Genomic DNA, 55,419 nt, shown 5'->3' on the forward strand with positions numbered 1-55,419 from the left:
GCTCGATCTGGTCGCCCAGACCGCCGATCTTGTCGTAGTCGATGTCCGGAACCTCTTCGAGGACGAGCTCCTCGACCTCGCTCTTGGGGACCACCTCGTAGACGTAACCGGACCTGGAGTCCAGCAGCAGGGCGTCACCGGAGCGGATGGTGATGTCCAGCAGCGGTTCGGCGAGCCGTACCACCCGCTCCTCGTCGGTGTGCCCGACCACCAGGGCGCGCTCGCCGTCCTCAAGGATCTCCTTGAGGGTGACGATGTCCCCGGCCCGTTCGAACTCCATGGCCTCGACCACGTTGAGCGCTTCGTTGAGCATGACCTCCTGGCCGCGCCGGAGGTCCTCGAGCTCGACGCTGGGACTGACGTTCACCCGGAGCTTGCGGCCCCCGGTGAAGATGTCGCAGGTGCCGTCCTCGTTGGCCTGCAGGAACACTCCGAAGCCGGCCGGCGGCTGTGCGAGCCGGTCGACCTCCTCCTTGAGGGCCACGATCTGGTCACGCGCCTCACGGAGCGTGTTGGCGAGCCGCTCGTTCTGTGCGGACACGCCTGCCAGATTCGTCTGCAACTCGACGATCCGCTCTTCGAGAATCCTCGTATGACGCGGAGAGTCGGCGAGCTTACGTCGCAGGACGGCGATTTCCTGCTCGAGATAGGCAACCTGGCCGGCCGGGTCTTCTGACCCTCGCGCGGGCCGGATGCCGCGGTTGATGTCGTCGTCGTGGGCTGCCACGGTCCTCACCTCCTCCATGGGGAGCTGGACGCTTCCTGACCCTACCTGGGTGGGTGATGATTGAAACCCCTAGATCACAAAGACTGCGGGGTGTGTCCGATCTTCACCCTTGCGCTCTCCCTCACGTCAAGGGAATACCCACCCTTCGGCATCGGAAAGCCGCCGGTTGTATCGTCGAAGCGTTCAACACCCGTCAGGGCTGGCTCCAATTGGTTCGGATACGCAGGAACGGCAGGACACATGACCGTGCAGCAGGACTCGCCGGGCGACAGTGACACGCAGGACCTGGAGGTCTGGATCGACCAGGACCTCTGTACGGGCGACGGCATCTGCGTGCAGTACGCGCCGGAGGTCTTCGAGCTCGACATCGACGGCCTGGCGTACGTGAAGAGCGGCGACGACGAGCTCCTCCAGGCTCCGGGGGCCACCACGCCGGTGCCGTTGCCACTCCTCCAGGACGTGGTGGATTCGGCCAAGGAGTGCCCCGGAGACTGCATCCACGTGCGGCGTGTGAAGGACAACGTCGAGGTGTACGGGCCGGACGCGGCCTGACCCGTACGGTCAGACAGCCCGGGCGAGGTCTCCCGAGGTGCGGACGAAGGCGTTGCCCTTCCACCGCCAGGAGGCCTGTTCCTCCTGGTCGGGGCAGCAGCGGGGCACCTCCAGTGAGGAGTAGCCGAGCAGGGTCGCCGAGACGCGCCCCTCGCGTACGGCGAAGTCACCGACCGTCTTACGGTCGGCGGGGTCCACCAGGGTCGCCACGACCCGTGGTGCGGCCCCGCTTCCCTGTGTCAGGACGTAGATGCCGCTCGGCGGGGTCCCCGAGCCGGCGTCGCAGTGGACCACGGCGACGGTTTCCAGCCGCCCGTCGCCGTCGAGGTCCCCGGGCGCCTGCTTCGCCACGGTGGTCCCGGCCCCGCCGCACTCCAGGGGGAACTCCGCCTTAGCCGGGTCCGGAGCGGCCGCGGGCGGGCCCTGCCGGGTCTCGGTCCGCTGCTCGGGGGCGGTGGCGGTGGCCGTACGGGGCTGGAGCAGCCCGGCGAGGGCGACGACGCCGGCCATGGCCGCGGCCGTGGCGAGCCAGTGCACCGGCTTCGTGGCGGTGTGCGCGAGGTCCGGGAGCGCGGAGGTCTGCACGCGGTGTGTCTCCATGTGGTTCCTGGGAGCCCGGGGAAAAGGGGTGGGTCCGCCCCCGAGGGGTGGCCAGCATCGTGCCACACCTCACACGCCGGGGGAACGGCGGGGTGGGCGCCGGTTTCACGCCTGGGCGCGCGCCCAGGGGCAACGCGAAGGCGCCGCCGCGCAGTTCCCCGGTCGGTCGGGGAACTGCGCGGCGGCGCCGGTTCGTTGGGCGGGTCAGCCGCGGTCGGCGGCGGAGCCTCCGCGGCTCTGACTGCCCGGTCCGTCGTAGTCCTCGCCGTAGGCGCCCTTGGAGGGGCGGCGGCGGCGCAGCGGCGGCTCGACGCCGTCCGCGAGCCGGCGCGCGGTGACCAGGAAGCCGGTGTGGCCGATCATCCGGTGGTCGGGGCGGACGGCCAGGCCCTCGACGTGCCAGTTGCGGATCATCGACTCCCAGGGCTGCGGTTCGGCGAAGCAGCCGATCTCGCGGATGGACTCGACGGTGCGCGAGAGCTGGGTGGTGGTGGCGACGTAGGCGCAGAGGATGCCTCCGGGCACCAGGGCCTTGGAGACGGCCTCCAGGCACTCCCAGGGGGCGAGCATGTCCAGCACGACACGGTCGACGTCGGTGTCGGAGAGGTTGTCCTGGAGGTCCCCGACGGTCAGCTGCCAGGCGGGGTGCGGCGAGCCGAAGTAGCGCTCGACGTTCTGCTGGGCGATCTCGGCGAAGTCCTCGCGACGCTCGTAGGAGTGCAGCATGCCCTGCTCACCGATGGCGCGCAGCAGGAAGGTGGAGAGTGAGCCGGATCCGACCCCGGCCTCCACGACGCGGGCGCCGGGGAAGATGTCGGCGAAGGCCAGGATCTGGCCCGCGTCCTTGGGGTAGACCACGGCGGCGCCGCGGGGCATGGAGAGGACGTAGTCGGGGAGCAGGGGGCGCAGCGCGAGATAGGCGACGTTTCCCGTGGTTCGGACAACACTGCCCTCGGGAGCACCGATCAGCTCGTCGTGCGGGAAAGAACCCTTGTGGGTGTGGAAGTTCTTTCCGGCTTCGAGCGTGAAGGTGTAGTGGCGTCCCTTGGGGTCGGTGAGCTGGACCTGGTCCCCGACCTTGAAGGGCCCACGTCGGCGGGCGGCACCGGTCGGTTCAGACATGTGACCAGCGTACCGGTGTTTCCCCGGCCGCCGACCGCCCGGCCTGCGCTGTCGACCGGGCCGGGAAGGCCCTCAGGCCTCGGGGCGGGCCATGGCCTTGACGAAGGCGCGCTCCACGTCGGCGGTGGAGAGGACTCCGTAGATCTCGCCGGTCTCCTCCATCACCAGGTACTCGGTGGCCGGGGTGGCCTTGAGCCGGTCCAGGAGGGCTTCGCCGGCGAGTTCGGCGGGGACCTTCATGCCGTCGGTGAGGTCCTGGGCGAGGCCGCTGACGGCGACCCAGGGGCGGCGGTGTTCGGGGACGCCGACGATGGCGGCCTCGCGGACGACGCCCTTCGGGTTGCCCTGTCCGTCGACGACGACCAGCGCGCGGGCGCCCGCCTCGTTGGCCCGGCGCAGGGCCTCGGAGAGGGGCGTGGCGGACTCGACGGGGACGGCGCGCCGGGTGAGGGTGCGGGCCCGCAGGTCGGGCAGGTGCTCGCGGAGGCGGGCCATCCGCAGACTGTTCCCGGCGCCGGTCCAGATGATGCCGGCGAGGATCGCGGCGAGCAGGGCGTCCATGACGGTCTCCACCCCGCCGATCTTCTCGTTGGCGCGACCGAGCACACCGGTGTGGGTGAGCAGCGGCAGTCCGACGAGGACCGTGACGGCCAGGCCCCGGCCGACCCAGGCGGCGGCGATCGTGCCGCTCATGGGCTTGCCGGTGATCTTCCAGACGATGGCGCGGAGCATCCGGCCGCCGTCGAGTGGCAGGCCGGGCAGCAGGTTGAAGGCGGCCACGATGAGGTTGGAGATCATCAGGCCCGCGATCAGGACGCCGGGCACCGTCGCGGGCTCGACGAACTGCATCGCGCCGTAGAAGACGCCTCCGAGGACGAGGGAGAGGAGGGGGCCGACGAAGGCGAGGACGAATTCACGGCCCGGGGTCTCGGTCTCCTTCTCGATCTCGGACACGCCGCCGAAGAACTGGAGCTGGATGCGGCGGACCGGGAGCTTGTAGCGCAGGGCGACAAGCGTGTGGGCCAGTTCGTGGACGAGGACAGAGGCGTAGAAGGCGATGGCGAAGAAGAGGGCGACGAGGTACCGGGCGCCGCCGAGCTCGGGCAGCAGGCGGTCGAGCTGGCCGCCGAAGACCCAGGTGATCAGCGCGGCGACGACGAACCAGCTGGGGGCGACGTAGACGGGCACTCCGAAGGGGCGGCCCATGAGCAGGCCACCGCCCGGGTCAGCGGGGCGTTTCGGCTTGCCGCTGGCGGGAGCGGCGGAGGGGTCCGTTCCCCCTGCGCCGGGCTGCGGCCGCCCGCTGTCGCCGCTCTCGTCCACGGGGTCCCTTCGGTTCGGTACGTGGGCTGCGCCACGATGATGCTGTCTGTGAGGGTCTGCCGTCGATGGTATGCCGCCGACTGTCAGTGGCGGGCCGTAGGGTCTTGAGACATGACCTCCGTGCCCCGGCCACCGCAGCCGCCCACTTCTCTGTCGCCGTCGCGGGCGAGCGATTTCATGCAGTGTCCTCTGCTCTACCGCTTCCGGGTCATCGACAAACTGCCGGAGAAGCCCAGCGAGGCGGCTACCCGCGGCACGCTGGTCCATGCGGTGCTGGAGCGGCTCTTCGACGCCCCGGCGGCGGACCGTACGGCGCCGCGGGCGCGGGCTCTGATCCCCGGCCAGTGGGACCGGCTGCTGGAGTCGAAGCCGGAGCTGGGCGAGCTGTTCGCCGGGGACGCCGAGGGCGAACGGCTGTCGCGCTGGCTGGGTGAGGCGGAGCGGCTGGTGGAGCGGTGGTTCTCGCTGGAGGACCCGACGCGTCTGGAGCCGGCCGAGCGTGAGCTCTTCGTCGAGACGGAGCTGGAGTCGGGGCTGCGGCTGCGCGGAGTGATCGACCGGATCGATGTGGCGCCGACCGGGGACGTGCGGATCGTCGACTACAAGACGGGGAAGGCGCCGAGGCCGGAGTATGCCGAGGGCCCGCTGTTCCAGATGAAGTTCTACGCCCTGGTGATCTGGCGGCTGAAGGGGATCGTGCCGCGCCGGCTCCAGCTGGTCTATCTGGGCAGCGGCGATGTGCTGACGTACGACCCGGTGGTGGCGGACCTGGAGCGGGTGGAGCGCAAGCTCCTCGCGCTGTGGGAGGCGATCGCGCTGGCGACGGAGACCGGTGACTGGCGGCCGCGCCCGACGAAGCTGTGCGGCTGGTGCGATCACCAGGCGGTGTGTCCGGAGTTCGGCGGGACTCCCCCGGTGTACCCGCTGTCGCTACGCCCGGCGGAGCCGGGCGAGGATGACCAGGGCAGAATGGGCCCCGACCGGGCCGAGGCCGGCCGACCCGTGGCTCTTGAGGGCCTGTAAGGAGTTCCCGTGGCGATCCGCGTCCTACTGGTCGATGACCAACCCCTGCTGCGCACCGGTTTCCGGATGATTCTGGAGGCCGAGGGCGATCTGGCGGTGGTCGGTGAGGCCGGTGACGGTCTGCAGGCCATCGACCAGGTGCGGGCGCTCCAGCCCGATGTGGTGCTGATGGACATCCGCATGCCGCGGATGGACGGGGTGGAGGCGACCCGCCAGATCACCGGCCCCGGCAAGGACGGCCCGGCGAAGGTGCTGGTGCTGACCACGTTCGACCTCGACGAGTACGTGGTGGAGGCGCTGCGGGCGGGGGCGAGCGGCTTCCTGCTGAAGGACGCTCCGGCCAATGAGCTGGTCCAGGCGATCCGGGTGGTGGCGGCGGGCGAGGCGATGCTCGCCCCGAGCATCACGCGCCGGCTCCTCGACAAGTACGCGGACCATCTGCCCTCGGGCGAGGACCCGGTCCCGGACGCCCTGCACACGCTGACGGACCGTGAGGTGGAGGTCCTGAAGCTGGTGGCGCGCGGCCTGTCCAACGCGGAGATCGCGGCGGACCTGTTCGTCAGCGAGACGACGGTCAAGACGCATGTGGGCCATGTGCTCACGAAGCTCGGCCTGCGCGACCGGGTACAGGCCGCGGTGTACGCGTACGAGAGCGGCCTGGTGCGTCCGGGGGCGCAGTAGGAACCACCGGTAATACGAAGCCGTCCGGCCCGCCTCTCCTGCGAACGCGAACAGGATCGGGGCGGGCCGGACGGCTTTCGCGGTTCCGGGTGGTCAGGCGCCGGTCTTGTTGAGCTCCCAGAGCTGGAGCTCGGAGGTGGCGCTGACGGACCGCTCGACTCCGGCGACCCCGCTGCGGGAGGCCACGTACTGCTTGCCCTGCCAGATCGGCAGGACGGGGACGTCGGTGGCGACGATGTCCTGGAGCTTCTCGTAGGTCGTGGCGGCGGCGCTGCGGTCGGCCACGCGGCGCGACTTGGGGATGAGGACGTTCTGCGCTTCCTGCGACCGGTAGGGGGAGTTGAGGAAGTTGTTCTTGTCCAGGAACGGGGCGGTGTAGTTGTCCGGGTCCGGGAAGTCGGGGAACCAGCCCATGCCGTAGGCCGCGTAGTCGCCGCGCTTCTGCTCCGGCCGGTACTTCGACCACTCCTTGCCCTGGACGTCGACGTCGAAGAGGCCCGAGCCGTTCAGCTGCGCCTGGAGCGCCTTGAACTCCTTGGCGGTGGCGGAGCCGTAGTGGTCGTTGGTGTAGTGCAGGGTGAACTTCACCGGCGTCTTGACCCCGGCGTTCTGGAGGGTCTGAGCGGCCTTGGCGGTGCTGGGCTCGCCGTACTTGTTGAAGAAGGCGTTGGTGTGGCCGGTGATGCTGGTGGGGATCAGCGAGTAGAGCGGCTCGGCGGTGGTGCCGTACACCTTGCCCGCGATCTCGCCCCGGTCGATGATCTGCGCCATGGCCTGCCGTACGGACTTGTTGACCACGGGGTCCTTGGTGTTGAACCCGAGGTAGCTGATGGCGAGGCCGGGCATCTCGGTGAGCTCGATGCCTTCCTTCGGCTTCACCAGCATGTCGCGGGCCTGCTCGGGCGACATGGCCCGGGTCATCATGTGGATCTTCTTCTCCTCCAGCGCCTTGCCCATGGCCTCGGCGTCGGGGAAGAGGTCCATGTCGACCCTGTCGTTGAGGACCTTCAGCTCACCCTTGTAGGAGGGGTTCTTGGTGAAGGTGATCCGGGTGACCCGGCCGTCCTCGGTCTGCGGCTTCATGGTGTACGGTCCCGAGCCGTCGACCTGGAAGCCGTCGCGCGCCTCCTTCGCCGGGTACTTCCCCTTGGGGACGATGCCGGCGGCGGGGGTCGCGAGCTTGTACGGGAAGGTCGCGTCGGGCGTGTGCAGGTGGAAGATCACCTGGTCGTCGCCCTTGGTCTCGATCGCGTCGATGTTGGCGAGGAGCCCGACCGGTCCGCTGTCGGAGTTGATGTCGATGACCCGCTGGATGGAGAACTTCACATCCTCGGCGGTGACGGGTGTGCCGTCGGCGAAGGTCAGGCCGGCGCGCAGGGTGCAGCGATAGCTCTCGTTTGCGTTGTCCGTGAAGGTGCAGCTCTGGGCGGCCTCGGGCACCGGTTCGCCGCCGCCCGGCACAGTGGTCAGGGTCTGCACGGTCTGCCGCAGGACGTTCCAGACGCCTGCCTCGTACCCGATGGCCGGGTCGAGAGGAGCGGGGTTCTCCTCGGAGGCCACGAGCTGGTCCGTGGTGCCGACGACGATGGCGTTGCCGCCACCGGCGCCGCTGTCCGTGCTGCCGCAGGCGGCGAGCACGGGGGCGAGCAGGCCGACGACGGCCGGCAGCACCAGGGTCTTGCGGTTCATACGGGCGTTCTCCCTCATCACGGTGGGTGAGGAATCAAAGTTAGTAGCCGCCGGTGACCGCCCCGACCGCGCTCGGAGCGGGCTGTCCTCGCCCGTCGTCCGAGGTGGGCGATATTTGATCACCATTCCGGACAGATCAACCGATCACGGCAGGCCAGGGAGGGCTTCCGGGTGAGGAACCTCACCCGTTCCGCCTCTTCACACAGGTGGCCTGTGGCTGATTCACGTCCACGGAAAATTGCCGGAACGCACACGGATCCTTCAGCCCGTGGCGGTGATGAGCTTCCGCAGGAAGGCGAGGTCGACCTCTTCGAGTGAGCCGACGACGACCCGGCCGGAGGCGGGTGCGATGGGTGCCACGGACGGCACGGCGACCACCCGGCATCCAGCCGCCTCGGCCGCGGCCACCCCGGTCGCGGTGTCCTCGATGACCGCGCAGCGCCACGGGTCGGCGCCGAAACCCGCGGCGGCGGTGAGGTAGGGCTCGGGGTGCGGCTTGGTCCGGGTGACCTCGTCACCGGCGACCGTGAGCGCGAAGTGGTGGTGGCCGACCGAGTCCAGCACGCGGTCGATGATCCGGCGGTGCGAGGCCGAGACGAGCGCGGTGGGGATCTTCGACGCGGCCAGCTCGGCGAGCAGTCTGCCCGCGCCGGGCATCAGCGGCACGCCGTTCCGGATGCGCTTCTCGAAGCGGTCGTTGAGGAGCACGGTCAGCTCGTCCAGAGCGATGTCGGCGCCGGTGACGTCGATCAGGTAGCCGGCGCTGCGGGTCATCGGTCCGCCGACGACGACGTCCCGCCATGGCTCCTCCAGCCGGTGTCCGAGGTCGGCGAAGACCTCCTTCTCGACGTCCCACCAGAAGCCCTCGGTATCGACCAGGGTTCCGTCCATGTCGAGAAGGACCGCCTGCAGGGCGGCGCCTTCGGCCGTGCGGGTCAGGGACGCGGGGACCGTACTCGTCATCCGGCACACCTTCCGTAAGGGACGAGAAGGCCGGCCGCCGCTCCGGATGGGGAGGGCGACCGGCCTGCACTGGACCGACTAGTGTACGACTTGTCCGGCCACGGCGCGCGAACGACGCGAAGCCGCAAGGTGAAGGAGCGGCTACCGGGCGTTGAAGTACTTCGCCTCGGGGTGGTGGATGACGAGGGCGTCGGTGGACTGCTCCGGGTGGAGCTGGAACTCCTCGGAGAGCTCCACGCCGATCCGGCCCGGCTGGAGGAGGTCGGCGATCTTCGCGCGGTCCTCCAGGTCCGGGCACGCCCCGTAGCCGAGCGAGAACCGTGCGCCCCGGTACTTCAGCGCGAACATGTCCTCGACGTCGGCGGGGTCCTCCCCGGCGAAGCCCAGCTCGCTGCGGACCCGGGCGTGCCAGTACTCGGCGAGGGCCTCCGCGAGCTGGACGGAGAGGCCGTGCAGCTCCAGGTAATCGCGGTAGGAGTTGGCGGCGAACAGCTCGGCGGTGGCCTCGCCGATCCGGGAGCCCACGGTGACGACCTGGAGGCCGATCACGTCCGTCTCGCCGGACTCCTCGGGGCGGAAGAAGTCCGCGAGGCAGAGGCGGCGGCCGCGGCGCTGGCGCGGGAAGGTGAAGCGGGTGCGCTCGGAGCCGTCCTCGTGCAGGAGGATCAGGTCCTCGCCCTTGGAGACGCAAGGGAAGTAGCCGTAGACGACGGCCGCCTCCAGGAGGTTGTTGGACTGGAGGTGATCGAGCCAGCCGCGCAGATGCGGGCGCCCCTCGGTCTCCACCAGCTCCTCGTACGTCGGTCCGTCACCGGTCCTGGCCTGCTTGAGGCCCCACTGCCCCTTGAACAGGGCGCCCTCGTCGAGCCAGGAGGCGTACTCCTTCAGCGGGATGCCCTTGATGACCCGGGTACCCCAGAACGGCGGCTCGGGGACGGGGTTGGTGGTGGAGACGTCCGAGCGCACCGAGCCCTCGGGCTCCTCGACCTCCAGGACGGCGGTGTCGGTGTCCTTCTTGGGGACCCGGCGCTGCTTGAGCTCGGGCAGGACCGCGCCCGGCACGCCGCGCTTGACGCCGATGAGCGCGTCCATCAGGCGCAGGCCCTCGAAGGCGTCGCGGGCGTAGCGGACCTCTCCCTCGTAGATCTCGTGCAGGTCCTGCTCGACGTAGGCCCTGGTCAGCGCGGCGCCGCCGAGGATGACCGGGAAGTCGGCGGCCATCTTGCGCTGGTTCAGCTCCTGGAGGTTCTCCTTCATGATCACGGTGGACTTCACCAGGAGGCCGGACATGCCGATGACGTCGGCGCGGTGCTCCTCGGCGGCTTCCAGGATCGCGGAGACGGGCTGCTTGATGCCGAGGTTGACGACGGTGTAGCCGTTGTTGGAGAGGATGATGTCGACGAGGTTCTTGCCGATGTCGTGGACGTCGCCGCGGACGGTGGCGAGCACGATCGTGCCCTTGCCGTCGTCGTCGGTCTTCTCCATGTGCGGCTCCAGGTGGGCCACCGCGCTCTTCATGACCTCGGCGGACTGGAGGACGAACGGCAGCTGCATCTGGCCGGAGCCGAACAGCTCGCCGACCACCTTCATGCCTTCGAGCAGCGTGTTGTTGACGATGTCGAGGGCCGGGGTGTTCTGGAGGGCCTCGTCGAGGTCGGCCTCCAGGCCGTTCTTCTCACCGTCGATGATGCGGCGCTGGAGCCGCTCGTCCAGCGGAAGGGCCATCAGCTCCTCGGCCCTGCCCGCCTTCATCGACTTCATGTTGACGCCCTCGAACAGGCCCATGAGCTTCTGGAGAGGGTCGTAGCCCTCGCTGCGGCGGTCGTAGATCAGGTCGAGGGCGACCTTGACCTGCTCCTCCTCCAGCCGGGCGATCGGCAGGATCTTCGAGGCGTGCACGATCGCGGAGTCCAGGCCGGCCTTGACGCACTCGTCGAGGAAGACGGAGTTCAGCACGACCCGGGCGGCCGGGTTCAGGCCGAAGGAGATGTTGGAGAGGCCCAGTGTGGTCTGGACGTCCGGGTGGCGCTTCTTCAGCTCGCGGATCGCCCCGATGGTGGCGATGCCGTCGCCGCGGGACTCCTCCTGGCCGGTGCAGATGGTGAAGGTCAGGGTGTCGATGAGGATGTCGGACTCGTGGATGCCCCAGTTGGTGGTGAGGTCCTCGATGAGCCGCTCGGCGATGGCGACCTTGTGCTCGATCGTCCGCGCCTGGCCCTCCTCGTCGATCGTCAGGGCGATCAGGGCGGCACCGTGCTCGGAGGCCAGGGCGCTGACCTGTGCGAAGCGGGACTCGGGGCCGTCGCCGTCCTCGTAGTTCACCGAGTTCAGCACCGCACGGCCGCCGAGCTTCTCCAGGCCGGCGCGCAGCACGGGCAGTTCGGTGGAGTCCAGCACGATCGGGAGGGTGGAGGCGGTCGCGAAGCGGCCGGCCAGCTCCGCCATGTCGGCGACGCCGTCGCGGCCCACGTAGTCGACGCAGAGGTCGAGCATGTGCGCGCCCTCGCGGATCTGGTCGCGGGCCATCTCCACGCAGTCGTCCCAGCGGGCCTCCAGCATGGCCTCGCGGAACTTCTTGGAGCCGTTGGCGTTGGTGCGCTCACCGATCGCCAGGTAGGCGGTGTCCTGGCGGAAGGGGATCGTCTGGTAGAGCGAGGCGGCGCCGGGCTCGGGGCGCGGGTTCCGCTCGGTCGGCGTGAGCCCTCGGGCCCGCTCCACGACGGCCTTCATGTGGGCCGGGGTCGTACCGCAGCAGCCGCCGATGAGGGAGAGGCCGTAGTCCCGGACGAACGTCTCCTGGGAGTCGGCGAGGCCGTCGGGGCCGAGCGGGAAGTGCGCGCCGTCCTTGGTGAGGACGGGCAGGCCGGCGTTGGGCATGCACATCAGGGGCGTACGGGAGTGGCGGGCGAGGTAGCGCAGGTGCTCGCTCATCTCGTCCGGGCCGGTGGAGCAGTTCAGACCGATGAGGTCGATGCCCAGCGGCTCCAGGGCGGTGAGGGCGGCGCCGATCTCGGAGCCGAGCAGCATGACGCCGGTCGTCTCGAAGGCGAGGGAGCAGATCAGGGGCACGTCGATACCCAGGGCGTCCATCGCCCGGCGCGCGCCGATGATGCTGGACTTGGTCTGCAGCAGGTCCTGGGTGGTCTCGACGATCAGGGCGTCCGAGCCGCCCGCGAGGAGGCCCTCGGCGTTCTTCTGGTAGCCGTCGCGCAGGACGTCGTACGCGATGTGGCCGAGCGAGGGCAGCTTGGTGCCGGGGCCGATCGAGCCGAGGACCCAGCGCTGGCGGCCGTCCTTGCCGGAGAACTCGTCCGCCACCTCGCGGGCGATGCGGGCGCCCGACTCGGAGAGCTCGAAGATCCGGTCGGCGATCTCGTACTCGTTGGCCGCGGAGTGGTTCGCGCCGAAGGTGTTGGTCTCGACGCAGTCGACGCCGACCGCGAAATACTCCTCGTGGACGGAGCGCACGATGTCGGGACGGGTGATGTTGAGGATCTCGTTGCAGCCCTCGAGGTTCTCGAAGTCCTCAAGGGTCGGGTCCTGTGCCTGGAGCATGGTGCCCATCGCACCGTCTGCTACCACCACCCGGGTGGCGAGCGCCTCGCGCAGGGCTGCTGCGCGGGTCCGGCTGTGGGGGGCGGGTGTCGGCGACGAGGCCATGGATGATCTCCCAGGGATGCGACGGCTGTCGGCTTTGCGTCCTTCTCGGGGAAGGCGCACCCCGTCAGCGTAGCCGGACACCTGGGCTCGTGGTCGGTCCGTCCATGAGGCGGACTGCATCCTGTGCGGATGCGGGCGCTGCGGACCGGCAGGAGGAGACTTTCCCCCGGAGTCCCGCGCAGGTCGGCATCGACCGATAGTGTTCAGCATTGTCGAACCGAGGTGGAGGAGTACGGCGCGATGGCCAAGAACATCCAGTCGCTGGAGCGGGCGGCCGCGATGCTGCGTCTGCTGGCGGGCGGCGAGCGGCGGCTCGGGCTGTCCGACATCGCCTCCTCCCTGGGGCTGGCCAAGGGCACCGCCCACGGAATCCTCCGCACCCTCCAGCTGGAGGGGTTCGTCGAGCAGGACGCCACATCGGGGCGCTACCAGCTCGGCGCCGAGCTGCTGCGGCTGGGCAACAGCTATCTCGACGTCCACGAACTGCGGGCCCGCGCCCTGGTCTGGACGGACGACCTGGCCCGCTCCAGCGGCGAGAGCGTCCACCTCGGCGTGCTCCACCAGCACGGCGTCCTCATCGTCCACCACGTCTTCCGGCCCGACGACAGTCGCCAGGTGCTGGAGGTCGGGGCGATGCAGCCGCTGCACTCCACGGCGCTCGGCAAGGTGCTGTCCGCGTACGACCCGGTGGCGCACAGCGAGGTCATGGAGGCGGAGCGCCGCTCCTTCACCGGGCGCACGGTCACGGCCGCCGACGAGTTCGAGGCGATGCTGGACCTGATCCGCGCCCAGGGCTGGGCCGCCGACGCCGAGGAGACCTGGGAAGGGGTGGCCGCGGTGTCCGCCCCGATCCACGACCGGCGCAGGATGCCGGTGGGCGCGGTGGCGGTGACGGGTGCGGTGGAGCGGGTGGCGCCGGCCGGCGTGCTGCGCCCCGAGCTGATCGCGGCCGTACGGGACTGCGCCCGGGCGGTCTCCCGGGACCTGGGCGCCGGACGCTTCTGAGCGCTGGGCCGCTCCCGAGGACCGGGCGGCCTCGCCCGAGGACCGGGATTCCTGCGGACCGAGTCGCCGCCCAGGACCGGACGGCCACCCCCGTGACGCATGCCGCAGGCGCCCGCGCGCGTCCGGGCGCATCGTGGGTAACGATCGCGTCGCGCACCGAGTCCCCGGCCACAGAACCCTTGACGCTTCCTTCACTCGGGGGAAACACTGCCGTTCAACGGTCGGCATTGTCGAACGCCTAACGGCAATAAGCGTTAGGGTGTGACAGTGCCAAGGGCCGGTCAAGCCCCTACAGGTGGGCTGCCCACGCTTCGTGGTCACCCACCTGGGGCGCGGACCACCGGAGGGACCCGGTGTTCCGCTCTCCCTCTGGACGAAGGACAAAGGAGTCGCGGGTGTCCAGCTCCGACATTTTCATCGGCGAGACCATAGGAACCGCCGTACTCATCCTGCTCGGTGCCGGTGTCGTTGCCGCCGTCACGTTGAAGCACTCGAAGGCCCGGAACGCGGGCTGGCTGGCCATCACCTTCGGGTGGGGTTTCGCCGTGCTGACCGGTGCCTACCTGGCCGGCGGCGTCTCGGGGGCCCACCTCAATCCCGCGGTCACCCTGGGCCTCGCCGTTCAGGGCGGCACCGCGTGGGGCGACGTACCTCTCTACCTCGGCTCCCAGCTGCTCGGCGCGATGATCGGCGCCGTGCTGGTCTACGCGGTGTACTACGGGCAGTTCCACGCCCACCTCAGCGACCCGGAGATCATCAAGGCGCAGCCCGCCGACGAGGGCATGGTCGACCAGGCCTCCGCCCCCAAGGCCGGACCGGTGCTCGGGATCTTCTCCACCGGCCCGGAGATCCGCAACGGTGTGCAGAACGTCGTCACCGAGGTCATCGCCACGCTCGTGCTGGTCCTGGCGATCCTGACCCAGGGCCTCAACGACGAGGGCAACGGCCTCGGCGCGCTCGGCGCCCTGGTCACCGCCCTGGTCGTCGTCGGTATCGGACTCTCGCTCGGCGGGCCCACGGGCTACGCCATCAACCCGGTCCGCGACCTCGGACCGCGCATCGTGCACGCGGTGCTGCCGCTGCCGAACAAGGGCGGTTCGGACTGGGGCTACGCGTGGGTACCCATCGTGGGGCCGCTCATCGGTGGCGCACTCGCCGGCGGGCTCTACAACCTCGCCTTCGCCTAGCCCACGCGGGTATCAGCGCCGTAACCCCTTTCACCCACAGACTTCCGGGAGCACACCGTGACCGACGCACACACGACCGGCACCCACGGCACCGGGCCGTTCATCGCGGCCATCGACCAGGGCACCACCTCCAGCCGCTGCATCGTCTTCGACAAGGACGGCCGGATCGTCTCGGTCGACCAGAAGGAGCACGAGCAGATCTTCCCGAAGCCGGGATGGGTCGAGCACGACGCGACCGAGATCTGGGAGAACGTGCAGGAGGTCGTCGCCGGGGCCATCGTCAAGGCCGGCATCACCTCCGCCGACGTCAAGGCGATCGGCATCACCAATCAGCGCGAGACCACGCTCCTGTGGGACAAGAACACCGGTGAGCCGGTGCACAACGCGCTGGTCTGGCAGGACACCCGCACCGACGCGCTCTGCAGGGAGCTCGGCCGCAACGTGGGCCAGGACCGCTTCCGCCGCGAGACCGGGCTGCCGCTCGCCTCGTACTTCGCCGGGCCCAAGGTCCGCTGGCTCCTCGACAACGTCGAGGGGTTGCGTGAGCGCGCCGAGGCCGGCGACATCCTCTTCGGCACCATGGACTCCTGGGTCATCTGGAACCTGACCGGCGGCGCCGACGGCGGCGTCCACGTCACCGACGTCACCAACGCCTCGCGCACCCTCCTGATGAACCTGCACAAGATGGAGTGGGACGACAAGATCCTCTCCTCCATCGGCATCCCGGCCGCGGTCCTCCCCGAGATCCGCTCCTCCGCCGAGGTGTACGGCCACGCCAAGGGCGGCATCCTCGACGGCGTGCCCGTCGCCTCCGCGCTCGGTGACCAGCAGGCGGCCCTCTTCGGCCAGACCTGTTTCGCCGAGGGTGAGGCCAAGTCCACGTACGGCACCGGCACCTTCATGCTGATGAACACCGGCCAGACCCCGGTGAACTCGTACAACGGGCTGCTCACCACCGTCGGGTACCAGATCGGCGACAAGCCCCCGGTGTACGCCCTGGAGGGCTCCATCGCGGTCACCGGTTCGCTGGTGCAGTGGATGCGCGACCAGATGGGCCTGATCAAGTCGGCAGCCGAGATCGAGACGCTGGCCTCCTCGGTCGAGGACAACGGCGGCGCCTACTTCGTGCCCGCCTTCTCCGGCCTGTTCGCCCCCTACTGGCGTCCCGACGCCCGCGGGGTGATCACGGGCCTCACCCGCTACGTCACCAAGGCGCACATCGCCCGTGCCGTTCTGGAGGCCACCGCCTGGCAGACCCGCGAGATCAGCGACGCCATGACGAAGGACTCCGGCGTCGAGCTGACCGCGCTCAAGGTCGACGGCGGCATGACGTCCAACAACCTGCTGATGCAGACGCTCGCCGACTTCCTGGACGCACCTGTGGTGCGCCCCATGGTCGCCGAGACCACCTGCCTCGGCGCCGCCTACGCCGCCGGCCTGGCCGTCGGCTTCTGGCCGGACACCGACGCACTGCGCGCCAACTGGCGCCGGGCCGCCGAGTGGACCCCCCGCATGGACGCGGACACCCGTGCCCGCGAGTACAAGAGCTGGCTCAAGGCCGTCGAACGGACCATGGGCTGGGTCGAGGACGAAGAAAGCTGACGAGGAGCATTCACCATGACCACCCTGCAGAGCGTTCCCGCCCTCGGAACGCACCCGGCCTCCGGCTCCCTGCCGAGCCGCGCCGAGACCCGGGAGCAGATGTCCCGGGCGACCTACGACCTCCTGGTCATCGGCGGCGGCATCCTGGGCATCTCCACCGCCTGGCATGCCGCACAGTCCGGGCTGCGGGTGGCACTGGTGGACGCCGGTGACTTCGCCGGCGCCACCTCCTCCGCCTCCTCCAAGCTGCTCCACGGCGGTCTGCGCTACCTCCAGACCGGCGCGGTCAAGCTGGTCGCGGAGAACCACTTCGAGCGCCGCGCGGTCTCCCGCGAGGTGGCCCCGCACCTGGCCAACCCGCTCACCTTCTACCTGCCGGTCTACAAGGGCGGCCCGCACGGCGCGGCCAAGCTCGGCGCGGGCGTCTTCGCCTACTCCGCGCTCTCCGCGTTCGGCGACGGCGTCGGCCATGTCATCTCCCCGGCCAAGGCGCAGCGTGACGTGCCCGAGCTGCGCACCGACAACCTCAAGGCCGTCGCGGTCTACGGCGACGACCAGATGAACGACGCCCGCATGGCGCTGATGACGGTCCGCGCGGCCGTCGACGCGGGCGCGGCCGTCCTCAACCACGCGGCCGTCACCGGGCTGCGCTTCACCCGGGGCCGGGTCACAGGCGCCGACCTGAAGGACGGCGTCGACGGCACGGAGTTCGGCGTCACCGCCCGCCTCGTGCTCAACGCGACCGGCCCCTGGGTCGACCACCTGCGGAAGATGGAGGACCCGAACGCGGCCCCCTCCATCCGCCTCTCCAAGGGCGCCCACCTGGTCCTCAAGCGGACCCGTCCGTGGCGGGCCGCGCTGGCCACCCCGATCGACAAGTACCGGATCACGTTCGCCCTGCCGTGGGAGGACATGCTGCTCCTCGGTACGACGGACGAGGAGTACGAGGGCGACCCGGCGGACGTCTCGGTGACCGAGGCGGACACCGCGCAGATCCTCGACGAGGCCGCGTTCTCGATCAAGGACCAGCAGCTCTCCCGCGACCTGATCACGTACTCCTTCGCCGGTCTGCGGGTCCTGCCCGGCGGTCCGGGCGACACCTCCAAGGCCAAGCGCGAGACGGTCGTCACGGAGGGTCGCGGCGGGATGCTGTCGGTCGCGGGCGGCAAGTGGACGACGTTCCGCCACATCGGCCGCACCGTCATGAACAAGCTGGCCGCCCTGCCGGGGCACCCGCTGGCCGAGGACATGGAGCCGATGAACCGGCTGCCGAAGAAGCTGCCGCTGCCGGGTATCGCCAACCCGAACGCGGTCGCCCACCGGCTGCTCATCGATGGCGGCACCCCTGGCCCCCGCATGGCGCCGGACACCGCCCGACACCTCGCCACCCACTACGGCTCGCTCGCCTTCGACATCGCGCGCCTGGCGAACGAGAGCCCGGAGCTGGCCGAGCGCGTCCACCCGGACGCCCCGGAGATCTGGGCGCAGGTCGCCTACGCCCGCGACCACGAGTGGGCCGAGACGGCGGATGACGTGCTGCGCCGCCGGACCACGCTGACGATCCGTGGCCTGGCGACGGACGACGTGCGCGACGGGGTCGAGAAGCTGCTGGCCGACCGGGACTGACCCGCCCCCACGGGTGCGCGGACGGGGGCGGTTTCCGACACGGGAACCGCCCCCGTCCGCATACGTGTGTCCCCGGCACGCGCCGACGGTCCTCCAGCCCGAGCGTGGCGCTCGGCGCGATCGCGGCCCGTACGAGGACCATCCGGCTGCTCACCGGCTGACCGTCGTCGCGATCCGGGGTGGCGGAGGACTGCGCAAGACGCTCCAGTGGTGCGCGGAGGAGATCGCGCCGGTGGTCCGGGGGGAGGCGCCTTCCTCGCTCCGGCAGTGCGGGCGCCCATGGGCTGATGCACTGACCGGGCCGCTGATCCACGCCTGCCGGCAAGGTTCACCCGGCCGTGCAAACGGGCTGCGGGCCAGGGGTCCCGAAGCCGTAAGGTTGCTCCGTACGTATGGAGACTTCGGAAGGAGGCCCGGGTGATCGAGCTCGAGTCGGTGCCCGAGCTGATCGACCCGGTCATGGTGGCCGCGTTCGAAGGCTGGAACGACGCCGGTGACGCCGCCTCCACAGCGGTGAGCCACCTGGACCGGGAGTGGAAGGGCGAGGTGTTCGCGGCGCTGGACGCCGAGGACTACTACGACTTCCAGGTCAACCGCCCCACGGTGTGGCTGGAGAACGGAGTGCGGAAGGTCACCTGGCCGACGACCCGCCTCTCGGTGGTCCGCGTCGGCGGGGAGAAGCCACGGGACCTCGTCCTGGTGCGCGGTATCGAACCGTCGATGCGCTGGCGCTCGTTCTGCAACGAGATCCTCGGCTTCGCCCATGAACTGGGCGTCGAAATGGTCGTCATCCTGGGCGCGTTGCTCGGTGACACCCCGCACACCCGGCCGGTGCCGGTGAGCGGGGTCACCTCCGACGCGGACCTGGCGCGGACGATGGACCTGGAGGAGACCCGGTACGAGGGTCCGACCGGCATCGTCGGCATCCTCCAGGAGGCGTGCACCCATGCCGGGGTGCCGGCGGTGAGCCTGTGGGCGGCGGTGCCGCACTACGTGTCGCAGCCGCCGAACCCGAAGGCGACGCTGGCCCTGCTGAACCGGCTGGAGGACCTGATCGGGCTGCGCATCCCGTTGGGCGAGCTGCCCGAGGACGCGCGGGCCTGGCAGGTCGGGGTGGACCAGCTGGCGGCGGAGGACAGCGAGGTCGCGGAGTACGTCCAGACGCTGGAGGAGGCGCGGGACACCGCGGAGCTGCCCGAGGCGTCCGGCGAGGCCATCGCCCGGGAGTTCGAGCGGTATCTGCGGCGCCGCGACGGCGGACCCGGGCCGGGCCCCGGCGGCCATGCGACGGAGAGCGGGGACTCGGCGTACCTGCGGGACCCCTCGAGCGGCCGCGCCCGGCCGCCGAAGCCGCCTCGTCCTGAGGCCGGGCCGGGTGAGGGCCAGCCGGGTCAGGGCCAGGGGAAGAAGCCCGAGGAAGGAAAGGGACCTGACGAGGCGTCCGGGGAGGAAACCCCCGACGGGGAGTGACAGCGCACGGTCGTGCCATCACGGCGACCGGCCCCGGACTTCGCGAAGAAGTCCGGGGCCGGTCCTGGTGGGGGGCCGGGCGGCGGCGGGCCGCCCTCCGTCCTACAGCGCGACCCCCAGCAGGGCGTCGACGGTACGGGAGACGAGGCCGGGTGCCCCCTCGTCCGTACCGCCCTCCGCGCTCTGGAGCTCGGCCCAGCGGTCCACGGCCGCCAGCGCCGCGGGGGTGTCCAGGTCGTCGGAGAGGGCCTCGCGGACCTCCTCGACCAGCGCGTCGGCCGGCCGCCCGTCGGGGCGGGAGACCGCGGCGCGCCAGCGGGCGAGACGCTCGACGGCGTCGGCGAGGACCTGGTCGGTCCACTCCCAGTCGGCGCGGTAGTGGTGGGAGAGCAGGGCGAGCCGGAGCGCCGCCGGGTCCACGCCCTCGCGGCGCAGGGTGGAGACGAAGACGAGGTTGCCCTTGGACTTGGACATCTTCTCGCCGTCGAGACCGACCATGCCGGCGTGGACGTACGCCTTGGCGAACGGGTGCTCGCCGGTCAGTGCCTGGGCGTGCGAGGCGCCCATCTCGTGGTGCGGGAAGACGAGGTCGGAGCCGCCGCCCTGGATGTCGAAGCCCATGCCGAGGTGGTCCAGCGCGATCGCGACGCACTCGATGTGCCAGCCCGGCCGGCCCTCGCCCAGGGAGGCCCCGTCCCAGCTCGGCTCGCCCGGGCGGGCGGCCGTCCAGAGCATCGGGTCGAGGGGGTTCTTCTTGCCGGGGCGCTCGGGGTCGCCGCCGCGCTCGGCGGAGAGCAGGCGCATCGCCGCCGCGTCGAGTCCGGAGACCTCGCCGAAGTGCGGGTCGGCGTCGACGGAGAAGTAGACGTCGCCTTCGAGGTCGTAGGCGGCGCCCGCCTCCATCAGCCGTTCGACGAGGGGCACGATGCCGGGTATGGCCTCGACCGCTCCGATGTAGTGCTGCGGGGGCAGCATCCGCAGGGCGGTCATGTCCTCGCGGAAGAGTGCCGTCTCGCGCTCCGCGAGCGCGGTCCAGTCCTGACCGTCGCGTGCGGCCCGCTCCAGGAGCGGGTCGTCCACGTCGGTCACGTTCTGGACGTAGTGAACCTGCCGCTTGGTGTCGAGCCACACGCGCTGAACGAGGTCGAACGCGTTGTAGGTCGCCGCATGACCCATGTGGGTCGCGTCGTACGGCGTGATGCCGCAGACGTAGATGCGGGCGACGGGACCGGGGTCAAGGGTGATCCGTCCGCCGGTCGCGGTGTCGTGGATCCGAAGGTCGCGGCCCTTGCCAGGCAGGGCGGGGACCTCAGAAGCGGGCCAGGCATGCATGTCATGAGCGTAACCGGACGACGCTTCCGGATACGAACCGGATCCGGATTCCTGTCCGAAGAGGCACTCTGGCGGTAAACCTGCGAAGGGCTGTAGGGCCAGGGTGTTCCCCCCGCGCCGGCAAGGCCCCCTAGACCGGCGGCCACGGGATCGGCGGCCACTGGCCGCTCGGCTTCGGGTGCACCCCGCCGTCGAGCAGCCCCGCCACCCGCTCCCGAAGGGCCTCCAGCTCGGCCGCCGTGATGAGTTGCGCCATCCGGGTGGCCAGGGGCTCCCCCGCCGCCAGCCCCGCGGCGAGCAGCCCCAGGACCCGCAGCGCCTCCTCGGTGAGCGGCTCGCCGGCCCAGCCCCACAGGAGGGTGCGCAGCTTGTCGTCCGCGTTGAAGGTGACCCCGTGGTCGATGCCGTACAGGAGCCCACCGGGAGCCGGCAGCAGATGCCCGCCCTTGCGGTCACCGTTGTTGATCACCGCGTCCAGCACCGCGAGCCGGCGCAGCCGGGGGTCGTCCGCGTGCACCAGCAGCGCCGTCTTCCCGTTCCCCACGTCGGCGAAGCCCACGGCCTTCCAGCCGTCGCCCGGCTCGTCGTCCTCGACGAGGGCGAGCAGTTCCGGTACGCCGTCGGCGGGCTCGGGCCCGTCGATCCAGAGCTGGCACATGCCCTGCCCGTACGGCCCCTCGCGCAGCACGGTGGGCGGCACGAGGTCCCACCCGGTCGCCCGGGAGATCTCGTACGCGGCCACCTCCCGCTGCGCGAGCGTCCCGTCGGGGAAGTCCCACAGCGGCTGCTCCCCCGCGACCGGCTTGTAGGCGCAGGTGCGCTCCTCGCCCTCGTACGCGACGGTGCAGTGCAGCACCGCGTTGGACGCCCCGCCGACCTGCCCGAGCACGGTGAGCGTGCCCTCGGTGAGCAGGGTGAGCAGCTCGGTGTCCGTCAGGCTCCGCGACGGTATCCGTTCTGGCGCGGGCATACGTGTCCTTCCGGATCGAGCGGCAGGCTGCACAACGGGCACGGCGGACGCCCGGCGTTGACGACGTCCAGGGCGCGCTTGGCGAACGCGCGGGCCTGGGCGCCGCTGAGCCGGACGCGGAGCATCGGCGGCCCGTTCTCCTCGTCCTGGAGGAGCTTCTCCTCGGCCTCCGCGAGGTCGTCCTCGGAGTCCGCGTCGAGTTCGACGAGGGCCTGCGCCTCGACGATCATGCGCTGTTCGTCGCCGTCCCAGGCCAGGGCCATGGTGCCGACCCGGAACTCCTCCTCGACGGGGACGTCGAGGGGGGCGGTGTCGGTGACGTCGGTGGGAGCCACGGCGGGCACCGGCGAGTTGCCCCCGGTACGCCGGACCACTTCGTCGAGCAGTTCGTCGATCCGCTCGGCCAGGGCGGCCACCTGGGTCTTCTCCAGGGCGACGCTGGTGACCCGCCCCTTGGAGGAGGCCTGCAGGAAAAACGTTCGGCGGCCAGGCAACCCGACCGTACCGGCCACGAATCGGTCCGGTGGGTCGTAGAGGAACACCTGACGGGACACGTCCTGTCTCCCTTGAGAATCGTTGGGTGGATAGCGGCGCTACGGCGCGTCCACCCTACTGCCCGCGGAGATCACGGCGCGCCCCCGCCGCCCCCGACCGCCGCGTCCGACGTGGCGTCATCCGCGCTGGAGGGCACGGTCTCCGCCCCGACGGGCTGTTCGCGCGGTGCCAGCGGGGTGAGATCGCCGGTGTCGCCGACCCGCAGGAGGAAGGGGCGCAGCCGCGTGTAGCGGATCGCGGTGACCGAGCAGGGGTCCACGTGGATGCGCTGGAAGAGGTCCAGGTGCATGCCGAGGGCGTCGGCGACGATCGACTTGATGATGTCGCCGTGCGAGCACATCGCGTACGTGGCGTCCTCGCCGTGCCCCGCCTCGACACGGTGGTTCCAGTCGCGTACGGCGTCGACGGCGCGGGCCTGCATGGCGCGCATCGACTCGCCGCCGGGGAAGGCCGCGGCGGAGGGGTGCTGCTGGACGACGGACATCAGCGGTTCGTCGGAGAGCTCGGCGAGCTTGCGGCCCGACCAGTCACCGTAGTCGCACTCGCTGATGCGCTCCTCGGTGTGCACGGGCAGCCCGGGCCGGGCGTCGAGCAGCGGCTGGAGCGTCTGGCGGCAGCGCTCCAGGGGGCTGGTGACGGCGGCGGCGAGACTGAGGGCGGCCAGTCGTGCGGGCAGGGCGGCGGCCTGTTCGGTGCCGCGCCCGTCGAGGAGGACCCCGGGGGTGCGGCCCGCGAGCACTCCGGCGGTGTTGGCGGTGGAGCGTCCGTGGCGTACGAGGATCAGCGTGGGCATACCGGCAGCCTAGGTGCCTCCCTGTCCCGGGTGCGAGGACGCCTCCGCGGGGAAGGGGGGAGCGGTGACCTGACCCCGCCCACCTTGTACGTTGTGGACCTTGAATCTCCCGAGGATGCCGAAATGATCGTGGACTGTGCCATCTACCAGGACGGCCGCCGGACCGATGGGCCCGACGATTTCGCCGAGGCCCTCCAGAGGGCCCGGGGGTCCGACGACGCCTTCCTCTGGATCGGCCTGCACGAGCCGAGCGAGCAGGAATTCGACCTGGTGCGCCAGGAGTTCGGGCTGCACCCGCTCGCGGTCGAGGACGCGCTGCGCGCGCACCAGCGCCCCAAGCTGGAGGTGTACGACGACTCCCTGTTCGCGGTGCTGAAGCCGGTCGTCTACGAGTCGAGCAGCGACACGGTGAGCGCCGATGAGCTGATGATCTTCATCGGGGACTCGTTCGTGGTGACGGTCCGGCATGGTGAGAGCGCCCCGCTGGCGGATGTCCGCAGCCGCCTGGAGGCGGACCCGCAGATACTGGCGCACGGGCCGACCTCGGTGCTCTACGCGGTCAGCGACGCGGTGGTGGACCACTACATCGACGTGGCCGGCGAGCTCCAGGTGGACCTGGAGGAGCTGGAGACCGAGGTCTTCGCGCCGAGCGGTGGCGGCGACTCCTCGAACACGGCCGGCAGCATCTACACGTTCAAGCGGCAGGTACTGGAGTTCCGCCGCGCCACCGGTCCGCTCACGGCGCCGATGACCCGGCTCGCGGGCGCCGGGGTGCCGTTCGTCCACCAGGAGGCACAGCCGTTCTTCCGTGACGTCGCCGACCACCTGACGCGGGTCAACGAGCAGGTGGAGGGGTTGGACCGGCTGCTGTCGGACATCCTCTCGGCCCACCTCGCGCAGATGGGTGTGCGGCAGAACGACGACATGCGCAAGATCTCGGCGTGGGCGGCCATGGCCGCCGTCCCGACGATGGTGGCGGGCATCTACGGCATGAACTTCGACCACATGCCGGAGCTGCACTGGGGGTGGACGTACCCGGCCGTCGTCCTGTTCATGGTCCTGGCGGTGGTCGGCCTCCACCGCCAGTTCAAGCGGCGCGGGTGGCTGTAAGGGTCACGCGCGGCTCCGGAGGTCACGTAGTGCCCTGAGGTGCACGTGTGCACGTAGAGGCTCACGCGTACTCGGGTTCCGGTAGGGCCCGGCCGCCGAGCGCGTCGCGGCGCTCGGGCATCTCCAGGCTCACCATGCGCCGCCAGCCGACCAGGCGCTCGTACGCGTACACCGCGCGGATTCCGGCCGCCAGGGCCACGGCCTTGGCGCGCGGCCAGCCCAGCAACCGTCCCATGTGGTCCATCACCGCGAGACTGACGTCCCGGTAGACGAGGATCTCCGCGAGGGCGCACTCGCGCATGATCCGCTGGATGGTCCGGCCGTGGCCCTCCCGGGCGAGCCGCAGCAGCTCCTCGTGGCAGTAGGCGAGGTGGTTGTCCTCGTCGTCCGAGATCATCCGTACCGCGCGGCCGATGTCGGGGTGGTCGGCGAAGTACCGCCGCAGCAGCCGCATCTGCTCCGAGGCGCGCTGCTCGGTGATCCTGCTGTGGGCCAGATAGGTGATGATGTCGCGCTCGGTGAGCCGCTCCTCGCCGCGCAGCCGGGAGTGGGCGAGGCCGATGCCCTGCTGCTCCAGGAGCATCGTGTAGTCGGTCTCCGAAGGGACGCCGGCCGGTCGAAGCCCGCGCTTCTTCAGGAGGGCGTTGAAGATCCGGCCGTGCTTGTCCTCGTCGGCGCCGTGCCGGACGATCCGGGGTGCCAGGGAGCGGAGACTCTCGGGGACCAGGGCGGCGATCCGGGCGTTCTCCCAGCCGCCCTGGGACTCCCCGCTGGCGGCGATGGAGCAGAAGAGCCGGTACGCCTCGTCGTCGTCCAGGATCTCCTGGCACAGGCTTCGGGCTGAGAGCATGAGGCCACCTCCGTACCGGTCCCGCGAAACAGGCGCCGCGGGGCAGTAGTGCGCAGAGCAGCAGTCAAATGCGCCGGGGAGCAGTCGGCAACCGGAGCAACGGAGGCGGCGGCGAGGGGTCGACGACCGCACGGCCCGGCGTAACCCCGGGGCGCACGACGCGTTGTTCCCGGTGACGGCCGTGGCGGGGAAGACCCCCGAGCCCCCACCACGGCCGTAGTGCTGCTCCGAGGCGTTACGCGACGCGTTACGCGAGCCCGGAGCGCTCCAGGGCGTCCGTGCCGGCGCGCAGGGCGGTGAGCCGCTCCTCCAGGGTGAACCCGGCGGGTGAGAGGTTGAGCGTGGTGACCCCGGCGGCGGCGTACGCCTGCATCCGATCGGCGATGCGCTCGATGGGCCCGAGCAGCGTGGTCTGGTCGATCAGCTGGTGCGGTACGGCGGCGGCGGCCCCGGCCTTGTCCCCGTCCAGGTACTTGTCCTGGATCTCGGCGGCCTCCTTCTCGTACCCCATGCGCTGCGCGAGCTGGTTGTAGAAGTTCTGCTTCCGGCTGCCCATCCCGCCCACGTACAGGGCGGTGTACGGGCGGAACATGTCGGCGAGGCCCTTGACGTCGTCCCCGACGGCGAGCGGCAGCGTCGGGGAGACGTCGAAGCCCTCCATGGTCCTCCCGGCCTTCTCCCGGCCCGCGCGCAGATAGGTGAGCGCGGTCTCCTCCAGGTGCTCGGCCGAGGGGAAGATCAGCAGGGCTCCGTCGGCGATCTCGCCGGTCTGCTCCAGGTTCTTCGGGCCGATCGCGGCGATGTAGAGCGGAATGTGCTCGCGCTGCGGGTGGACGGTGAGCTTGATCGGCTTGCCGGGGCCGCCGGGCAGCGGGAGCGTCCAGTGCTGCCCTTCGTAGGAGAGGCGCTCGCGGGTCATCGCCTTGCGGACGATCTCCACGTACTCGCGCGTGCGGGCCAGCGGCTTGTCGAACTTGACGCCGTACCAGCCCTCGGAGACCTGCGGGCCCGAGACGCCGAGGCCGAGCCGGAAGCGGCCGCCGGAGAGCGAGTCCAGGGTGGCGGCGGTCATCGCGGTCATGGCGGGCTGCCGGGCCGGGATCTGCATGATCGCGGAGCCGACGTCGATGGATTCGGTCTGGGCCGCGACCCAGGTCAGCACGGTCGGCGCGTCCGAGCCGTAGGCCTCGGCGGCCCAGCAGACGTCGTAGCCGAGCCGGTCGGCCTCCTGGGCGACGGCGAGGTTGTCGCCGTCCATGCCCGCGCCCCAGTAACCGAGATTGATGCCGAGCCGCATAGCCGCTCCCCTTACTGATCAGTAACGTCCCTTTCTCCGGACTCTAGCGCGGGTGGCGGCGATCCGGCAGGCCCGAGCGACCTCCCGTTGTCCACAGCCCTGCACCCGGTGGGGCCATGGCCAGTAATCTCAGCGCCCATGGAGCAGAGGCATCTCGGCCGCACCGGCCTACGCGTGTCCCGGATCGGGCTCGGCACCCTCACCTGGGGCCGGGACACGGACGAGCACGACGCCGCCGGCCAGCTCAAGGCCTTCTGGGACGCGGGCGGCACCCTGGTGGACACCGCCGACGTGTACGGGGGCGGGGAGGCCGAGTACCTGCTCGGGCGGCTCGTGGACAGCCTGGTGCCGCGCCAGGACCTGGTCCTCGCCACGAAGGCGGGCAACGTCCCCGACCCCTACCGCCGCTTCAACGGCTCGCGCGGGCACCTGCTGGCCGCCCTGGACGCCTCGCTGGAGCGGCTCGGCACGGATTACGTGGACCTGTGGCAGGTCCACGCCTTCGACCCGGCGACCCCGCTGGAGGAGACGCTCCAGGCGGTGGACCTGGCCGTCTCCTCCGGCCGGGTCCGCTACGCGGGCGTGTCGAACTTCTGCGGCTGGCAGCTGGCCAAGGCCGCCACCTGGCAGCTCGCCGCGCCAGGGGTGCGCACCCGGCTGGCCAGTACGCAGATGGAGTACTCGCTGCTCCAGCGGGGCATCGAGCGGGAGGTGCTGCCCGCCGCGCTGGACCTCGGGATCGGGCTGCTGCCCTCCTCGCCGCTGGGCCGTGGCGTGCTGACGGGCAAGTACCGCCAGGGCACCCCGTCCGACTCCCGGGGCGCCTCCGAGAGGCTCGCCCCCTTCGTCGAGCCGTATCTGGACGACGCGGCGACCCGGATCACCGACGCGGTGGTGACGGCGGCGGACGGCCTGGCGACGAGCCCCCTCCACGTGGCCCTGGCCTGGGTGCGCGACCGGCCGGGGGTGGCCGCCCCGATCGTCGGTGCGCGCAACGCCGGGCAGCTCGCGGAGGCTTTGTCGGTGGAGGCCCTTAGTCTTCCCTACGAGATCTGCCAGGCGCTCGACGATGTGTCGGCGCCCGTGCACCGCTATCCCGACCAGGACTGGAGCACGCTGTGACTGCGCTTCCCGGGGAGACCCCCGGCACCGTCGGCCCGGACACACCGCAGGGCGCCGAGCCCCCGGCGGCCACCGATGCCGAAGGCCCCGCGCACGCCGAAGCGCCCGAAGCCGACGAGCCCGCGGAGACCGCTGCGGAGAACCCACCCGCCGGTGACACGCCTGCCGGTGACGCTTCCACCGGCGAAGAGGGCGACGCGGCAGCCGCCGCGCTCTCCGAGGCGCAGGCCGAGCTGGCCGCCCAGCGTGAGCTGCGCGAGCGGATCGCGCAGCGCAAGGCCGAGAAGGAAGGTCCCGTCGCCGCCGGTACGAAGCTGAGCGGCACCGCCGCCGACCTGCTGGCGGCCGTCCGGGCCGTGGAGAGCGGCGAGAAGGCGGGCGCGGAGTTCTACGACTCCCCCGCCGCCGCGCCCGCCCCCCGCCGTGCCGCCCCGGCACCCGCCGGGCAGCCTCCCCGCCCCGCGCCCGCTTCGGTCGCTCCCGTCGACCGGACCGCCTCGCCCGAGGCCACGGACGCGGTGCGGGCGGTCCTCACCGAGGGCGGGGCCCCCGAGGCCCTGGCCCGCCCGGCCACCGGGGCCCTGGGCGAGCAGGCCGCCGACCTGCTGCGCGCCGACCCCTGGCAACTGCTGGCGGTCCCGGGCGTCCGGCCCGAGCAGGCGGACGGCTTCGCCCGGGCCCTGCTGGGCGCCGCGTGCGGCCCTGACGACGGGCGCCGCACGGCGGCTCTGGTCGGCTGGCTGCTGGAGCGTGCCGCCCTCCAGGGCCACACGGCGCTGGACGCCGGGGCGGTCCGGGCGGCGCTCGCCGAGCGTGCGGTGAGCGACCCGGAGGAGGCCGTGCGCAACGCGGTGGAGGAGGGTGTCGCCCTGGTCTTCCAGGAGGGCACGGACCCCACGGAGCCGGCTGCCTACGAGGACGAGGCCCCCGCAGAGGGTGACGCCTCCGAGGACGAGGACGGGACCGGCGAGGCCCCGGAGCCGGTTCAGGTGCTGCTGGGCCTGGACCGGTACGCGCTGGCCGAGGAGAGTCTCGCCGACGGCCTGGCCCGTCTCATGAACGCCTGCGGGAAGGGGGCCGACTGGGCGGAGGCGGCAGCCGCCGCCCCGTCCCCCTCGGCCGCCGAGCTGATCCGTACGGCGGCCACCGCCGGGCTCGTCGCGCACAGCGGCGGCGAGGCGGCAAGGGCCGAGCCCGCCGCCCTGATCGCGGCGGCGCGGGGCCTGGGGCTGCGGGCCCTGGGCGCCACTCACAGCGAGGACGGCCGCCGCCGGCTGGCCGATGCGGCCGGCTCTCCGGACGCGGCGGTCACCCTGGCCGGGCTGCTCTCCGGCACCGAGGGCCCCGGCCGTGACGAGGACGGGGCCCTCGCCCTGGACCTGCTCGTGGTGCTGGACGCTCCCCAGCTGGACGTGGAGGGCGCGGCCGTCCTGGTCGAGGCGCTGGCGGACGGGGTCCGGCTGGTGCTGAGCGGCGACCCCGGTGTGCTGGGCTCGGCCGGCGCCGGGCGGGTCTTCGCTGACGTCCTGGCCGCGCGGGCGTGCCCGCAGGTCGTCTCCCGTACGCCGGACCCCGGGCCGATCGGCGAGCTGGTCTCCGGCATCGGCATCGGTGAGCTGCCCCAGGTCGAGGCCCCCGGCAAGGAGGTGGTGATCGTCCCGGTCCGCGATGCGGGGGAGGCCGTCCACCGCACGGTGCAGCTGGTCGCGGACTCGGTGCCCCGGGCCTTCTCCATCCCCGCCACCGACACCCAGGTCATCACCGTGGGCCATGGCGGGGCGGCCGGGACCCGGGTGCTCAACGAGGCCCTGAAACAGCGGCTCAACCCCGGTCCTGGCCGGTTCGGCGGGTTCGACCCGGGCGACCGCGTGATCCATGTCCCCGCACCCGGCCGCGCGGTGCCCGGGGTGGTGCGCTCGGCCGACGCCGAGGGGCTGCACCTGGACTGCCGGGGCGTCCCCGTCGTCGTACCGCAGGAGCGGGTGGAGTCGGCGGTGCGGCACGGCTGGGCGCTCAGTGCCCACCAGGCGGCCGGGATGCGCTGGCCCGCCGCTGTGGTGGTGCTGCCGGGCGACGCGGCGGCGGGGCTGAGCCGGCCGTGGGTCTACACCGCGTTCGGCCGGGGCGAGCAGCACCTCTCCGTGGTGCACGGGGTCGACCAGGCGCTCCCGCACGCGGTGGCGCAGATCCCGGCCCAGGAGCGGACGACCCGGCTGCGGCCGCTGCTGGAGGCCCTCCCGACGCCCGCAGCGGCCTCCTGAGCGACGCCGACGGACACCATCCATGACAGGGGGCCGGCGCACGGCGCCGGGCCCCCTGTCATGGATCGCGTCACATCACGCGCGGCCCGCCGCCGGCTCGTCGAGCTCCTCGTCCAGCTCCTCCTCGTCGAAGACGGCGCTGACGTCGAAGCGGCAGACCACCAGCTCCGGGTCTGCGTCCTCGAACGGGGCACCGAGCCACTCCCCCGGCTCGGGCAGCGCATCGGCGGCCGAGACCCAGAGGGTGGAGTCCCCCTCCTCCAGGCCGAACTCCTTGTGCCGGGAGGCGATCTCGTCCGGTTCGTACTCGCCGAAGAGCATGCCGAGCGCGGCGTGGACGCTGGTACCGACCACCGGGGTAGTGGAACCGTCCGCGCCGGGTCCCGCGTCGATGTCGGCGAGGCGCTGGGCCTGGGCGAGCAGGCGCGGGGGCTCCGCGACGGCGTAGTCGCGCCGGATCAGCACGCTGAGCGCGCTGGGCTCGGCGGGGCCGGCGTAGGGCGGCAGGGAGTCGTCCGCGCCGGGGATCTCGAAGGGAGTGACCTCGTCGTAGCGGTCGTAGAGGAGCTCGTCGTAGACCTCGGCCGCAGCGGCCAGTGAGTTGAACGCTTCGTAGACGGCGGGGTCGTCGTCCCCGGTACGGCGTTCGACCGCGTCGAGGTGACGGTCGATCGCGGCTTTGACCGCCTCGGCGGCGGCACGTACCTCGGCAGCGGTGGGCTGCGCAGCATCAGACATAGTGCAGACGCTATCCGTACCGGGGCTCTGCCCGCACAATAGATGCGATGCCGGAATACGAATTTGTCGACGTGTACGTGCCGCGCGGGGTCTCCCGCAAGGAAGCGGCCCGACTGCTGACCGACCACGCCGAGTACGGACACTGGGAGCTGGACCGCCTGACGCTGCGCCGCGACGGCAGCCGCAGGGTGCGGCTGCGCCGACGGATCATCCGTCAGCTTCGAGCCACCTGGTGACAGGGTCACGCGCCACCTGAGAGCAGGGAACGGGCCCCGCGGATGCGGGGCCCGTCCGTGTTCGTCCTGCTGTGGTTCGTCCTGCTGTGCCGACCGGTGTGCGCGCCCGGATCAGGCGGCGCTGCGGGAGCGGCGGTAGAGCACCGAACCCATCCCGGCCAGCAGCAGACCGGCGCTCGCCGGGATGAGCATCTCCATGCCCCCCGCGCCGGTCTGAGCGAGCTGCTCCTGCTCCTCCGGCTCGAGCTGGGGCCCGGGGACATTGGGCTCGGGCGGCTGGTTCGCCGGCGGTTCGGCCGGCGGGTCCACCGGCGTCTCCGGCGTGACCGGGGGCTTCTCCGGCTCCTCCGGCGGCGGGGGCGGCGGCTCGGCATCGTTGGAGCAGCTGTTGCCGAAGGTCGGGTTCAGGAGCCCGATCACGGAGACGCTGTTGCCGCAGACGTTCACCGGGACGCTGATCGGCGCCTGGATCACGTTGCCGGAGAGGATGCCGGGCGAGCCCTGCGCGACCCCTTCCGCACCGGCGCCACCGGCCCGGTGACGGCCCGTGCCGGGCTCGCCGTGCCGGTCCGTGGCGGTGGTGTTCCCTGCCTGCGCGCCGTTGCCGGCCTGCGCCTCGTCGCCGGAGCCGCCGCCGATACGGTTCTGCGGTCCGGAGTCCTGGCGCGATTCCGCCGGCCCGTTCTCACAGTCGTTTCCGAAGGTCGGGTTGATGAGACCGCCGACGGTGACCGAGTTGCCGCAGACGTTGACCGGGATGTCGATCGGGACCGAGACCGAGTTGCCGGACAGCACGCCGGGCGATCCCGCGGCCGTTCCGGCCGCACCGGCGTCGGCGTGGGCATAGCCGCCGCTGAGCGCGAGGACCCCGCCCGCCGCCGCCATGGTGATCAGGCCTTTACGAGTGACCTGTCGCATAGGTTCGTTTCCTGCCTTCTGCCTTCCGAAAAACCCCCGGACATGACCGTGCGGGAGCCGAATGCCGAACGGTCCCGGAGTGCATGGCACGCACTCCGGGACCGACCGAGCTCAAACCCTTACGGGTTGACGCACAACGTCAGGCGTTGACGCAGGTGTTGCCGAAGGCGGGGTTCAGCAGCCCGATCACGGAGACCGTGTTGCCGCACAGGTTGATCGGCACGTGGACCGGGACCTGGACGACGTTGCCGGAGAGCACACCGGGGCTGCCGATGGCCGCACCCTGGGCGCCCGCGTCGGCGGAAGCCATGCCCGCACCCGCGAGAACGAGGCCACCGGTAGCAGCCGCAACTGCGACGACCTTCTTGATCATGATTCCTCCTAGTTGGAAAGTGCGGTCCCAGCCGCGGACCGCAAACCTTGTAACGAGGAGGGTGGAGCGGGGCTACGCATGAACGGCGCGTTTCACCCTTTCGGTCACGTACGCACAGGCACTCGAATAACGCACGGAACCGGTCGGTGGTTCGTGCGGGCCGGTCAGCAGTTCGCGCGGGCCCGGTCAGCAGTGGTCGATGAACCGGTCGAGCACCCGCACGCCGAACTGCAGACCGTCCACCGGGACCCGCTCGTCGACCCCGTGGAACATTCCGGCGAAGTCCAGCTCCGGCGGCAGCTTCAGCGGGGCGAAGCCGAAGCCCCGGATGCCCAGGTCGTCGAAGGACTTGGCGTCGGTGCCGGCCGAGAGCATGTACGGCACGGCCCGGGCGATCGGGTCCTCGGCGACCAGCGCGGTCTGCATGGCGTCGACCAGCGCGCCGTCGAACGTGGTCTCCAGCGCCTTGTCGGCGTGCACGTCCTCGCGCTTCACGTTGGGGCCCAGGATCCGGTCCAGGTCGGCGAGGAACTCCTCCTCGTACCCCGGCAGGTAACGGCCGTCCACATGGGCGGTGGCCTGGCCCGGGATCACGTTGACCTTGTAGCCGGCGCCGAGCTGGGTGGGGTTGGCGGTGTTCTGCAGGGAGGCCCCGATCAGCTTGGAGATGCCGCCCAGCTTGGCCAGCGTCTCGTCCATGTTCTCCGGGTCCAGCTCGGTGCCCAACGCGTCCGAGAGCTCGTCCAGGAAGTGCCGCAGCGTCTTGGTGACGCGGACGGGGAACTTGTGCCGCCCCAGCCGCCCGACCGCCTCGGACAGCTCCGTGATGGCGTTGTCCTTGTGGATCATCGACCCGTGCCCGGCGGTGCCGTCCACGGTGAGCTTCATCCAGTGCATGCCCTTCTGGGCCGTCTCCACCAGATAGAGGCGCAGCTTCTCGTTGACGGTGAACGAGAACCCGCCGACCTCGCTGATCGCCTCGTTGACGCCCTCGAAGAGCCCCGGGTGGTTGTCGACGAGGTAGCGGGCCCCGTACGTACCGCCCGCCTCCTCGTCCGCGACGAAGGCCAGCACGATGTCGCGCGGGGGCTTGCGGCCGGTGCGCATCCGCTCGCGTACGACCGCGAGCGTCATCGCGTCCATGTCCTTCATGTCGACGGCGCCCCGGCCCCACACGCAGCCGTCCGCGATCTCACCCGAGAACGGGTCGTGCGTCCAGTCCGCCGCGTTGGCGGGGACGACGTCGGTGTGCCCGTGGATGAGCAGGGCGGGCCGGGAGGGGTCCTCGCCCTCGATCCGGGCGACGGTGGAGGCGCGACCCTTGTGCGATTCGAAGATCTGCGGCTCCAGGCCGACCTCGGCGAGCTTCTCGGCCACGTACTCGGCGGCGAGCCGCTCACCGGGGCCGGAGTGGTCGCCGTAGTTGCTGGTGTCGATCCGGATCAGGTCACGACAGAGGTCCACGACCTCCCTCTCGGCGTTGCCGCCGCTGACGGTGCTGCCCGTGCTGCTCTCGCTCACGCTGCTTCCTTCCGCTGTCGCTGTGGTGCTCCCCTTCATCCTCCCGCGCCCACGGCCCACACCCAAGGCCGTGCATCCCCCGTCACGCACCGTTCACAGCCATCGGGGCGTGATCGAGCACCCCCGAATGTTTGCTATGGTTTTCCACGTCGGAACGGGCACGGCCCGCGAGACAGACACCTTGTCCGGGTGGCGGAATGGCAGACGCGCTAGCTTGAGGTGCTAGTGCCCTTTATCGGGCGTGGGGGTTCAAGTCCCCCCTCGGACACCAGGAGGAGCCCCACTTCGGTGGGGCTCTTTTGCGTCACCGGCTTCGGCAGGAAAGGGGTGAGGATGAGGGGCCGCAGGAAGGCGTCCGCCGGGCCCCTGCCTCAGCGGGACGGGATCGACGCCGTACGGGTGCGGCTGCCGGAGGACCCCGACGGGGTGTGGGGAAACGTCGGGGAGCATCTCGTCGCGCGGTTCGGTGGGGCGATCGGGGCCGCGCGAGTTCACGCGATGCTCGACGCGGGGCGGTTCGTGGCGGCCGACGGGAGCGCTGTGCGGGGCGGTGAGCCGTACGCCGTCGGGCGGAGCATCTGGTTCCACCGGGACTTCGCGGCCGAGGAACCGGTGCCCTTCCCCATCGGGATCGTGTACCGGGACGAGCGTCTCGTGGTCGCCGACAAGCCCCCCTTCCTCGCCACCACGCCCCGGGGGCGGCACATCACCGAGACCGCGGTGGCCCGGCTGCGGCGGGAGCTGGGAGTGCCCGCGCTCCAGCCCGCGCACCGGCTGGACCGGCTGACGGCGGGGCTCGTGCTCTTCGTGGTGCGGCCCGAGGAGCGGGGCGCGTACCAGACGCTGTTCCGGGACCGGCTGGTGGGCAAGGAGTACGAGGCGGTGGCCCCGTACGACCCGGAGCTCGTCCTTCCCCGGACCGTACGGAGCCGGATCGTGAAGGAGCGCGGGGTGCTCGCCGCCCGGGAGGAGCCCGGTGAGGCGAACAGTGAGAGCCGGGTGGAGCTGGTGGAGCGGCGTGGCGGGCTCGGCCGCTACCGGTTGCTGCCCGCTACCGGGCGTACGCATCAGCTGCGGGTGCATATGAACGCGTTGGGGGTGCCGATCGTCCACGATCCGCTGTACCCGGTGGTGGAGCCGGAGGGGGCGGAGGACTTCTCCCGGCCCCTCCAGCTGTTGGCGCGGCGGCTGGAGTTCACCGACCCGGTCAGCGGGGAGCCGCGCCGCTTCGAGAGCGGGCTGCGGCTCTCCGCCTGGCCCGAGGGGTGACGTACGCGGTGCTCAGTGGCCGCGGTTGATCCAGTCGTCGAGGTGCGGGGCTTCCGCGCCGATGGTGGTGGGGTCTCCGTGGCCCGTGCGGACGGCGGTGTCGCCCGGGAGCGTGAGCAGCCGGTCCCGGATCGAGTCGATGATCGTCGGGAAGTCGGAGAAGGACCGGCCGGTGGCGCCGGGGCCTCCCTGGAAGAGCGTGTCGCCGGTGAAGACCGTGGCCAGCCCGGGGGCGTGGAGGCAGATGCCGCCGGGGGCGTGGCCCGGGGTGTGCAGGACCTTGAGGGTGGTGCCCGCCACCTCCAGCTCCTGGCCGTCGGTCAGTTCGCCGTCGGGGGCGCGGTCCGGGTGGGTCTGCTGCCAGAGCGGAAGGTCGTCCGGGTGGAGCAGGATCGGGGCGCCGGTGGCCTCGGCGAGGGCCGGGGCGGCGTCGATGTGGTCGTTGTGCGCGTGGGTGCAGACGATGGCGCGCAGCGTACGGCCTGCGAGCGCGGCTTCGATGGCGGCTGCGTCGTGGGCGGCGTCGATGACGATCGCCTCGGTGTCGTCGCCGACGATCCAGACGTTGTTGTCGACGTCCCACTCGCCGCCGTCGAGGGCGAAGGTGCCGGAGGTGACCAGGTGGTCGATGCGGGCGGTCATCAGAAGACCACCACCGAGCGGAGGACGTCGCCGTCATGCATCCGGGCGAAGGCCTGCTCGATGTCGCCCAGGCCGATGGTCTCGGTGACGAACGCGGCGAGGTCGAGGCGGCCCTGCTGGTGGAGGTCGACGAGCATCGGGAAGTCGCGGGAGGGCAGGCAGTCGCCGTACCAGGAGGACTTGAGCGAGCCGCCGCGGCCGAAGACGTCCAGGAGCGGCAGTTCGAGCTTCATGTCCGGGGTGGGGACGCCGACGAGGACGACCGTTCCGGCGAGGTCGCGGGCGTAGAAGGCCTGTTCGTACGTCTCCGGGCGGCCGACGGCCTCGATGACGACGTCGGCGCCGTTGCCGTCGGTGAGGGCGCGGATCGCCTCGACCGGGTCGGTGGAGCGGGAGTTGACGGTGTGCGTGGCGCCCATCTTCTGCGCCGTCTCCAGCTTGCGGTCGTCGATGTCGACCGCGATGATCTTCGCCGCGCCGGCCAGCCGGGCTCCGGCGACGGCCGCGTCACCGACGCCGCCGCAGCCGATGACGGCGACCGAGTCCCCGCGGCCCACCTGTCCGGTGTTGATGGCGGCACCGATGCCGGCCATCACGCCGCAGCCGAGCAGCCCGGCGACGGCCGGGGAGACCTCGGGGTCGACCTTGGTGCACTGACCGGAGGCGACCAGGGTCTTCTCCGCGAAGGCGCCGATGCCGAGGGCGGGCGACAGCGCCGTGCCGTCGAGCAGGGTCATCTTCTGCTTCGCGTTGTGGGTGTCGAAGCAGTACCAGGGGCGGCCGCGCAGACAGGCGCGACACTGCCCGCACACCGCACGCCAGTTGAGGATGACGAAGTCGCCGGGGGCGACGTCCGTGACGCCCTCGCCGACCGACTCCACGACGCCCGCCGCCTCGTGGCCGAGGAGGAAGGGGAACTCGTCGTTGATGCCGCCCTGCTTGTAGTGCAGGTCGGTGTGGCAGACGCCGCACGCCTGGATCTTCACGACGGCCTCGCCGGGACCGGGGTCGGGGATGACGATCGTCTCGACCCGCACCGGCTCGTTCTTTCCCGGTGCGACGACCCCTTGCACCTGCTGTGGCATAACCCTGGTCTCCCTGCTCCCGCGCTTCGCGAAGATCGAACGCCGACCACCGTACGCCTCGGGACACCCTCTAGGGAGCCAGCACGTCCAGCTCGTGCAGGGCGCCGACCGCGATCTCCTTGGTGATCCGCTCCGCCGCCTCCGGGTCGCCCTCGCGGACCGCCTCGGCGAGCCGTACGTGCAGGGTGACGGCGGCCGGGTCGGGGTCCTCGAACATCACCTGGTGGTGGGTGCGGCCGGCCAGGACCTCGGCGACGACATCCCCCAGGCGGGCGAACATCTCGTTGCCGGAGGCGTTGAGGACGATCCGGTGGAAGGCGATGTCGTGTTCGAGGTAGCCCTCCAGCTGCTGGCCGCGCGAGGTGGCGACCATACCGAGGGCGCGTTCGGTCAGCTCGGCGCACTGGTCGGCGGTGGCGTGGCGGGCTGCGAGGGAGGCTGCGACCGGTTCGATCGCGGAGCGCAGCACGGTGAGGGAGCGCAGCTGGCGCGGGCGGTCGGAGCCGGCCAGGCGCCAGCGGATGACCTGGGGGTCGTAGACGTTCCAGGTCTCGGTGGGGCGGACGGTCACCCCGACCCGGCGGCGGGACTCGACCAGGTGCATGGACTCCAGGACCCGGACCACTTCGCGGACGACCGTACGGGAGACGTCGAAGCGCTGGGCCAGTTCGTCGGTGCGCAGGACGCTGCCGGGCGGGCACTGGCCGGAGGAGATCTCCAGACCCAGGGTGTCCAGCACATGTGTATGCAGCCCCTGGCTCTGTGTGGTCATGGGGCAAGCCTACGGGGCGACCCTCGGGAACAAAAAGTACGACGTATACGTCACAGGCTCTTGAATAAGTCGTACCTAATAGGTTTCAGTAGCGCGACGGACCGATGTCGAAGAAGACAGCGAGGCACTCCATGAGCACCCCCCACGTCGTCGTGGTGATGGGCGTAGCAGGAACCGGCAAGACCACGATCGGTCCCCTGCTCGCCGCCGAACTCGGCGTTCCGTACGCCGAGGGCGACGACTTCCATCCGCCGGCGAACATCGAGAAGATGTCGGCCGGCACCCCCCTGGACGACGATGACCGGTGGCCGTGGCTCGATGCCATCGGTGAGTGGGCGCACGGGCGGGCGGGGCTCGGCGGGGTCGTCTCCAGCTCGGCCCTCAAGCGGTCCTACCGCGACCGCCTGCGGGCCGGGGCGCCCGACGCCCTGTTTCTGCATCTGACCGGCGACCGGGCGCTGATCGAGGAGCGGATGGCGGACCGCAAAGGCCACTTCATGCCCACCGCGCTGCTCGACTCCCAGTTCGCGACGCTGCAGCCGCTCCAGGCCGATGAGGCCGGGGTGGACGTCGACGTGTCCGGCACCCCCGAGGAAATCACCCAGCGAGCCGTCGCCGCGCTGCGCCGGCTCGACATCTAAGGACTTATCACCGTGACCAGTCTCAGCGTCGAGATGCTGGCAGCGGACGCCGCCGAACCGATCACTTCGGCAGGCAACGCGCAGTTGGGCATCGCCGTACTGGCGGGCATCGCCGTCATCGTTCTCCTGATCACCAGACTCAGGATGCACGCGTTCCTGGCCCTGACCCTCGGTTCGCTGGCGCTCGGCTCCTTCGCGGGAGCGGCCCCGGCCGACACGATCGCCAGCTTCACGGCGGGCCTCGGCTCCACCGTCGCGAGCGTCGGCGTCCTCATCGCGCTCGGCGCCATCCTGGGCAAGCTGCTCGCCGACTCCGGCGGGGCCGACCAGATCGTCGACACCATCCTGGCGAGGGCGAGCCGGGGGGCCATGCCGTGGGCGATGGTCCTCATCGCCTCGATCATCGGGCTGCCGCTCTTCTTCGAGGTCGGGATCGTGCTGATGATCCCGGTGGTGCTGCTCGTCGCCAAGCGCGGCAACTTCTCCCTGATGCGGATCGGTATCCCGGCGCTGGCCGGGCTCTCCGTGATGCACGGGCTCATTCCGCCGCACCCCGGCCCGCTGGTCGCGATCGACGCCCTGGACGCCAACCTCGGTGTGACGCTGGCGCTCGGTGTGCTGGTCGCCATCCCTACCGTGGTCATCGCCGGGCCGGTCTTCGCCCGTTACGCCGCGCGCTGGGTGGACATCGAGCCGCCGGAGAAGATGATCCCGCAGCGCCCGTCCGAGGACCTGGACCGCCGCCCCAGCTTCGCGGCCACCCTGGTGACGATCCTGCTGCCGGTCGTTCTGATGCTGCTCAAGGCGTTCGTCGAGATCGTCACCGACGATCCCGAGAACAGCGTCCAGCGGGTGACGGACGTGGTCGGCTCGCCGCTGATCGCCCTGCTCGCCGCCGTCCTGCTCGGCATGTTCACCCTCGGCCGGGCCGCCGGGTTCACCAAGGGCAGGCTTGCCGGGACCGTGGAGAAGTCGCTCGCCCCGATCGCCGGGATCCTGCTGATCGTCGGCGCCGGCGGTGGCTTCAAGCAGACGCTGATCGACGCCGGGGTCGGTCAGATGATCCTGGACTTCTCCGAGAACTGGTCGATCCCCGCCCTGCTGCTCGGCTGGCTGATCGCCGTCGCGATCCGCCTCGCCACCGGCTCGGCCACGGTCGCCACGATCTCCGCCGCCGGCCTGGTCGCCCCACTCGCGGCCGACATGTCGACCGCGCACGCGGCCCTGCTGGTCCTCGCGGTCGGCGCCGGTTCGCTCTTCTTCAGCCATGTGAACGACGCCGGGTTCTGGCTGGTGAAGGAGTACTTCGGGATGGACGTCGGCCAGACCGTGAAGACCTGGTCGGTGATGGAGACGATCATCTCGGTGGTCGCGATGGCCTTCATCATGCTGCTGTCGCTGTTGTTGTAGCGGCCCCCGGTACGTGACAACGCGCCCGCCCCGGTGGATTCCACCGGGGCGGGCGCGTTCTTGCGTACGGGGTGTTCAGCGGCGGGTGGCCTCGCCCTCGGCCGCCTTCTCCAGCTGGAACGCCTCGTTGCCGAGACCGATCCGGGCGTGCACCTCTGGCTTGACCTTGCGCAGGACCGCTCCGTAGACCAGACCGCCGACGAGGGCGAGGACGATCACGCCGGGCAGCAGCCAGTTGAGGGCCGAGCCGGAGCCGGAGCCCACGAGGACGTCGAAGTCGCGGACGGTGAAGACGGCGATCGACAGGAGCGCGACCCCGGCCAGGCCGGAGGCGACCAGGCGCGGGGCCTGGGCGCGGCCCGCGCCGCGCTTGACGAAGAAGGCGATGACGGCGAACGAGGCGGCGGCCATCAGCAGGATGATGCCCAGCGCGCCGACGTTGCCCATCCAGGTGAACAGGCGCAGCACGGGGACGGTGGGGTCGCCGATGTGGTTGTCGTCGGAGAAGGCGAAGGCCAGCACGATGACGACGGAGATGACGGACTGGAGCAGCGAGCCGGTGCCGGGGGCACCGCTCGCCCGGTTGGTGCGGCCGAAGCGGGCGGGCAGCAGGCCCTCGCGGCCCATGGCGAACGCGTAGCGGGCGACCACGTTGTGGAAGCTGAGGAGCGCCGCGAACATGCCGGTGACGAAGAGAATGTGCAGGACGTCGGTGAAGGTCGAGCCGAGCCGCTCCTCGGTGAGGCCGAACAGCATGCCCGGGCCCTCCTTGAGGGAGGTGTCGGCGATGAAGCCGGGCCCGGCGGCGACGGTCAGGGCCCAGGAGCTGATGGCGAGGAACAGCGCCGCGTAGCCCACCGCGAGGAACATCACCCGGGAGACCACGATCTGCGGGCGGCTGGTCTCCTCGGCGTAGACCGGCGCCTGTTCGAAGCCGACGAACGCGGCGATGCAGAAGCAGAGCGCGGTGGAGAGCCCGGCGCCCGTGAGGGTCTCGGGGGCGAACGCCTGGAACGAGAGTCCCTCGGGGCCCGGGTCGGAGACGGCGGCGATGTCGAAGATCACGACGAGGAGGCACTCGATGACCAGCAGGACGCCGAGCACCTTGGCGTTGAGGTCGATCTTCAGCCAGCCGAGGATGCCGACCACGACCACCGAGATCAGTGCGGGTATCCACCACTGCACGTCGATGCCGGCGTACGTGGAGAGGATGACGGAGACCTCGAAGCCGAGGATCCCGTAGATGCCGACCTGCATCGCGCTGTACGCCACCAGCGCCACGAGCGAGGCTCCGGCACCGGCCGTCGGGCCGAGGCCCCGGGAGATGTACGCGTAGAAGGCGCCGGCGTTGTGGACGTGGCGGCTCATCTCCGCGTAACCGACGCTGAACAGCATCAGGACGGCGCCGAGGATCACGTAGAGCAGGGGCTGGCCGACGATGCCCATCACGCCGAAGACCGTGGGCATCACCCCGGCGACCACCATCAGGGGGGCGCTGGCGGCGAGCACGGAGAGCAGCAGGCCGGGGGTGCCGAGGCGGTTGGCCCGCAGGGCGCGGTCCTCACCCTTGTAGGTGTTGATCCCGCCGGTATCGCCCGTCAGCCTGGTGGTGCCGGTCTGCCGGGTCTTGCCTGGAGATGAACTGCCCGTCGACATGGCGGGGGTGGTCCCTTCTTCGGTTCTGGTTCCTTGGTCTTCGGTGCTCGGTGAGGCACTGATCAGGGGGTGCCGAGTGCGTGGTCCCGGGCGGCGGTGAACGCGGCGTACGGGTCGCGGCCGGCATATGACCAGGGGGCGGCCGTGGCGTGCGGGCCGATGCGGTGGAAGAGGGCTGCGGCCTCGGCGGTCCGGCCCTCGCAGACCTTCGCGTGGGCCAGGAAGTTGAGGTCGACGCGGTGGCGGGGGTGGTCCTCGCGCTCCCACTCCAGCCACCAGTCGAAGGCCGCCTTCATCACCTGCCGGGCCCGCCGTCCCGACCAGTGCCCGGACGCCACCGGGTCGTCCGGCTCGCTGCCGGCGGCCACGAGTACGCGGTAGCGCTCGGCATGGGCGACGACCGGGAGCACCGCGAGCGGCGAGTCGGCCGGCGCCTGTTCGGCGGCCCAGGCGGCGAAGTCGTACACCTCGTGGAGCGGGTCCTGGCCGCTGTCGGGGCGGCTCTCGGCCAGCTGCGCGGTCATCACGTGGTGGGCGTGGTGGTGCTCGGGGTGGCGGGAGCGGACCTCTTCGAAGAGCCTGCCGGTCTCGTCCCCGCCGTCGTCGCGGCTCCGGTCCAGGAGGAGCAGGGCCAGCCACGGGGTGGGGTCGTCGGGGGTGATCCGGGCGGCGGCGAGACAGGCCCGCCTGGCGCGGGCGGCGTCGTCGGCCTTGGCCTTGGGGCGCAGGGCCCGTACGACACAGGCGCAGCCCAGGAGGGTGGCGGCGTCCGCGCTCTCGGGTTCGGCGAGCAGCCAGTCGCTGGCCCAGTCCACGGCGGAGGGGATCTCGGCGAGGCCCAGGGCGCGGTGTCCCCGGCGGTCCCAGTCCTTCCCGGTGGTCACCAGCAGGGCGCGGGCGTCGGCCCAGCGCCCTTGGGTGAACTGGCTGCGGGCGTCGATGAGGTCCTGGTCGTCCAGGGCCGGGTCGAAGGCGTGGTCCGGGCGACCGCCCCGGCGGCGGGAGCGGCCCAGGGGCGGCGGAGGCGGGGACATGCCGCAGACTTCTTTCGACGCGGTGTGCGAGCAGATGATCGCGCACAGCAAAGCGGTAGGGAATGCTCCGAGTCAAGAGGTGGTCTCTACCAACTCCGCTCCCATTCCGAATAGTTGGCTGGAAGTCGTCGCGCCGCGAAAGGTGTTCGCCCAGCGTGCGGGTGGGGTGGGCGGGTGGGGAGTGACGCCTGACACACTGGCGGCATGGAGCCTCGCGAAACTCTGAAACCCTTCCTCCTCGCCTTTCCCGGCCCGTTGCGCGACCGGCTGGTGGCGGCGGTTCTCTCCGGTGAAAAGGTGTCCACCTCCGGGCTGTTGGCCGAGTACGAGCTGGAGCGGGAGGAGCTTCCGCCGGTGGGCGAACGGTCCGCACTGATCGACTCGGAGGGGCGGGAGGTGGCGGTGCTGGAGATGACCGGGGTACGGGTGCTGCCGCTCGGTGAGGTCGGTCTGCAGCATGCGCTCGACGAGGGCGAGGGGTATCGGTCGGTGGCCGAATGGCGAGCGGGGCATGAGGCGTTCTGGCACAGCGACGAGATGCGGGAGGCGATGGGGGATCCGGCGTTCACCGTGGATGACGGGACGATGATCGTGGCTGAGCGGTTTCGGGTGGTGCGGAGGTTGGATGGGGGCGGGGCCCCCGGGTGAGACCCCCCGGGGTTCCCCGCGGGGCTTCGGCCGGGTGGACGCCGGGGCGCCGCCCCGGGCCCCGCTCCTCCATCGCCGGAGGGGCTTACAGGGCTGTGCCGGAGAGGCTTACAGGGCTTGCGCCGCCGCCCTTCCCGCCGCTCGGCCCGAGAAGATGCAGCCGCCCAGGAACGTGCCCTCCAACGAGCGGTAGCCGTGGACCCCGCCGCCGCCGAAGCCCGCCGCCTCGCCCGCCGCGTACAGGCCGGGGAGCGGGGTGCCGTCCGCTGTCAGGACCTGGGAGGAGAGGTCCGTCTCCAGGCCGCCCAGGGACTTACGGGTCAGGATGTTGAGGCGTACGGCGATGAGCGGGCCCGCCGCCGGGTCCAGAACGCGGTGCGGCTTGGCGGTGCGGATGAGGCGGTCGCCGAGGTAGGCGCGGGCGCCGTGGATCGCGGTGACCTGGAGGTCCTTGGTGAAGGGGTTGGCGATCTCCCGGTCTCGGGCGGTGATCTCGCGGCGCAGCTCCTCAACGTCGATCAGGCCGTCGCCGCTGACCGCGTTCATGCCCCGGACCAGCGCGTCGAGGTCCCTCTCCACGACGAAGTCCGCTCCGTGGTCCATGAACGCCTTGACCGGTGCGGGCACGGCCGCGCGGGCCCGGCCGATCACGTCGCGGACCGACCTGCCGGTCAGGTCCGGGTTCTGCTCGGAGCCGGAGAGGGCGAACTCCTTGCCGATGATCCGCTGGTTGAGCACGAACCAGGTGTAGCCGTGGCCGGACTTCATGATGTGCTCGAGGGTGCCGAGCGTGTCGAAGCCGGGGAAGAGCGGGACCGGCAGCCGCTTGCCCCGGGCGTCCAGCCAGAGGGATGAGGGGCCGGGCAGGATACGGATCCCGTGCTTGGACCAGATCGGGTTCCAGTTCTCGATGCCCTCGGTGTAGTGCCACATCCGGTCCCGGTTGATGTGGTGCGCGCCCGCCTCCTCGGCGATGCCCAGCATCAGGCCGTCGACATGGGCGGGGACGCCGGAGAGCAGCTTCTCGGGCGGGGTGCCGAGGCGCTCGGGCCACTGGGAGCGGACCAGGTCGTGGTTGCCGCCGATGCCTCCCGAAGTGACGATCACCGCCTGGGCCCTGAGCTCGAAGGCTCCGGTCGCCTGCCGGCTGCTGGCGGTGCCTCGCTCGGCCCCGCTCGGCTCCAGGATCTCGCCGGTGACCGTGTCCAGCGCCCCGGCCGTGCGGGCCAGGCCGGTGACGCGGTGGCGGAACCTCAGCTGGACGAGCCCCTTGGCGACGCCCTCGCGGACCCGCCGTTCGAAGGGCGCCACGACGCCGGGGCCGGTGCCCCAGGTGATGTGGAAGCGGGGTACGGAGTTGCCGTGGCCGGTGGCGTCGTAGCCGCCGCGCTCGGCCCAGCCGACGACCGGGAAGATCCGCAGCCCCTGCTGGTGCAGCCAGGAGCGCTTCTCGCCGGCCGCGAAGTCGACGTACGCCTCGGCCCACTTCTTGGGCCAGTGATCCTCCTTGCGGTCGAACCCGGCGGTGCCGTACCAGTCCTGGAGGGCCAGCTCCCGGCTGTCCTTGATCCTCAGCCGGCGCTGCTCGGGCGAGTCGACGAGGAAGAGGCCACCGAAGGACCAGTGGGCCTGCCCGCCGAGCGACTGTTCGGGCTCCTGGTCGAGGACGATCACGGAACGGCCGGCGTCGACCAGCTCGGCGGCGGCCACGAGTCCGGCGAGCCCTGCCCCGATCACGATCACATCAGCGTCGTACGCCATGGGTTCCATCCTGTCGGGGAGGCTCGGGAGGGCCCGGGGAGACTCGGAGAGGTTCAGCGGGCGGGCAAGTTACCCGTGCGTCAGATCTTGGGTACCGGCCGCTGCCACGTCAACCACCCGGGTGCTGTTGGATGAAACGCATGACGCCTTCTGACGAGATCCTGGACATCGTCGACGAGAACGACGAGGTCATCGGGCAGGCCCCGCGCGGCGAGGCGACCGCCCGGGGCCTGCGGCACCGCTGCGTCTTCATCGAGGCGCGCGATGCGCAGGGGCGCCTGTTCGTCCACCGCCGGACGGCGACCAAGCTGCTCTTCCCCTCCCACTACGACATGTTCGTGGGAGGGGTGGTGGGCGCGGGCGAGTCCTACGACGAGGCGGCGCTGCGCGAGGCGGAGGAGGAGCTGGGGGTCTCGGGGCTGCCGAAGCCCGAGCCGCTGTTCCGGTTCCTCTACACCGGTGACAAGCACTCCTGGTGGTCCGCCGTCTACCAGGTCCGGTGCGAGCTTCCGGTGGCCCCGCAGACCGAGGAGGTCGCCTGGCACACCTTCCTGGACGAGGCGGAGCTGGAGGAGTGTCTCGGTCGGTGGCCGTGGGTGCCGGACGGGGTGGAGGCGTACCGGCGGCTGAAGAAGTTCCGGTCCGCCTGATCTGCGACGCCAGGGCAGGGAGGCCGCTTTCCAGCTCTCGGGGCTCGGACGGCTCGCGCTGCTGACCGGCTGCCTGCCGGGTGCAGGCCGGGGCGGCGGCCAGGGACACAGCCGGTTTGGCGCTGCCCGACGGGAGCGGCACGACATCGACCGCGTCTCGGGCCGGACCCCGGCCATCGAGACCTGGCTACTGGCCCACCCGCGTAGGGTGCCCATGTGAACAAGATCGCGCCGAGCGTACGCCTGTGGTTCGCACCGCAGCGGATCCGGGACGAGGGGGCCACCCCCGACTACCGGTTCTCCCTGGCCAACGAGCGGACGTTCCTCGCCTGGATCCGGACGGCGCTGGCCCTGATCGGCGGCGGTTTCGCCGTGGACCAGTTCCTGCCGGAACTGGCCTGGGGCGTCCGGGCGGGGCTCGCCCTGGGGCTGCTCGCCGCGGGCGTGCTGTGCGCGCTGCGGGCGGTCAACCACTGGGTACGGTGCGAACGGGCGATGCGGCGCGGGGAGGATCTGCCGGTCTCCCTGTTCCCGACGGTGCTGGGGATCGTGGTGGCGGTCGTGGCCGTCGCGATGGTGGTGGTGGTCCTCTTCGGCTGGGAGGGCCGGTGACGGCGGCAGTGGACCGGGACCCCGGGCTCCAGCCGGAGCGGACCCGGCTCGCCTGGCGGCGTACCACGCTGTCCGCCACGGTGGTGGCACTGCTCGCCGGACGGCAGGCGCTGCACAGCGGCGCGTCCCCGGCCGCGCTCGTCGCCCTGGCACTGACCGTGGCGGCCTGGCTGGGGCTCCTTGCGGTGGCCCACCTCAGGGTGCGGCGTATGGGGGTGGCGCGGCCGGAGCCGCTCGCGCCGCGCGGGGCTCTGGCGGCGGCGCTGTGCACGGTGGCGTTCGCGGTGTTCGCGGTGGCCATGCTGTTCTGAGTGCCCGGGGTTGTTCAGCCGTCCCAGTCCACCGTGACCACGATCTTGCCGCGGGTGCGTCCCTCCTGGTTGAGGCGGTACGCGTCGGCCGCCTGCTCCAGCGGGAAGACCCGGTCCACGTGGACGGTGACAATGCCCTGTTCGGCCAGCTCGGCGAGCTGGGCCAGGTCGGCGGCGTCGGGCCGGACGAAGGCGTAGCGGCCGCCGTAGGAGAAGACCTCACTGTCGGCGATCGAGGCGAGTCGGCCGCCCGGGGCGAGGGTCTCGGCCGAGACCCTCAGCGCGTCGCCGCCCACCGTGTCGAAGGCGGCGCCGATGCCCTCGGGGGCCAGCTCCCGCAGCCGGTCGGCGAGGCCCTCCCCGTACTCCACGGGTTCGGCGCCGAGGCTCCGTACGTGGTCGTGGTTGTGGGCGCTCGCCGTACCGATGACCCGGCAGCCGGTGTGACGGGCGAGCTGCACGGCGAGCGAGCCGACGCCGCCCGCCGCCGCGTGGACGAGGACGGTGTCGCCCTCGCGGATCTTCAGGGTGCGGTACAGCACCTGGTACGCGGTGAGCCCGGCCAGCGGCAGGCCCGCGGCCTCCTCGAAGCTCAGGCTGAGCGGCTTGCGGGCGAGGGTGCGTACGGGGGCGGCGACGTACTCGGCGAACGTACCGCGGGAGAGGAAGTCCTCGCGGACGTAGCCGATCACCTCGTCCCCGACCGCGAACTCGTCGACGGCGATGCCCGGTTGCACGACCACACCGGAGACGTCCCAGCCGGGGATCACCGGGAAGACGGCCTCGAGGCCGCCCTGGAGGTAGCCCTCGCGGGCCTTCCAGTCGACCGGGTTGACGGCGGCTGCCCGCACCTTCACCAGGACCGAGTCGGGGCCGACCACGGGGTCGGGCCGCTCGCCGTATTCCAGGACATCGGCCGAGCCGTACGCGTTGTAGCTGATCGCCTTCATTCCTCGACCTTCCGCGCACGGCGGGGTGGACGCAACTCAAGCGGTACGACCGTGGCTCCGTCCCCTCACCGGCGCGGGATCACCGGCGTCACCCGCTCCGGGACGCCGGCCGGCCCAGCGGCAGGAGAGGTACGCGCTGTACTCGACGGTGTCGCGGACCTTCCCGCCGGGCAGCGCGTGCACGGGCGGGGCCGGCGCCTTGCCGAGGGCGTCCAGGCAGGCCGCCTCCAGGCGGAGACGGCGGAGAGGCGGATCTCGTCGGCGCTCTGGACCGCGCGGCCCGCCGGCGTCCCACCCGGTGGTCGGCCTCCCGGTCCCCGGCGGCCCGTGAGTCCTCGCGCAACCTCGTCGGCCAGGGCGGACAGCCCGTGCGGATCGGTGACCGCCCGGGACTGGACGACATACCGACTGGTCGGCATCATGGTCAGCGATCGTTCCGTCACCCCGGAGGTGCGCACCATGAGCTCAGTCCCCCCACCAGGTCTCGACCCCGAGCTGCTGCGCGGACACCTCGACCGCGAGCGGCCCGGGCTGGTGAGCGGACCCCTCGAAGCGCGGCTCATCGAGGGCGGCCGCTCGAACCTGACGTACACCGTCACCGACGGGACCGGCCGCTGGGTGGTGCGCAGACCGCCGCTGGGCCATGTGCTGGCCACCGCGCACGACATGAAGCGCGAGCACCGGGTGATCAGCGCCCTGCACCCCACCGCCGTCCCCGTGCCGGAGCCGGTGCTGCTCTGCGCGGACGACACGGTGCTCGGGGCACCCTTCTACGTCATGGAGCACGTCGAGGGCACCCCGTACCGCACGGCCGAACAGCTCGCCCCGCTGGGCCCCGAGCGCACCCGGGCCGCCGTCCTCGCCCTCGTCGACACGCTGGTCGACCTGCACGCGGTGGACCCGGTGGCCGTCGGGCTCGGCGACTTCGGGCGGCCGGACGGGTTCCTGGACCGGCAGTTGCGGCGCTGGGGCAAGCAGCTGGACGCCTCCCGCAACCGCGACCTGGCCGGCATCGACGAGCTGCACGCCTCCCTGGGCCGTGAGCTGCCCGCCTCGCCCGCACCCACCGTCGTCCACGGCGACTACCGCCTGGACAACGTGCTGCTCGGCCCGGACGACCGCATCAACGCCGTCCTGGACTGGGAGATGTCCACCCTGGGCGATCCGCTGACCGACCTCGGGCTCCTCGTGATGTACAGCTCCGAGCTCGATCTGCCGCACTCCCCCGTCTCCACCACCAGCGGCGCCGCCGGGCACCCCTCCCCCGCCGAGCTGATCGAGCGGTACGCCGCCGGGTCGGGCCGGGACACCTCCGCCATCTCCTGGTACACCGCGTTCGCCTGGTTCAAGCTCGCCGTGATCCTGGAGGGCATCCACTACCGCTACACCCTCGGCCAGACCGTCGGCGCCGGCTTCGACCGGATCGGCGATCTGGTCCCGGTCTTCATCGAGCACGGCCTCACCACCCTCCAGGAAGGCTGAACACCCATGGACTTCGCATTCGACGCCCGTACCGAGGAGCTGCGGAACAAGCTGCTCGCCTTCATGGACGACTACGTCCACCCGGCCGAGAAGACCGACCACGAACAGCGGGCGCTGCTCGCCTCGCCGTGGGACACCCCGGCCGTCGTGGACGAGCTGAAGGCCGAGGCGCGGCGGCAGGGGCTGTGGAACCTCTTCCTGCCCGACGCGGAGTACGGGGCCGGGCTGACGAACCTCCAGTACGCGCCGCTCGCGGAGATCACCGGCCGCTCCCCGCACCTGGCGCCGACCGCGCTGAACTGCGCGGCCCCGGACACCGGGAACATGGAGGTGCTCTTCCAGTTCGCCACCGACGAACAGAAGAAGCAGTGGCTGGAGCCGCTGCTGGCCGGGGAGATCCGCTCCGCGTTCGCGATGACGGAGCCGGATGTGGCGTCCTCCGACGCGACGAACATCGAGACCCGGATCGTCCGGGACGGTGAGGACTACGTCATCAACGGCCGTAAATGGTACATCTCCGGGGCGATGAACCCGGACTGTGCCGTCTTCATCGTGATGGGCAAGACGGACCCGGACGGCACCGACATCCGCCGCCAGCAGTCGATGATCCTCGTGCCGCGCGACACCCCCGGTCTCGAAGTGCGGCGCGCCATGCGGGTGTACGGGTACGAGGACCACTCCCACGGCGGTCACGCCGAGGTGGTCTTCCACGACGTGCGGGTGCCGGCGGCGAACCTGATCGGTGAGGAGGGCGGCGGCTTCGCCATCGCCCAGGCGCGGCTGGGGCCGGGGCGGATCCACCACTGCATGCGGCTGATCGGGATGGCGGAGCGGGCCATCGAGCTGATGTGCCGCAGGGCGGTGGAACGTACGGCGTTCGGCAAACCACTCGCCCAGCAGGGCGTCGTGCAGAACTGGATCGCGGACGCCCGGGTGACGGTGGAGCAGCTGCGGCTGCTGGTGCTGAAGACGGCCTGGCTGATGGACACGGTGGGCAACAAGGGCGCGCACACAGAGATCCAGGCCATCAAGATCGCCACCCCGCGCGCCGTGGTGGACATCCTGGACTCCGCGGTGCAGCTGCACGGGGCGGGCGGGGTGAGCCAGGACTTCCCGCTGGCGGAGCTGTGGGCATCGGCGCGGACGCTGCGGCTGGCGGACGGCCCGGACGAGGTGCACCAGCGGTCGCTGGCCCGGCGGGAGATCAAGCGGTATCTGTGAACCGTGCGTGGCCCCCTCCCAGGGAGGGGGCCACGCCGGGAGCGCCGCACGATCAGAAGGTGAGCTTCCAGCTGTCGATGTAGCCGGTGTCGTACCGGGCGATGTCCTGCACCCGGAGCTTCCAGACGCCGTTGGCCACCTTGGCGGAGGCGTTGACGGTGTACGTCGTGTTGACGTGGTCCGCGGAGTCGCCGCTGCTGGAGTTCTTCAGCCGGAAGGCGGTGCCGTCCGGTGCCAGCAGGTCGATGACGAGGTCGCCGCGGTAGGTGTGCTTGATGTCCACGCCCACCTGGAGTGCGGCGGGCGCGTTGCCGGTCCGGCCGGAGACCGTGACCGAGGAGGTCACGGCCGCCCCGGCGTCCGGGATGGCGACATCGGCGTCGTTGGAGAAGACGGTGCCCGTGGGCGGCTCGCCCGTGGAGCCCGCGGAGAGGGTCCAGATCGCGTGGGCGGCGGCGTCGCTGTTACGGTCCAGGGCGGTGTCGTTGATGTTCGCCGTGGTGTCGCAGGAGGTGTGGTAGCAGCGGTCGAAGGCCTGGCCCTGCGTTCCGCCCCACTTCTGCACCTGGGCCGCGGTCTTGGTCCGGCTGGCGCCGGTGAAGAGTCCGCCGACGGGGACGCCCGCCGCCTTGAACGGGGCGTGGTCGGATCGGCCGTCGCCCTCGGTCTCGATCTCGGTGGGCACGCCGAGGCCCGCGAAGTAGTCCTTGAAGGTCTTCTCGATGACCGGGTCGTCGTCGTAGACGAAGTAGCCGGCGTTCGGCGAGCCGATCATGTCGAAGTTGAGGTAGCCGGAGATCTTCGAACGCTCGGCGGCCGGCAGGTTGTTGACGTAGTGCTTGGAGCCGATCAGACCCAGCTCCTCCGCACCCCACCAGGCGAACCGCAGGTGCTTGTCGGGCTGATAGCCGGCGCGCGAGACGGCGAGGGCGGTCTCCAGGACGGCGGCCGAGCCGGAGGCGTTGTCGTTGATCCCGGCGCCGGAGGAGACGGAGTCCAGGTGGGCTCCGGCGAAGACGACCTTGTTCGGGTCACCGCCCGGCCAGTCGGCTATGAGGTTGTAGCCGGTGGCACCGCTGGTGGTGAACTGCTGGAGGGACGTGGTGTATCCGGCCGCGTCGAGCTTGGCCTTCACGTAGTCCACGGACGCTTTGTAGCCGGGGCGGCCGTGGGCGCGGTTGCCGCCGTTGTTCGCGGCGATCGTCGAGAACTGGGTGAGGTGGGCCTTGACGCCGGCCAGGGGTATGTCGGGCGCTGCGACGGCGGCGGTCGCCGTGGTCGTCGCCGGGGCGGCCTGCGCGGTGGGCGCGGCGGTCCCGAGAAGGGCTGCGAGGGCGACGGCGGCGACGGCCGCCGGGGATCTGCGCAGGGTGAGGCGGTTCGTTCTCATGGTGGGGCTCCGGATTCCGTTCGGGGACTGACGGAACGTGCGGGGGGCACCTGGCCGCGTGGAACGTACGGCCGGGTCCTGGAGCTGGTGGTGCGCACCGCGGGACCGGTGGCCCGTGCGACGCGTGACCGATGGTCAATGAGGTGACAGTGTTCCGTCAAGAGCGGAAAACGGACATGTCAGTTCTATTAACGAACGCCGAACCGCGTTTGAAGGCACGGAACCGGCCCTGAACAGTGCGGAGTTCAGGGCCGGTCCGGGTGGGTGGGCGTCAGGGGCGCAGCGCCCGCAGCAGCAGATCCGCGAGGTGGCCCGCGACCTGTTCACGGCTGAGCGGGCCGTCCGGGCGGTACCAGGTGGAGAGGTGGTGGACCGAGCCGAAGTGGTAGTCGACCACCAGGTCGGCCGGGGTGGCGGTGGAGAACACCCCGCTGCGCTGGCCCTCCTCGATCAGCGCCCGGAACCGCTCGTGGTAGCGGCGGCGCTCCACCCGTACCTGCTTGTTCTTCTCCGGGCTCAGGTGGTGCATGGAGCGGAAGAAGATCGCGGCGTCGTCCAGGTTGTCGATGGTCGTGACGACCACGTCGGCGGCCGCGTCGCGCAGCCGCTGCTCGATCGGCGCCTCGGCGTCCGCGAAGGCGTCGAGCCGCTCCTGCTGAAGCCGCAGCACCCGGGCGTAGACCTCCTGGAGGAGATCCTCCTTGGAGCCGAAGTAGTGGTAGAGCGCCCCCTTGGTGACACCCGCCGCCTCGACGATCTCCTGGACCGAGGTGCGGTCGTACCCGCGCTCGGCGAAGAGCCGGGTGGCGGCGGCCAGCAGCCTCTGGGGGACGGGCGCGCCGTTCTGCTCCGTCGCCTTGGCCATGAGCCGCCACCTGCCTTTCATACTGTGCGTTCGCTGTTTCGACGAGGTTCTAACGGGAGGAACGCAGTTCCCGCCTGAGGATCTTCCCACTCGCCGTCTTCGGCAGCTCGGTCAGGATCTCCACCTCGCGCGGATACTTGTACGCGGCGAGCCTTTCCTTGCAGTACGTCCCCAGCTCGCCCGGTTCGACGGATGTGCCCGGACGCAGACTGACATAGGCGCGTACGGTCTCCCCGCGGTACGCGTCGGGCACGCCCACGACGGCCGCCTCGCGCACCGCCGGGTGGGTGTACAGGACGTCCTCCACCTCACGGGGCCAGACCTTGAAGCCGGAGGCGTTGATCATGTCCTTCTTGCGGTCGACGACGTAGAGCCAGCCCTCCGCGTCCATGAACCCGATGTCGCCGGTGCGCAGCTCGCCGTCCGGGAAGGCGGCCTCGGTGGCCTCGGGGAGGTTCCAGTAGCCGGAGACGACCTGGGGGCCGCGCACCGCGATCTCGCCCTGCTCTCCGAAGGGCACTTCCTGCCCCGTCTCGTCGAGGATCCGTACGACGGTGTCGGGGCCGGGCACACCGACGGAGAGGGTGCCGGAGGCCGGGTCCACGGGGGCCTCACGCTCGGGCGGGACCGAGGCGCAGGGGGCGGTGCACTCGGTGAGGCCGTAGCCGTTGCGGATGTACGGGCCGAAGCCGGCGCGGAACTTCTCCACCAGCGCGGGCGGCAGCGGAGCGCCGCCGGAGGAGATGACCTGGAAGGAGGCGAAGTGGTCCGGGGTGACGTCCGGATGGGCGGCCAGGGCCATGAAGGCGGTGGAGGGGCCGACCGTGTACGCGGGGCGGTGGGTGGTGAAGGCGTCGAGGACGACGCCCGCCTGGAAGCGGTAGGCCAGGACCAGGGTGCCCGCGTTGGCGACGCAGGCGGCGAGCTGGCAGACCATGCCGGTGATGTGGAAGAGCGGGGCGAGCGCGAAGTAGGCGGAGCCCTCGGCCACGGGATGCCCGGTGCGCTGCCGCTCGGCGTTGACCATGATGTTGGCGTGGGAGTTCATGGCGCCCTTGGGGGTGCCGCTGGTCCCGGAGGTGTAGCTGATCAGCGCCACGTCCTCGGCGGTGGGCTCCCGGCCGTCCGGGGGCGCGTGGCCGGCCCGGGCGACGGTGAGCAGGTCGTCGGCGAGGTCGTCGGGGCCGGGGGCGGGGAGCCGCTCGAACCCGAGGACGCGGGGGTCGTTCACGCTCTGGAGGTCCAGCTCGCAGGCGGTCAGCGCGATGGTGAGCTCCGGGGCGGCCTCGGCGGTCTCCCGCAGGTAGGCCGCCCAGGCCCGGTCCGGGCAGATCAGCGCGGTGACCCCGGCGTCCTTCAGTACGTGCCCGACCTCGCCGGACTTGTACATCGGATTCAGCGGTACGACGGTGGCCCCCGCCTTCCACGCGCCGAGGAGGGCGAGGACGAAGTGCGGGCTGTTCTGGAGCATGATCGCGACCCGGTCGCCGCGCCGCAGGCCCCGGGCGGCGAGGTGTCCGGCCACAGAGCCGGAGAGCGTGTCGGTCTCGCGGTAGGTCAGCCGCCCGTCGAAGTAGGCGAGGGCCGGGTGGCCTTCCGGGGCCCGGCCGACCGCGTCCCGGAAGGCGTGCAGCACGGTCGGGGGCGGGGTGACGGGGGCCCGCTGGGCCTCGCTGAGGAGGGCGAGCCAGGGCTTGGCCGCGTAGAGGGAGCCGGCGCAGCGGGTGTCGTTCACGCGCCGCTCACCCCCTCCCACTTCTGCTGGAGGCGGTTCATGTTGCCGATCCAACGGTCGGGGTCGGCGGCGCGGGCCTGGTAGTACCCGGCCACCTCCGGGTGCGGCAGGACCAGGAAGCGGTCGGCCGCCATCGCGTCGAACAGCGCGTCGGCGACGGCGTCCGGCTCGATGGCTCCGGGGGCGAGCACCAGCTCACCGGCCGAACCGGCGGCGGTGAGCATGTCCGTCCGTACGCCCTGCGGGCAGATCGCGTGAACCTTGACGCCGCGGTGGCGGTAGGTGAGCGAGAGCCACTCGGCGAAGGCGACCGCCCCGTGTTTGGTGACGCTGTAAGGAGCCGCGCCGATCATCGTCAGCAGTCCGGCGGCGGACGCGGTGGTGACGAAGCGCCCGCTGCCGCGTTCCAGCCACTGCGGCAGCAGGGCCCTGGCCGCCCGGACGTGGGCCATCACGTTGACGTCCCAGGCGGCGGCCCAGACCTCCTCGTCGGCGAACGCGTCACCGGGCGAGGCGAGTCCGGCGTTGGCGCAGTAGACGTCCACCGTGCCGCCCAGCGCTTCCTGGGCGGCCTCCACGATGCCCGAGGCGTCCCCGGCGACGGCGGTGCCGCCGATCTCCTTCGCGAGCGGCTCGATGCGCGCGAGGTCGAGGTCGTTGACGACGACCCGTGCGCCCTGCTCGGCGAACCTGCGGGCCAGAGCGGCGCCGATGCCGCCTCCAGCCCCTGTGACCACTACGCCGGCGCCCCGCACCTTATCCGCCGTTCCTGCCGTACTCGCCGCGTCCATCGCCGTCCGCCTTCCGTACGTCTGCTCTCCGGCCTGCCTGCACGGGCAGACTAACCGGTCGGTATGTGGTCGGGAAAGGGGCGGGGAAGGGCTGGGGAGGGAACCCGGGCCAGGTCGGCAGGGGCGGCGGTCCCGGCTCGGGGAATCCGCGCGGCCCGGCTCGTTCCGTGCGGCCCGTACCCGCGCTAGCGTGCGTGGCCATGACAGTGCGGCGCGATCATGGAGGTAGCGGAATGAGCCTGTCCCGACGTGGTGTGCTGGCCGCCGGAGGTGCCCTGGGAGCGCTCGCGGCGACAGCGGCCGGCACCGGTGGAGCCGCCGCTGCCGAACGTGGCCCCGGATACGGAAACGGGCACGGTCGCGCCCGGGTGCGCACCGGCTTCGACCGGCTGGCGGCCGACGGCTACAGGCTGCTGCGGGGTCAGAAGGTCGGCGTCGTCACCAACCCGACCGGCGTCACCGCCGACCTACACCACATCGTCGACGTGATGCACCCCGACTCCCGGGTGGACCTGACCGCCGTCTTCGGCCCCGAGCACGGCTTCCGGGGGACCGCGCAGGCGGGCGGTTCGGAGGGACGTTACGACGACCCGGCGACCGGGCTGCCGGTCTACGACACGTACCTCAAGAGCGGGCGGCCGCTCGCGGACATCTTCACCGCGTCGGGCGTGGACACGGTCGTCTTCGACATCCAGGACGCGGGCGCGCGCTTCTACACATACATCTGGACGCTGTACGACTGCATGGAGTCGGCCGCGCTCGCGGGCAAGCGCCTGGTGGTGCTGGACCGGCCGAACCCGGTGACCGGGCGAGCGGCACTGGGGCCGGTGCTGGATCCGGCGTTCGCCACGTTCGTCGGCCGCCGGGAGATCGCCCAGGCGCACGGGATGACGATGGCGGAGCTGGCGCTGTTCTTCAACGCGGAGTTCCTGCACGAGAACCCGGTGCGGCTGGAGGTGGTGACGATGTCGGGGTGGCGGCGCTCGGACTTCTTCGACGACACCGGGCTGCCGTGGGTGCCGCCGAGCCCGAACATGCCGACGCCGGAGACGGCCCTCGTCTACTCCGGCACCTGTCTCTTCGAGGGCACGAACCTCTCCGAGGGCCGGGGCACCACACGGCCGTTCGAGCTGCTGGGCGCGGAGGGCATCGACCACCGCTGGGCGGCCGGCGTGAACTCACTGCGGC

The 55,419-nt window shown here is 71.3% G+C and carries 50 protein-coding genes, 1 tRNA gene and 1 pseudogene (2 of these 52 running past the window's edge); 23 read left to right on the plus strand and 29 right to left on the minus strand.

From position 1 onward, the window contains the following. Positions 1–727, minus strand: the start of a protein-coding gene (gene arc, locus ABZ154_RS02685; protein ID WP_356828357.1) for a proteasome ATPase. It extends 1,040 nt beyond the left edge of the window; the window shows 727 of its 1,767 coding nt (coding positions 1–727); it begins with the start codon at positions 725–727; the stop codon falls past the left edge of the window. A gap of 240 nt (positions 728–967) precedes the next feature. Here arc and ABZ154_RS02690 point away from each other — a divergent pair, with 240 nt between their 5' ends. Then, on the plus strand, positions 968–1,279 hold the full coding sequence (locus ABZ154_RS02690) for a ferredoxin (protein WP_018515357.1): 312 nt from the start codon (positions 968–970) through the stop codon (positions 1,277–1,279). 9 nt (positions 1,280–1,288) lie between these two features. Here the strand turns inward: ABZ154_RS02690 and ABZ154_RS02695 are convergent, their stop codons facing one another. From ABZ154_RS02695 to ABZ154_RS02705, 3 genes are all read right to left on the minus strand, one after another. After that, positions 1,289–1,864: a hypothetical protein gene (locus ABZ154_RS02695; RefSeq protein ID WP_356828506.1), complete on the minus strand. Its 576-nt coding sequence runs from the start codon at positions 1,862–1,864 to the stop codon at positions 1,289–1,291. Between the two features lie 219 nt (positions 1,865–2,083). After that, the gene (locus ABZ154_RS02700; protein ID WP_015607518.1) at positions 2,084–3,001 is read right to left on the minus strand and encodes a tRNA (adenine-N1)-methyltransferase; all 918 of its coding nucleotides are present in this window, start codon (positions 2,999–3,001) and stop codon (positions 2,084–2,086) included. A 72-nt stretch (positions 3,002–3,073) separates the two neighbouring features. Then, the gene (locus ABZ154_RS02705; protein ID WP_356828358.1) at positions 3,074–4,324 is read right to left on the minus strand and encodes a site-2 protease family protein; all 1,251 of its coding nucleotides are present in this window, start codon (positions 4,322–4,324) and stop codon (positions 3,074–3,076) included. A gap of 177 nt (positions 4,325–4,501) precedes the next feature. On the opposite strand from ABZ154_RS02705, the gene ABZ154_RS02710 reads away from it, so the two are divergent. Together ABZ154_RS02710 and ABZ154_RS02715 are read left to right on the plus strand one after the other, a co-directional pair. Continuing rightward, positions 4,502–5,347, plus strand: a complete 846-nt coding sequence (locus tag ABZ154_RS02710; RefSeq protein ID WP_356828359.1) for a PD-(D/E)XK nuclease family protein — start codon at positions 4,502–4,504, stop codon at positions 5,345–5,347. 9 nt (positions 5,348–5,356) lie between these two features. Beyond that, entirely contained in the window at positions 5,357–6,028 is a 672-nt protein-coding gene (locus ABZ154_RS02715; protein ID WP_030570198.1) for a response regulator transcription factor, read from the plus strand. Between the two features lie 93 nt (positions 6,029–6,121). On the opposite strand, the gene ABZ154_RS02720 is transcribed toward ABZ154_RS02715, so the two are convergent. The 3 genes from ABZ154_RS02720 to metH form a co-directional block, all read right to left on the minus strand. Beyond that, positions 6,122–7,717: an ABC transporter substrate-binding protein gene (locus ABZ154_RS02720; RefSeq protein WP_356828361.1), complete on the minus strand. Its 1,596-nt coding sequence runs from the start codon at positions 7,715–7,717 to the stop codon at positions 6,122–6,124. Between the two features lie 261 nt (positions 7,718–7,978). Further along, positions 7,979–8,680: an HAD family phosphatase gene (locus ABZ154_RS02725; protein WP_356828363.1), complete on the minus strand. Its 702-nt coding sequence runs from the start codon at positions 8,678–8,680 to the stop codon at positions 7,979–7,981. 141 nt (positions 8,681–8,821) lie between these two features. Further along, complete coding sequence (metH, locus tag ABZ154_RS02730) at positions 8,822–12,340, minus strand: methionine synthase (protein WP_356828365.1); 3,519 nt, start codon at positions 12,338–12,340, stop codon at positions 8,822–8,824. 240 nt (positions 12,341–12,580) lie between these two features. Between metH and ABZ154_RS02735 the strand changes: the two genes are divergently transcribed. The 5 genes from ABZ154_RS02735 to ABZ154_RS02755 all read left to right on the plus strand — a co-directional run bounded on the left by ABZ154_RS02735 (position 12,581) and on the right by ABZ154_RS02755 (position 19,230). After that, entirely contained in the window at positions 12,581–13,345 is a 765-nt protein-coding gene (locus tag ABZ154_RS02735) for an IclR family transcriptional regulator (RefSeq protein ID WP_356828367.1), read from the plus strand. Positions 13,346–13,740: 395 nt separating this feature from the next. After that, positions 13,741–14,532, plus strand: a complete 792-nt coding sequence (locus ABZ154_RS02740) for an MIP/aquaporin family protein (RefSeq protein WP_356828369.1) — start codon at positions 13,741–13,743, stop codon at positions 14,530–14,532. A 57-nt stretch (positions 14,533–14,589) separates the two neighbouring features. After that, a complete protein-coding gene (gene glpK, locus ABZ154_RS02745; RefSeq protein ID WP_356828371.1) occupies positions 14,590–16,134 on the plus strand; it encodes a glycerol kinase GlpK in 1,545 nt (514 codons plus the stop codon). 15 nt (positions 16,135–16,149) lie between these two features. After that, positions 16,150–17,760 carry a glycerol-3-phosphate dehydrogenase/oxidase gene (locus tag ABZ154_RS02750; protein ID WP_356828373.1) on the plus strand — a complete coding sequence of 537 codons (1,611 nt, stop codon included), beginning with the start codon at positions 16,150–16,152 and terminating at the stop codon, positions 17,758–17,760. A gap of 417 nt (positions 17,761–18,177) precedes the next feature. Then, positions 18,178–19,230 carry a PAC2 family protein gene (locus tag ABZ154_RS02755; RefSeq protein ID WP_356828375.1) on the plus strand — a complete coding sequence of 351 codons (1,053 nt, stop codon included), beginning with the start codon at positions 18,178–18,180 and terminating at the stop codon, positions 19,228–19,230. A gap of 102 nt (positions 19,231–19,332) precedes the next feature. Here the strand turns inward: ABZ154_RS02755 and mshC are convergent, their stop codons facing one another. The 4 genes from mshC to ABZ154_RS02775 form a co-directional block, all read right to left on the minus strand. Continuing rightward, positions 19,333–20,562 carry a cysteine--1-D-myo-inosityl 2-amino-2-deoxy-alpha-D-glucopyranoside ligase gene (gene mshC, locus ABZ154_RS02760; protein ID WP_356828377.1) on the minus strand — a complete coding sequence of 410 codons (1,230 nt, stop codon included), beginning with the start codon at positions 20,560–20,562 and terminating at the stop codon, positions 19,333–19,335. 130 nt (positions 20,563–20,692) lie between these two features. Next, on the minus strand, positions 20,693–21,532 hold the full coding sequence (locus tag ABZ154_RS02765) for an SCO1664 family protein (RefSeq protein ID WP_356828381.1): 840 nt from the start codon (positions 21,530–21,532) through the stop codon (positions 20,693–20,695). After that, a complete protein-coding gene (locus tag ABZ154_RS02770; protein ID WP_018515374.1) occupies positions 21,496–22,086 on the minus strand; it encodes a DUF3090 domain-containing protein in 591 nt (196 codons plus the stop codon). Before ABZ154_RS02770 ends, ABZ154_RS02765 begins: the two co-directional genes overlap by 37 nt. A gap of 71 nt (positions 22,087–22,157) precedes the next feature. Then, on the minus strand, positions 22,158–22,880 hold the full coding sequence (locus ABZ154_RS02775) for a histidine phosphatase family protein (protein ID WP_356828383.1): 723 nt from the start codon (positions 22,878–22,880) through the stop codon (positions 22,158–22,160). Between the two features lie 123 nt (positions 22,881–23,003). Between ABZ154_RS02775 and corA the strand changes: the two genes are divergently transcribed. Beyond that, a complete protein-coding gene (gene corA, locus ABZ154_RS02780; RefSeq protein WP_356828385.1) occupies positions 23,004–23,990 on the plus strand; it encodes a magnesium/cobalt transporter CorA in 987 nt (328 codons plus the stop codon). Positions 23,991–24,051: 61 nt separating this feature from the next. Here corA and ABZ154_RS02785 read toward each other — a convergent pair whose 3' ends face one another. Together ABZ154_RS02785 and ABZ154_RS02790 are read right to left on the minus strand one after the other, a co-directional pair. Further along, positions 24,052–24,840, minus strand: coding sequence for a ferritin-like domain-containing protein (locus ABZ154_RS02785; protein WP_356828387.1), 789 nt, complete (start codon positions 24,838–24,840; stop codon positions 24,052–24,054). A 247-nt stretch (positions 24,841–25,087) separates the two neighbouring features. Further along, positions 25,088–26,137 (minus strand): LLM class F420-dependent oxidoreductase, encoded by a 1,050-nt coding sequence (locus ABZ154_RS02790; RefSeq protein ID WP_356828389.1) that lies wholly within the window; start codon positions 26,135–26,137, stop codon positions 25,088–25,090. Positions 26,138–26,275: 138 nt separating this feature from the next. Here ABZ154_RS02790 and ABZ154_RS02795 point away from each other — a divergent pair, with 138 nt between their 5' ends. Both ABZ154_RS02795 and ABZ154_RS02800 read left to right on the plus strand, forming a co-directional pair. Beyond that, positions 26,276–27,259, plus strand: a complete 984-nt coding sequence (locus ABZ154_RS02795) for an aldo/keto reductase (protein ID WP_356828391.1) — start codon at positions 26,276–26,278, stop codon at positions 27,257–27,259. Next, positions 27,256–29,520: a helix-hairpin-helix domain-containing protein gene (locus ABZ154_RS02800; RefSeq protein WP_356828393.1), complete on the plus strand. Its 2,265-nt coding sequence runs from the start codon at positions 27,256–27,258 to the stop codon at positions 29,518–29,520. The genes ABZ154_RS02795 and ABZ154_RS02800 overlap by 4 nt, the downstream gene beginning before the upstream one ends. A 75-nt stretch (positions 29,521–29,595) precedes the next feature. Here the strand turns inward: ABZ154_RS02800 and ABZ154_RS02805 are convergent, their stop codons facing one another. Further along, entirely contained in the window at positions 29,596–30,258 is a 663-nt protein-coding gene (locus ABZ154_RS02805; RefSeq protein ID WP_018515381.1) for a hypothetical protein, read from the minus strand. Between the two features lie 47 nt (positions 30,259–30,305). Here ABZ154_RS02805 and ABZ154_RS02810 point away from each other — a divergent pair, with 47 nt between their 5' ends. After that, positions 30,306–30,494, plus strand: a complete 189-nt coding sequence (locus ABZ154_RS02810) for a DUF5703 family protein (protein ID WP_003970138.1) — start codon at positions 30,306–30,308, stop codon at positions 30,492–30,494. 111 nt (positions 30,495–30,605) lie between these two features. On the opposite strand, the gene ABZ154_RS02815 is transcribed toward ABZ154_RS02810, so the two are convergent. The 3 genes from ABZ154_RS02815 to ABZ154_RS02825 form a co-directional block, all read right to left on the minus strand. Continuing rightward, positions 30,606–31,412 carry a chaplin gene (locus ABZ154_RS02815; RefSeq protein WP_356828395.1) on the minus strand — a complete coding sequence of 269 codons (807 nt, stop codon included), beginning with the start codon at positions 31,410–31,412 and terminating at the stop codon, positions 30,606–30,608. A gap of 139 nt (positions 31,413–31,551) precedes the next feature. Further along, on the minus strand, positions 31,552–31,785 hold the full coding sequence (gene chpH / locus ABZ154_RS02820) for a chaplin ChpH (protein ID WP_015607544.1): 234 nt from the start codon (positions 31,783–31,785) through the stop codon (positions 31,552–31,554). 186 nt (positions 31,786–31,971) lie between these two features. Beyond that, positions 31,972–33,306, minus strand: a complete 1,335-nt coding sequence (locus tag ABZ154_RS02825) for a M20/M25/M40 family metallo-hydrolase (protein WP_356828397.1) — start codon at positions 33,304–33,306, stop codon at positions 31,972–31,974. A 183-nt stretch (positions 33,307–33,489) separates the two neighbouring features. Between ABZ154_RS02825 and ABZ154_RS02830 the strand changes: the two genes are divergently transcribed. Together ABZ154_RS02830 and ABZ154_RS02835 are read left to right on the plus strand one after the other, a co-directional pair. Continuing rightward, positions 33,490–33,577, plus strand: a tRNA-Leu gene (locus ABZ154_RS02830). A 62-nt stretch (positions 33,578–33,639) separates the two neighbouring features. Further along, positions 33,640–34,575, plus strand: coding sequence for an RluA family pseudouridine synthase (locus tag ABZ154_RS02835; protein ID WP_356828399.1), 936 nt, complete (start codon positions 33,640–33,642; stop codon positions 34,573–34,575). A 12-nt stretch (positions 34,576–34,587) separates the two neighbouring features. Here ABZ154_RS02835 and ABZ154_RS02840 read toward each other — a convergent pair whose 3' ends face one another. The 3 genes from ABZ154_RS02840 to ABZ154_RS02850 form a co-directional block, all read right to left on the minus strand. Continuing rightward, positions 34,588–35,217, minus strand: coding sequence for an MBL fold metallo-hydrolase (locus ABZ154_RS02840; RefSeq protein ID WP_356828401.1), 630 nt, complete (start codon positions 35,215–35,217; stop codon positions 34,588–34,590). Further along, positions 35,217–36,302: an S-(hydroxymethyl)mycothiol dehydrogenase gene (locus ABZ154_RS02845; protein WP_356828403.1), complete on the minus strand. Its 1,086-nt coding sequence runs from the start codon at positions 36,300–36,302 to the stop codon at positions 35,217–35,219. The genes ABZ154_RS02840 and ABZ154_RS02845 overlap by 1 nt, the downstream gene beginning before the upstream one ends. Positions 36,303–36,372: 70 nt before the next feature. Beyond that, positions 36,373–37,074 (minus strand): FCD domain-containing protein, encoded by a 702-nt coding sequence (locus ABZ154_RS02850; RefSeq protein ID WP_356828405.1) that lies wholly within the window; start codon positions 37,072–37,074, stop codon positions 36,373–36,375. A gap of 131 nt (positions 37,075–37,205) precedes the next feature. Between ABZ154_RS02850 and ABZ154_RS02855 the strand changes: the two genes are divergently transcribed. Both ABZ154_RS02855 and ABZ154_RS02860 read left to right on the plus strand, forming a co-directional pair. After that, positions 37,206–37,715 (plus strand): gluconokinase, encoded by a 510-nt coding sequence (locus ABZ154_RS02855; RefSeq protein WP_356828407.1) that lies wholly within the window; start codon positions 37,206–37,208, stop codon positions 37,713–37,715. A 12-nt stretch (positions 37,716–37,727) separates the two neighbouring features. Further along, positions 37,728–39,125, plus strand: coding sequence for a gluconate:H+ symporter (locus ABZ154_RS02860; protein WP_356828409.1), 1,398 nt, complete (start codon positions 37,728–37,730; stop codon positions 39,123–39,125). 75 nt (positions 39,126–39,200) lie between these two features. Here ABZ154_RS02860 and ABZ154_RS02865 read toward each other — a convergent pair whose 3' ends face one another. Together ABZ154_RS02865 and ABZ154_RS02870 are read right to left on the minus strand one after the other, a co-directional pair. Further along, positions 39,201–40,781 carry an APC family permease gene (locus ABZ154_RS02865; protein WP_356828411.1) on the minus strand — a complete coding sequence of 527 codons (1,581 nt, stop codon included), beginning with the start codon at positions 40,779–40,781 and terminating at the stop codon, positions 39,201–39,203. Positions 40,782–40,843: 62 nt separating this feature from the next. Then, positions 40,844–41,815 (minus strand): hypothetical protein, encoded by a 972-nt coding sequence (locus ABZ154_RS02870; RefSeq protein ID WP_356828413.1) that lies wholly within the window; start codon positions 41,813–41,815, stop codon positions 40,844–40,846. Between the two features lie 204 nt (positions 41,816–42,019). Here ABZ154_RS02870 and ABZ154_RS02875 point away from each other — a divergent pair, with 204 nt between their 5' ends. Next, positions 42,020–42,463 (plus strand): ASCH domain-containing protein, encoded by a 444-nt coding sequence (locus tag ABZ154_RS02875; RefSeq protein ID WP_356828415.1) that lies wholly within the window; start codon positions 42,020–42,022, stop codon positions 42,461–42,463. Between the two features lie 108 nt (positions 42,464–42,571). On the opposite strand, the gene ABZ154_RS02880 is transcribed toward ABZ154_RS02875, so the two are convergent. Then, positions 42,572–44,224 (minus strand): FAD-binding dehydrogenase, encoded by a 1,653-nt coding sequence (locus ABZ154_RS02880; protein WP_356828417.1) that lies wholly within the window; start codon positions 44,222–44,224, stop codon positions 42,572–42,574. Between the two features lie 140 nt (positions 44,225–44,364). Between ABZ154_RS02880 and ABZ154_RS02885 the strand changes: the two genes are divergently transcribed. The 3 genes from ABZ154_RS02885 to ABZ154_RS02895 all read left to right on the plus strand — a co-directional run bounded on the left by ABZ154_RS02885 (position 44,365) and on the right by ABZ154_RS02895 (position 45,797). Continuing rightward, on the plus strand, positions 44,365–44,874 hold the full coding sequence (locus ABZ154_RS02885) for an NUDIX domain-containing protein (protein ID WP_356828419.1): 510 nt from the start codon (positions 44,365–44,367) through the stop codon (positions 44,872–44,874). A gap of 216 nt (positions 44,875–45,090) precedes the next feature. Further along, entirely contained in the window at positions 45,091–45,486 is a 396-nt protein-coding gene (locus tag ABZ154_RS02890; protein WP_356828421.1) for a DUF202 domain-containing protein, read from the plus strand. Then, complete coding sequence (locus ABZ154_RS02895) at positions 45,483–45,797, plus strand: DUF202 domain-containing protein (protein ID WP_356828423.1); 315 nt, start codon at positions 45,483–45,485, stop codon at positions 45,795–45,797. Before ABZ154_RS02890 ends, ABZ154_RS02895 begins: the two co-directional genes overlap by 4 nt. A 14-nt stretch (positions 45,798–45,811) precedes the next feature. Here ABZ154_RS02895 and ABZ154_RS02900 read toward each other — a convergent pair whose 3' ends face one another. Further along, positions 45,812–46,747, minus strand: a complete 936-nt coding sequence (locus tag ABZ154_RS02900; protein ID WP_356828425.1) for an NADP-dependent oxidoreductase — start codon at positions 46,745–46,747, stop codon at positions 45,812–45,814. A 93-nt stretch (positions 46,748–46,840) separates the two neighbouring features. Next, positions 46,841–47,136: pseudogene (locus tag ABZ154_RS02905) on the minus strand (glucarate dehydratase); the annotation flags it as partial. Positions 47,137–47,206: 70 nt separating this feature from the next. Here ABZ154_RS02905 and ABZ154_RS02910 point away from each other — a divergent pair. Further along, on the plus strand, positions 47,207–48,229 hold the full coding sequence (locus ABZ154_RS02910; RefSeq protein ID WP_356828427.1) for a phosphotransferase family protein: 1,023 nt from the start codon (positions 47,207–47,209) through the stop codon (positions 48,227–48,229). 6 nt (positions 48,230–48,235) lie between these two features. Continuing rightward, complete coding sequence (locus ABZ154_RS02915) at positions 48,236–49,450, plus strand: acyl-CoA dehydrogenase family protein (protein ID WP_356828429.1); 1,215 nt, start codon at positions 48,236–48,238, stop codon at positions 49,448–49,450. 52 nt (positions 49,451–49,502) lie between these two features. Here the strand turns inward: ABZ154_RS02915 and ABZ154_RS02920 are convergent, their stop codons facing one another. From ABZ154_RS02920 to ABZ154_RS02935, 4 genes are all read right to left on the minus strand, one after another. Continuing rightward, positions 49,503–50,840 (minus strand): M28 family metallopeptidase, encoded by a 1,338-nt coding sequence (locus ABZ154_RS02920; RefSeq protein WP_356828431.1) that lies wholly within the window; start codon positions 50,838–50,840, stop codon positions 49,503–49,505. Positions 50,841–51,111: 271 nt separating this feature from the next. Beyond that, on the minus strand, positions 51,112–51,705 hold the full coding sequence (locus ABZ154_RS02925) for a TetR/AcrR family transcriptional regulator (protein ID WP_356828433.1): 594 nt from the start codon (positions 51,703–51,705) through the stop codon (positions 51,112–51,114). A 49-nt stretch (positions 51,706–51,754) separates the two neighbouring features. Then, positions 51,755–53,440 (minus strand): AMP-binding protein, encoded by a 1,686-nt coding sequence (locus ABZ154_RS02930; RefSeq protein ID WP_356828435.1) that lies wholly within the window; start codon positions 53,438–53,440, stop codon positions 51,755–51,757. After that, a complete protein-coding gene (locus ABZ154_RS02935) occupies positions 53,437–54,231 on the minus strand; it encodes an SDR family oxidoreductase (RefSeq protein WP_356828437.1) in 795 nt (264 codons plus the stop codon). The genes ABZ154_RS02930 and ABZ154_RS02935 overlap by 4 nt, the downstream gene beginning before the upstream one ends. Before the next feature lie 233 nt (positions 54,232–54,464). Between ABZ154_RS02935 and ABZ154_RS02940 the strand changes: the two genes are divergently transcribed. Further along, positions 54,465–55,419: the 5' portion of a DUF1343 domain-containing protein gene (locus ABZ154_RS02940; protein ID WP_356828439.1), read on the plus strand. 329 nt of this gene lie beyond the right edge of the window; only the first 955 of its 1,284 coding nucleotides appear in the window; its start codon is at positions 54,465–54,467; the stop codon falls past the right edge of the window.

Origin of the sequence: Streptomyces sp. NPDC006261 (genome assembly GCF_040613515.1) — a bacterium.
In the GTDB taxonomy this organism is placed as follows: Bacteria; Actinomycetota; Actinomycetes; order Streptomycetales; family Streptomycetaceae; genus Streptomyces.

What these genes read in the sequence shown, in the direction of transcription:
- ABZ154_RS02690 (WP_018515357.1), top strand. Translation starts at nt 968, where the DNA reads ATGACCGTGCAGCAGGACTCGCCGGGCGACAGTGACACGCAGGACCTG.
- ABZ154_RS02700 (WP_015607518.1), bottom strand. Translation starts at nt 3,001, where the DNA reads ATGTCTGAACCGACCGGTGCCGCCCGCCGACGTGGGCCCTTCAAGGTC.
- ABZ154_RS02710 (WP_356828359.1), top strand. Translation starts at nt 4,502, where the DNA reads ATGCAGTGTCCTCTGCTCTACCGCTTCCGGGTCATCGACAAACTGCCG.
- ABZ154_RS02720 (WP_356828361.1), bottom strand. Translation starts at nt 7,717, where the DNA reads ATGAACCGCAAGACCCTGGTGCTGCCGGCCGTCGTCGGCCTGCTCGCC.
- ABZ154_RS02725 (WP_356828363.1), bottom strand. Translation starts at nt 8,680, where the DNA reads ATGACGAGTACGGTCCCCGCGTCCCTGACCCGCACGGCCGAAGGCGCC.
- metH (WP_356828365.1), bottom strand. Translation starts at nt 12,340, where the DNA reads ATGGCCTCGTCGCCGACACCCGCCCCCCACAGCCGGACCCGCGCAGCA.
- ABZ154_RS02735 (WP_356828367.1), top strand. Translation starts at nt 12,581, where the DNA reads ATGGCCAAGAACATCCAGTCGCTGGAGCGGGCGGCCGCGATGCTGCGT.
- ABZ154_RS02750 (WP_356828373.1), top strand. Translation starts at nt 16,150, where the DNA reads ATGACCACCCTGCAGAGCGTTCCCGCCCTCGGAACGCACCCGGCCTCC.
- mshC (WP_356828377.1), bottom strand. Translation starts at nt 20,562, where the DNA reads ATGCATGCCTGGCCCGCTTCTGAGGTCCCCGCCCTGCCTGGCAAGGGC.
- ABZ154_RS02765 (WP_356828381.1), bottom strand. Translation starts at nt 21,532, where the DNA reads ATGCCCGCGCCAGAACGGATACCGTCGCGGAGCCTGACGGACACCGAG.
- ABZ154_RS02775 (WP_356828383.1), bottom strand. Translation starts at nt 22,880, where the DNA reads ATGCCCACGCTGATCCTCGTACGCCACGGACGCTCCACCGCCAACACC.
- corA (WP_356828385.1), top strand. Translation starts at nt 23,004, where the DNA reads ATGATCGTGGACTGTGCCATCTACCAGGACGGCCGCCGGACCGATGGG.
- ABZ154_RS02785 (WP_356828387.1), bottom strand. Translation starts at nt 24,840, where the DNA reads ATGCTCTCAGCCCGAAGCCTGTGCCAGGAGATCCTGGACGACGACGAG.
- ABZ154_RS02790 (WP_356828389.1), bottom strand. Translation starts at nt 26,137, where the DNA reads ATGCGGCTCGGCATCAATCTCGGTTACTGGGGCGCGGGCATGGACGGC.
- ABZ154_RS02795 (WP_356828391.1), top strand. Translation starts at nt 26,276, where the DNA reads ATGGAGCAGAGGCATCTCGGCCGCACCGGCCTACGCGTGTCCCGGATC.
- ABZ154_RS02805 (WP_018515381.1), bottom strand. Translation starts at nt 30,258, where the DNA reads ATGTCTGATGCTGCGCAGCCCACCGCTGCCGAGGTACGTGCCGCCGCC.
- ABZ154_RS02810 (WP_003970138.1), top strand. Translation starts at nt 30,306, where the DNA reads ATGCCGGAATACGAATTTGTCGACGTGTACGTGCCGCGCGGGGTCTCC.
- ABZ154_RS02815 (WP_356828395.1), bottom strand. Translation starts at nt 31,412, where the DNA reads ATGCGACAGGTCACTCGTAAAGGCCTGATCACCATGGCGGCGGCGGGC.
- chpH (WP_015607544.1), bottom strand. Translation starts at nt 31,785, where the DNA reads ATGATCAAGAAGGTCGTCGCAGTTGCGGCTGCTACCGGTGGCCTCGTT.
- ABZ154_RS02835 (WP_356828399.1), top strand. Translation starts at nt 33,640, where the DNA reads ATGAGGGGCCGCAGGAAGGCGTCCGCCGGGCCCCTGCCTCAGCGGGAC.
- ABZ154_RS02840 (WP_356828401.1), bottom strand. Translation starts at nt 35,217, where the DNA reads ATGACCGCCCGCATCGACCACCTGGTCACCTCCGGCACCTTCGCCCTC.
- ABZ154_RS02845 (WP_356828403.1), bottom strand. Translation starts at nt 36,302, where the DNA reads ATGCCACAGCAGGTGCAAGGGGTCGTCGCACCGGGAAAGAACGAGCCG.
- ABZ154_RS02850 (WP_356828405.1), bottom strand. Translation starts at nt 37,074, where the DNA reads ATGACCACACAGAGCCAGGGGCTGCATACACATGTGCTGGACACCCTG.
- ABZ154_RS02855 (WP_356828407.1), top strand. Translation starts at nt 37,206, where the DNA reads ATGAGCACCCCCCACGTCGTCGTGGTGATGGGCGTAGCAGGAACCGGC.
- ABZ154_RS02865 (WP_356828411.1), bottom strand. Translation starts at nt 40,781, where the DNA reads ATGTCGACGGGCAGTTCATCTCCAGGCAAGACCCGGCAGACCGGCACC.
- ABZ154_RS02870 (WP_356828413.1), bottom strand. Translation starts at nt 41,815, where the DNA reads ATGTCCCCGCCTCCGCCGCCCCTGGGCCGCTCCCGCCGCCGGGGCGGT.
- ABZ154_RS02875 (WP_356828415.1), top strand. Translation starts at nt 42,020, where the DNA reads ATGGAGCCTCGCGAAACTCTGAAACCCTTCCTCCTCGCCTTTCCCGGC.
- ABZ154_RS02880 (WP_356828417.1), bottom strand. Translation starts at nt 44,224, where the DNA reads ATGGCGTACGACGCTGATGTGATCGTGATCGGGGCAGGGCTCGCCGGA.
- ABZ154_RS02885 (WP_356828419.1), top strand. Translation starts at nt 44,365, where the DNA reads ATGACGCCTTCTGACGAGATCCTGGACATCGTCGACGAGAACGACGAG.
- ABZ154_RS02900 (WP_356828425.1), bottom strand. Translation starts at nt 46,747, where the DNA reads ATGAAGGCGATCAGCTACAACGCGTACGGCTCGGCCGATGTCCTGGAA.
- ABZ154_RS02910 (WP_356828427.1), top strand. Translation starts at nt 47,207, where the DNA reads ATGAGCTCAGTCCCCCCACCAGGTCTCGACCCCGAGCTGCTGCGCGGA.
- ABZ154_RS02915 (WP_356828429.1), top strand. Translation starts at nt 48,236, where the DNA reads ATGGACTTCGCATTCGACGCCCGTACCGAGGAGCTGCGGAACAAGCTG.
- ABZ154_RS02920 (WP_356828431.1), bottom strand. Translation starts at nt 50,840, where the DNA reads ATGAGAACGAACCGCCTCACCCTGCGCAGATCCCCGGCGGCCGTCGCC.
- ABZ154_RS02925 (WP_356828433.1), bottom strand. Translation starts at nt 51,705, where the DNA reads ATGGCCAAGGCGACGGAGCAGAACGGCGCGCCCGTCCCCCAGAGGCTG.
- ABZ154_RS02935 (WP_356828437.1), bottom strand. Translation starts at nt 54,231, where the DNA reads ATGGACGCGGCGAGTACGGCAGGAACGGCGGATAAGGTGCGGGGCGCC.